Here is a 57671-nt window from a genome sequence, read left to right as displayed (position 1 = left end):
ATCGCCGTGGGCAATGTGCCCTCGCGCCCCTGGAGCTATACGCAGCGTCTGCTCACCGAGCCGCGCGTGCTGATGGATTACCTGACCCTGCTCTGGGCACCGCGAGCCGACTCGACGGGGCTGTTCAACGACCAATACGTACCGTCGACTTCGCTGCTCCATCCTGCAAGCACGCTCTTTTCCATCATCGCCCTCGCAGGACTGGCAGCGGTCGCATACAAGTCCCGAAAAGGACTACCTGCCATCAGTGCGGCCATCGGCTTCTTCCTGATCGGGCATCTGATCGAATCCAGCTCCATCCCGCTTGAACTGTATTTCGAGCATCGCAACTATCTACCCGCCCTGCTCATGTTCTGGCCGATAGGCGAATGGCTGGCCGATCGCCGCACACTAGCCCTGCTGAAAACCACGCTGACCTGGACAGTTCCACTCACCCTCGCGATCCTCACCTATTCGCGAGCGCAGGTCTGGGGCGACGAGCTGACCCAGGCCCTGATCTGGGCCAGGATCAATCCCGACTCCGCCAGGGCGCAGGCCAATGCGGCCCAGGAAGAAATGCAGGCCGGCCGCCCCGACCTGGCAGCCGCGCGCCTGCAGCGATGGCTCGCTCATCACCCCAATGAACTGCAGATCAGTTTCAACCTGATCGGCGCCCGCTGCATGATGGGCTCCCTGCCCGCGTTCGAGATGGCCGCGGCGCGCGAGGCGATTCTGACCGCACCTAACACCAGCGCGCTCCTGACTCACTGGCTGGACCGGATGCTACCCGTCGCCCAGGCCGGTCACTGCAAAAATCTCGATACAGCCGACCTGCTCAACTTGATCGACGCCGGTTCGCGCAACCCCAAGCTGGACGATCCCGCCTCCATGCAGGACTTCAAGTACCTGCACGGCCGCATCCAGCTAGCGCAAGGCCAGGCTGATGCGGCGCTGCAGGATTTTGAGCAGGCGCTGGACCTGGCAGTGCGGCCGAGCATCGCCCTGGAAGGCGCCGCACTGCTTGGCTCGGCTGGATATCCGGTCCATGGCCGCCAGTTGCTGGATCACTACATGCAGGTACGCGACAAGACTCCGAAGCCAGGACCCGGCATGCCTACCGTGCACGACTGGATCCTGCGCCGGCAGAACTACTGGCCGCGCGAGCTCGAACATATCTACCGGCAACTGGACGCCGATGCGCGGCACATGGGGCAGAATCAGGCCACGCCTCCAGCCGCCGGCCCGAATATGAAGACACAATGAAACCCTTCATCCCGCGCACCCTCCTCCTGATCGGCTTCATTGCGATCATCGCGGTCTACTGGGCCGGCCTCCATGGCGCCTACCTGTTCGACGACTACCCCAACATCATCGACAACCATGAGGTCCAGCCCAAGGATGCGAGCATCCCATCGCTGGTGAGCGCGGCGCTGTCCTCGCCGTCCAGCGAACTCAAGCGACCACTGTCTTCGCTGAGCTTCGCCGTCAACTACCTGGCCACCGGATTGGATCCCTTCTGGATGAAGGCCACCAATCTCGTCCTGCACCTGCTCAATGGCTGGCTGGTCTACCTGCTCGCCGGTGTACTGATCTCCGCGGTGCGCAGGTGGCGTTTCGACGGTTCGAACCTGCGGCCCTTGGAGCAAGACGCGACGCCAGAAACCGAGGTGCAGACCCGATGGATGGCAGCGTGCCTCGCGCTCGGCTGGATGCTGCTGCCGATCAACGTCACCGTCGTACTCTACGTCGTGCAGCGCATGGAAAGCATGGCCAACCTGTTCGTGCTCGCCGGCTTGATCGGCTACACGCGCACGCGCAGCCGGATGCTCGAACTCAAGGATCACGGCCTGCGACAGGTCGCGCTGTGCGCCGGCTACATCCTGTTGCCGACGGCTCTGGGGCTGTTCGCCAAGGAGACCGCGATCATGTTGCCGCTCTATGCAGCCCTGGTGGAATGGGCGGTATTTCGCTTCAAGCGCCCTGACGGCGTCGGGACTGATCGCCGCCTGCTCGCCTTGTATGCGTTCGGCCTCGTCCTGCCGGGCATCATCGGTCTTGCCGTTCTTGTGCCTGGCCTGCTCCGGCCGGCGACCTGGGCGGTCAGGGACTTCACGCTCAAGACCCGGTTGTTGAGCGAAGCCAGGATCGTCGTCGACTACGTGGCGTGGACCGTCGTGCCGACGCCGCATGCCTTGTCGTTCTATCACGACGACTTCCAGATCTCGAAAGGGCTGCTTGCTCCGCTCAGCACTTTCGCCAGCATCGTGGCCCTTGCGCTCGGCATCGGCTTTACGGTGTGGGTGCGCAAGCGCAAGCCCCTGGTCGCTCTTGGCTTGGCGTTGTTCCTTGGCTGCCACCTGCTGACGGGAACCATCATTCCCCTGGAGCTCATCTATGAGCACAGGAATTATTTTGCGAGCTTCGGCCTGCTGCTCGCGCTGCTCCCCTGGCTTGCCGCGATGGAAGACAGCCCGGTAGCGACGCGCTCGTTCTTTCTGCCCAAACGCACGCTCTTCGTCATGTTGATGCTGCATTGGACCGCACTCACACTCATGACCTCTCAGGCCTGGTCGACCCCGCTCAACCTCGCGGAGGAGCTTGCGGCTCGCGCACCGCAGTCGCCCCGCGCGCAGTACGAACTGGGTCGCACCTATATCGTGCTCTCCAACTACGATGCGGCTTCCCCCATGGTCGATCAGGCTTATGCGCCACTGGAAAGAGCTGCCGCCCTGCCCGGCTCATCCATTCTTCCCGAACAGGCCCTGATCTTCCTCAACGCGAGGATGAACCGCCCGATCAAGAACGAGTGGTGGGACTCCCTGATCGCAAAACTCAAGGCGCGCACGCCGGGCGTGCAGGACGAAAGTTCGCTTGGCGCATTGACTCAATGCGCGCGCCAGGGCCACTGCGACCTCTCGACTCAACGCATGATGGAATCTTTCCTCGCGGCACTATCTCATCCCAATCCGAGTGGGCGGCTGCTCAGCATGTACGCCGACTACGCATGGAATGTTCTGGAGGATCGCGCCCTAGGCATCCAGATGGCGACACAGGCCTGCGCCGTGGCTCCTCGCGAACCCGCCTATTGGACCAGCCTGGCCCGCATGCAGCTCGCCACCGGCGATCCGGCCAGCGCACGCAAGAGCATTGCGCAGATCGAGCATCTCAATGTGGCCAACTCACTCACCCCCATCATCAACGAGCTGACGCGGTCATTGACCGCCAGTTCGCATGAATGACCTCGGCTCATGAGACCCACTTCGTCGACCACCGCTCCGATCCATAGTCCGCCTTCCGTCGGGCCTTCCCGCCCCATGCGCGTACTCATGGTCAGCACCTCCTATCCCAAGGACTTGTCGGATTGGAAAGGTGTATTCATCCGGGACATGGCCCGTTCCATCGCCGCGAAGAAAGATATCGAACTGCATTTGTGGGCCCCGCCTGGAACGCTGCCGGATAAAGTCCAGCCGGCAGCGACGCCGACCGAATCCGCTTGGCTCGATCAGCTCATGGCCGCCGGAGGTGTCTCGCACCTGATGCGCCAGGGCGGTCTTGCCTCGACGCTGGCACCGGCGAAACTGCTTTATCTGTTGTGGAAGACCTATCGCCGTCATGCCAATGTCGACGTGTACCACCTGAACTGGCTCCAATGCGCCCTGCCGCTTCCCAACAACGGCAAGCCGGCCCTACTGACCGTGCTCGGCAACGATCTCAAGCTCATGAACGTTCCCCTGGTTCGTTCCCTGCTTCGCCGGAACATGCGTTCCCGACCGGTGGCCATCTGTCCGAACGCCGAATGGATGCGACAGCCGCTCGAAGCCGCGTTCGGCGACATCGCGCAGATCAAGCCGGTTTCCTTCGGTATCGCGCCGCATTGGTATGAGATCGAAAGATCTCCGGCGAGTCCGCACCAGTGGCTGGCCGTAACGCGCCTGACCGCCAACAAGCTCGGCCCGCTCTTCGAATGGTCGGCACCGTTGTTTGCTGGTGGAGAACGAGAGCTGCACCTGTTCGGGCCGATGCAGGAACAGATCGAGGTACCCCGTTGGGTCCACTACCACGGCTCGGCCACCCCGCAGGAACTGGCCAGCACCTGGTTCCCTCGCGCGACCGGCCTGGTCACCCTGAGCCGGCACGCCGAAGGCCGCCCGCAGGTCATGCTGGAGGCGATGGCCAGCGGCCTGCCGATCGTGGCTTCGGATATGCCGGCGCACGCCAGTATCGTGGAGAATCACCGCAGCGGCCGTCTCTGCGATACCCAGGGCTCGTTCGAGGACGCGATTCGCCAGTTGGAAGACCCGGCAATCAATGCGCAATATGGAGCGGCCGCCCGAGCCTGGGCCCGCGATGATTTCGGCACCTGGGACGATTGCGCCGGCCGCTATGTGGACATCTACCAGAGCCTGCTGACCTCCCGCCATGCGTGATTCCATCCTGATTCTCGGCGCCGCCGGCTTCATCGGGCGACATCTCACGCAGGCGCTGCTGGACTCTGGCCATCGTGTCATGGTGGCGACTCGTCGTCCCGAGACATTGGCGCACCTTTCTGCCGAGGCGTTGAACCTGGTCACTCCGGATGATTTCCGTGCAGCGCTTGCAAAAGCGCACACCGTCATCCACACGGCATCCTCGTCGACACCCGGCAGCTCGTCGGGTCAACCGCTCAAGGAGCTGCAGAACCTGACGCCGACCTTGACTCTGCTGGAGGCCCTGCACCAGCAGCCGTCGATCCGCCTCATCTACATTTCCTCGGGCGGCACGCTGTACACCAATCACGATCGCACCCCGGCTACCGAAAAGAGCCGAATCTGGCCGCGCTCCTATCATGGCGCCGGCAAGATCGCCGCGGAATCGTTCATCGAAGCGTGGTGCTCGCAGCAAGCCGGCTCGGCGACGGTCATCCGCCCTTCGAATGTATATGGACCGGGCCAGGAGCTGCGCGTCGGCTTCGGCGTCATCCCCAACGGTTTCGCCAAACTCAAGCGCGGCGAAGCGATGGAGATCTGGGGCGACGGTTCGGCCACCCGCGACTATCTCTACATCGACGATTTCGTCGAGCTGTGCCTACGCATCCTGAGCGAGCCGGCCAAGTCGGGCTTCGAGATCTTCAACGCGTCCAGCGGCACCGGCACCAGCCTGAATCAACTTTTGCAGCAGATGGAGCTGGTGGCAGGCACGGCACTGAAGCGCGTCTATCACCCGCCGCGATCACTGGATGCCGAGCACGTTGTCATCGATGCGATGCACGCCGCGCAACGCCTCGGCTGGGCAGCGACCACACCACTGCAGAAAGGCCTCGAGCAAACGTGGAACTGGCTGAAACCTCGTCTCCCGTGAAGCACACCGATCGGATCGTGTGCTCCATCTGCATCGCCAACTACAACGGCGAGCAGTTGCTGGACGACTGCCTGGCCTCAATCCTTGCCCAGGAAAATGCGCCTAGCATTGAAGTCATCGTGCACGACGATGCCTCCACCGATAGCTCCGTCGAACTCATCCGCCAGAAGTATCCCTCGGTCAAGCTGCTACAAAGCGCTGACAACGTGGGCTTCTGCGTAGCTAACAACCGCATGGTCGCCGCCGCTGCCGGCGACTACGTCCTGCTGCTCAACAACGATGCCGCGCTTTTTCCCGATGCGCTGAGCAAGCTGTTGGAGCAGGTCGAAGCCGGACCCGACAACATACTCACCCTGCCCCAATACGACTGGGTCACGCACCGGCTGGTCGATCGCGGCTGCCTGCTCGACTATTTCTACAATCCAATCCCGAATCTCGACGCCGATCGTACCGACGTCGCCATGGTCATCGGCGCATGCCTGTGGATACCGCGGAGGCTGTGGATCGAACTCGATGGCTTCCCGACGTGGATGGAATCCATTGCCGAGGACCTGTATCTCTGCAGCATCGCCCGGTTGCGTGGCCACGAGGTCCGCGTCGTCCCCGGCAGCGGCTATCGGCATCGACAGGGCGCTTCCTTCGGAGGAAACAAGCCGTCGCAGAGCAAGCTGGCCTCTACCATGCGACGGCGGCGCCTCAGCGAGCGCAACAAGAGCTACGCGCTCTTCATCTGCACACCGACGCCCGCGATGTGGGCGCTCCTCGCACTGCATGCCCTGCTTCTGATCGCCGAAGGGCTGGTATTGAGTGCGTGGCGACGGAATCCCCGCATCTTCCTCGATATTTACTGGAATGCCGTGACTTCCGTGGTGAAAGAGCGGGCCCGGCTTCGCTCGACCAGGAACCAGCTCATGAAGCTGAAAGCGACTTCGAATCGCCGCTATTTCAGTGTTTTCGCCAGGATGCCGCGCAAGCTATCGATGTTGCGCCAGTTTGGCGTGCCCGATATCGGCAAGTAGCGCCAATCCTGGCGCTGAACGATGCCATTTATCCGTCAAGCGCGAGGTCGCAGCAAAGCTTCGATGCGCACACGCACGAGCGGCGCCGCCAGCGCCGAAGCTGCCAGCATCAAACCGCCGATGATGAGCAAGCCAACCCATTGAAGAGTCGCTGCATACGCGCTGATATCAAACTGGCGCAGCAAGCCACCCACGGCCAATGAGGCGGCCAATGGCATGGCGACATCGAAGACGTACCAGCGCGTCCGCTCGCCGCCCAGCAGCTTCCGGTGCATGAGCGGCACGACCAGCAGGACGTACGCACCGTTCAATGCCAGCCAGGCCCATGCTGCTCCGGTCGCTCCGTATCGAGGAACGACAACCAGCAGCACCGGAATCATCAGGACTACCGCGACGACGTTCGCCCGCGCCATCAACGACGTCCAGCCAGCGGACAGCTGAAGATAATAGGGCACCGTCATCATGCCGTTGAGCATGGTGCCCAGCGTAAGCACTGCGGTAATGACATAAACGCTGTCGGCCAACGCCATATCGCCGGTCCACAGCCGCAGCGCCTGTCGTCCATAAAGCACGACGAACATGGCTGCGCTGCCCAAGGCCACGCTCACCAGCTGCGCGGAAAAATGATACGCATCGACCAGCGTCTCGCTTTTTCCGTCCGTCCAATACTTGGTGAATCGCGGGTAGAACGCCTGGACGATGGGCACCACTAATCCCAACGGCGCCTGTGCAATCGTCGCCGCGAAGGTGTAGCGGCCGAATACATCCAAAGGGAGCAGCCTGGAAAGCAGCACTTTATCCAGGTTCGACAGCAACAGCGCCATGCCGGTAATCAGCATGACGCCGCCGGCAAATTGCTTGACGGCATGCAGTTTCTCCAGGGAAAACCCAGAGCGAACGCCCGTCGACGGCAGACGCCTATACACGGCCCATGCGAACAGCGCAACCGAAACGCAGGCCACCAGCAGCTGCCAGGTAAAGAAAGCGGAAGCACCGGCGGAAACGTTGGCGAGCACCCACCAACTGCCTGCGCCCCGCAATGTAGCAGCGAACGCCAGCACTACATTCAGGGCGACTTGCTGCTGGAGACCGATCAGCGCACTGCGGTAGACGTTCTCGACCAGCCTCAGCCCGACGATACCTCCCATCAACAGAATGGAATGGACAGCGACCGGTTCGGGAATCCTCTCAAGATGCAGCCACGAGGCCGCCAGCCATGGCGCCAGCAGGGCCACGAACAGGAGAACCGCGAAGGCCAGCGCCAGCACCACCCATTCGATGGTGCGCAGCAGCGTTCGCGCATCCGCAGCGTCATGATCGAGATTGACGCGAGCCATTTCCCGTCCGATCGACGGTGCCATGCCGAGATCGAGCAGCGACAGCATTCCCTGCAGCACCAGGAACACGCCGACCAGGCCATAGGCCTCGGCGCCCATATACCGGATGTATAGGGGCACGAAGGCAATGTTCATCAGCGCGGCCCAGCCCGCGCCCAGGTAGTTGGCGATAACGTTCCTGCGCAGGCTCACCCTGAGTGCGCTCGAAGAAGGAAGCCGGAGAACGCCATCGCCTGATCGCTCGCTGGAGTCGGTTCGGCAGCCGCCGCCTTAACCCATGCGGCGGAGATAAGCGTTCGGCCAGTACGTGACCCGCTCGGTGATCCTGCCCTCGTTGAAGGGGAACGCAGGCTCTTCGAGGACGAAATCCTTGCGTTCCGCCAGGAAATCCTTCACCGCGAACTGTGGATTGTCGGTAATCCACTCGGGCTTGGTCCGCTCGCCGCCGACCACCTCCTGCATGATGCCGTCACAGGCAACGATGTACGAATCCACAGCCACCATGTCGGCATACGCGCGGAGCTCCGCCAGCACGTGCTCGCGCGTGTGATTGGAGTCCAGGATCACCAGTACTTTCTCGCCCGGACGGATCAGTTCTTTCACCGAAGCGACCACCGCAGTATCCACGGAAGATCCTTCGATCATCTGTATCCGCTTGTACATCTCGTGCGCCTCGATGGCCTGCCGGTTATGGCTGCGAATCTCGATATCGACGCCAATCACGCGGCCATACCCCATGGCCTCCATCAGCCCGGCGTAGAAAATCAGGCTGCCACCGTGGGCGATCCCGGTCTCCACCACCACGTCGGGCCGGATGCTGTAGATCAGCTCCTGGATGCGCAGCATGTCCTCGGGCAGCTGGATCACCGGCCGCCCCATCCAGCTGAAGCTGTAGACGTACTTGTTGTCCCATCCGCTCCTCAGCCAGGCCTGGGAAATCAGCTTGAACGCTTCCGGTGTGCCGATCCCGAACTGCTGCTCGCCCTCGGGCGTCTCCAGGGCGACCACGCCCTTGCTCATATCGATCTTCAGCATGCCGTCGTTTTCCTGTATTCGTTGACCAATCCGCCGATCGCCGGAAGCACGGGCGATGGCTTGAATGAGAACTCGCCCGCGATGCGTGAAATATCGATGGCGGTCGAGATAGACCTGGGCGGCGATTCCATCACGGAAGATGTCGCACCCGACGCACGCAGCACCTCGGCCAGCACGGCCTCGTGGGTGAGGTTCACTCCGGACGCCACGTTGTAGCAGAACGATTTGCCTTCGACGGCAATCCTGGGCAGCACGGAGACGACGTCTTCGAGCAGCACATAGTCCTTCGCGGAATCGAGCGAGCTCCTCAACGCGACGTGCCCGCTGGTGCAGGCATCCCGGATGAGCTGGCCGACAAAGGTGTTCGAGTTGAAATTGTTGCCCACCACGTTCGACAGCCGCGCGACCCGCACGCCAGCCCTGCCGCTGGCGCGGCAAACGGCCTCTCCAGCCAACTTGGTCAAGTCGTAGAGCTGCTCGGCGTCGTTGGGATTGACGAAGATGTCAGCCGCCTCCGTACCATCCGAGGCGTTACGGTAGATCCGCGCCGACGACAGATACAGGAAGGAATCGAACCTGCCTTCGCGCAGCAGCCTCGACGGAAGCGCCGTATTCGCCTCGACGGCATCGAAAGGCCGCGTGCGGAAGTCCGCGGTCACCCCAGCGGCGAAGATCACGTGCCCCAGATCCGCATCAGCAAGCTCCTGCCCTCTGGCGGGAGCATGGACCGCCATGCCGCTCGAACGGAGCGCATCGACCAGCGCACTTCCGATGAAGCCGCCGGCACCGATCACCGTGAACTTCATTGCCGTTCCCCCAGCACCTTCAGCGGCGAGCCGCCATAGATCTTGAAGGCCTCCAGCACGCCCCGAACGATCGAGCCGGCCGCGATCACGCAACCCTCGCCAATCACCGCGCCGTCGAGCAGCACACAGTTCGCCCCGATCCAGACATCGTCGCCGATCTCGATGCCGCCCTTGCTCGGACGAAAGCCCTGGGCACGGATCGGCACATCGCGGCGGGAAAACTCGTGATTCACCGGCGCAAAGGTGCAATTGGCCGCGATGGCCACCCCTTTGCCGATGCGCACGCCGTTGCCGGTATAGATCACGCACCCGGAGTTGATCACACTGTCCTCGCCGACGATCACGTCACCGCTGCCGCCAGCCGGCTTGATCTTGACGAAGGCGTCGATGACAGCGCCCCTGCGGATCTCGATCCTGGTGCCGCGCACGGAATCCTCGATATCCGCAAGCGGAGACACCCGCGCCGATGGATCGACGACAATCATGCGGGCACGATCTCCAGCCGAGGCACGGCGACCACGAAGGAACCGCCCCATTCGCGGATGTAGGCCAGCTGTTGCATCACTTCCTCGCGGATGTTCCAGGGCAGGATCACCACGTAGTCCGGCTTGTCGCGCTTGAGCTCATCTTCCACGACCACGGGAATACGGCTGCCGGGAAGATACTTACCCTGCTTCGAGGGGCTGCGATCGACCACAAAAGGCAGCAGATCGTTCTTCACCCCGGCATAGTTCAGCAAGGTGTTTCCCTTGGCCGCCGCGCCGTAGGCGGCGACACGGGCGCCCTGCTTGCGCGCTTTCAGCAGGAACTCGAGAAACTCGTTCTTCACCGTTTCGGCCGCGCGCTGAAACTGTGTGTAGAACACTGGCGTGGTCACGCCGGCCTGCTCTTCCTCCGCAAAAATCCGCGCGACGTTCGCCGTGACCGCACGCCCAGCCGTATCCGCACGCTGGCCGTATACACGCAAGCTGCCGCCATGTGTCGAAAGTTCTTCGACATCGAAAATCTGCAGGCCAGAGGCCTCCATCACGCTGCGAATGGCCGTCAGCGACAGATAGGAGAAGTGCTCGTGATAGATGGTATCGAACTGGCACTGCGCGACCAGTCGCAGCAGATGGGGAAACTCGAACGTGACGACTCCTGCCGGCTTGAGCAGGGTCGCGAAGCCCTTCACGAAATCGTTGATGTCGGGCACATGGGCCAGCACGTTGTTCGCGGCCATCAGGTCGGCCTGCTGCCCGGCGCGGCAGAGCTCTTTCGCCAGCGCACTGCCGAAAAACTCCTCGACGACCGCAATCCCCTTCGCCCGTGCACTGGCGGCCGTGCTCGCCGTCGGCTCGATACCGGTACTGCGCACGCCGCGAGCCTGGAAGTACTGCAACAGCGAGCCGTCGTTCGAGGCCACCTCGACCACATGGCTGTCGCCGTCAAGCTCGAAGCGATCGATCATCGCCTCGGCATAGCCTCGGCAATGTTCCAGCCAGCTGACCGAAACGCCGCTGAAGTAGGCGTAGGTGGCGTCGAACAGCTCACGCGCATCGGCATAATCGTCGGTCTGCACCAGCCAGCAGGATTCACACACCAGCACGCGTAGCGGGAACCAGCGCTCGGAGGCCTTCAGCGCCTCCTCGGTCAGGTAGGCATTGGAAGGCGGCGCGCTCCCGAGATCGACGAAAGTCAGCTTGAGCGACGCATCGCAGTGTCGGCATTTCACGTCAATACACCCTTGAATGAAGCATCGATGCGCGGGTGGGAACCGTCACGCACCGACATATCCGTTATTTCTCCGGGCCAGGCGATCGCGATCGCCGTGTCCTCGGGATGAACTCCCATCTCCGCGCCCGGCTCGTAAGCGGCGGTGTGCAGGTAGAGCATCTCGCAGTCGTCGGTCAGTGTCTGAAATCCATGAGCGAAGCCTTCCGGGATAAACAGCGATTCGCTTCCGTCCCCATCGAGCAACACGCCATGCCAATGCAGAAAGGTACCGGAACCCTGCCGAAGATCGACCGCCACATCGAAGACCTTTCCCCTGACGCAGGTGACCAGCTTCGCCTCCGCATGCTTGCCCATCTGCAGATGCATGCCGCGCACAGCGCCCTTCTTCCTGGTGAGCGTCCGATTGACCTGCCGCACCACGCGGTCCCCGAACACCCCGCTCAGATCGGCTTGATCGTAGAGGCGCTCAAGATAGCCCCTGGCATCGGCGCGCGGAAGCCGCCGCAACTGGAGCAGCCCCGGCAGCGGAGTGGGCTCGACCACGAACCTATCCATGGGCGACGCGCCCCTGGGCATAGGCTTCGATCTGCCTCTCGCACACCCGCTGCATGTCCTCGCCAGCGCGGAATGACTTGTGCCACTCCACGGTAGCGCCAAGGGCCTGGGACAGGGTCCAGCGGGGATGCCATTGCAGCAGGGAGGCCGCCTTGGAGGAATCGAGCCTGAGCACGCCGGCCTCGTGGAATCCTTCCTCGTGCGATGCAGTGACTTTCGCGCCGGCACCCCAGAGTTCCGCCACCTGGATCGCGACTTCCTCGACGGTGCAGACGCTCGACGGCTCCGGACCGAAGTTCCACGCCTGCGCGTACTTCTCGCCATCGCTCGCCAGCAGATGCTCGGCGAGGGTCAGATAGCCGCTCAGCGGCTCGAGCACGTGCTGCCACGGACGTATCGCCCCAGGACGGCGCAGGTGCACCGTCTCGCCCGCTTCGAAGGCGCGTATGCAATCGGGCACCAGCCGGTCGGCGGCCCAGTCGCCGCCACCGAGCACGTTGCCCGCGCGCGCCGTGGCCAAGGGGACGACACCATGCAGATAGCTCGACCGATAGCTGGCGGAAACGATCTCCGCGGCAGCCTTGCTGGCGCTGTAAGGATCGTGCCCACCCAGCGGCTCGCTTTCGGCGTATGCCTGGCCGTCCTCTTCGTTCCGGTAGACCTTGTCCGTGGTGACGACGATGATCGCCTTGACCGAACCCACGCGCCGGCACGCTTCCAGCAGATGCGCAGTACCCATCACATTGGTGGCGAAGGTACCGACGGGATCCGCATATCCGACCTTGACCAGCGGTTGCGCCGCCAGGTGCAGCACCACCTCGGGTGCGGCGCGCTCAAGCGCGGCCGTCAGCGTCGGCAGGTCCAGCAGGTTGGCCCGGCAGTCCGTCGCCAGGGTCTCGGCGATACGCCCCCGCTCGAACAGCGAAGGCTCGCCGATCGGATCGAGCGCATAACCATGAACTCGAGCCCCTAGCCCGCGCAGCATCAGGCTGAGCCAGCTGCCCTTGAAGCCCGTATGGCCGGTGAGCAGCACCGAACGGCCAGACCATGCATGCGCGCTCATGGATGCCACACCTTCCAGGGCGCGGCGCCCGAAGACCACAGTTCCTCCAGCGCATTTTTTTCGCGCAGCGTGTCCATCGCCTGCCAGAACCCTCGATGCTCGAACGCCATGAGCTCGCCCATCTCCGCCAGCCGCGACAGCGGCCCGAGTTCCCATACCGTGCCGTCACTCTCGATCAGGTCCAGGCACTTAGGCGAGAGGACGAAAAAGCCTCCGTTGATCAGCCCGCCATCGCCCGGCGGTTTCTCCATGAAGCCGCTGACGGCATGGCCATCCGTGCGCAATGCGCCGTAGCGCCCCGGCGGCTGCACGGCCGTGATCGTGGCCAATTTTCCGTGCGACCGATGGAATGCCATCTGCGCGGCGATATCCAGGTCGGACACGCCATCGCCGTAGGTGAAAAAGAAGAACTCCTCATCCTTCACATAAGGAGCGACACGCCCCAGGCGGCCGCCGGTCATGGTGTCGTCCCCGGTGTCCACCAGCGTGACCCGCCATGGCTCCGCGTGCTTCTCGTGGACGGACATCTGATTGTTGGCGATATCGAATGTCACATCCGACATGTGGAGGAAATAATTGGCGAAGTACTCCTTGATGATGTAGCCCTTGTAGCCGCAGCAGATCACGAAGTCGTTGACGCCATAGGCGGAGTAGATCTTCATGATGTGCCACAGCATCGGCTTCCCGCCGATCTCGATCATCGGCTTGGGCCTGAGGTGCGTCTCTTCGGATATGCGAGTTCCCAATCCACCCGCGAGTATCACTGCCTTCATGATGTTCCATCCTCAAACAGAATCAAGCCAACCGGCACTTCGCCGCGCCACTGTTCAGTGGGCAGAGACCATGACCCGGCGATAGCACTTACGGGCAAAGCTCAAGGCGCCGACGAAGATCGCGATCACTCGCGCGCGATCCAGGAGGCGCAGCCAGAGCACCGTCGACGGACGGACAAGTTCCATCATCCGGCTTTCATTGCGAATCCTGTCGAAACCGATCTTTCTCGACGCCATCAGGATGCTCAGGTTGCGCTTCAGCGCCAGCACGGGCAGCCACCGCGCCGGAAGCTCGCCGGCTGAAATCGCCTTTCGATAGAGCGCATATTCGCTCAACGCGACATTCGCGATATCGACCGGATTCGGCGCGCGCGCCACAGAAGCATTCTCGCCGTCATTATTCCAATAGCCGGTCACTCGTTTCGATATATACGAATGGCGGCTGGCAAACAGGCAGGTCAGGATAAAGCCGTCTGCGACATTGCCGAGTTCGGGATAGAAGAAGAAGCGCTCCCGCAATGACGAACGGAACAAGACATTCGTGATCAGTGGATAGTGGCCGAGCAGGCACTTCAGTACCGCCGTACCCTTGCCGCACCGCCCTTCCCGCCAGTAATCCAGCTGACTCTTCTCTACGCGATCGCCGATCTTCGTCAGCGCATTGCAGGCGACGAAATCGACATCCGCGTTCTGCCGGAAGCGTTCAAGCGCTTCCTCCAGGAAACAGGGCTCGTACACATCGTCATCCGGCAGCATCGCGAAGAAATCGCCATCGACCAGGTCGCGGATGGCGTTCATATTGGGAATCATGCCGATGTTCTGCGGACGGCGGATATGCCGGATGCGCGCGTCGCGCCTCGACAGCTCGCCGAGCACCTCTTCCGTGCGGTCTTCGGAATGATTGTCCAGCACCACCACTTCCAAGCCGGGAACCGGCTGCGCCAGGACGCTTTCAACGGCTCGGCGGAGCTTGTCGGCCCGGTTGAAGGTGGGAATGAATACCTGGATCTTCATGCGGCATCGATACCGATGGTCGCCCGGTCTACGATGTCCGGATCAGGCATCACGGCGATAGGTCAGGGCTGTAATCTGCTCCGATACCAGGCCGATCAGGAAGACGATCACGGCCGCGCTCCACAGCAGCGTGCTCATGTTCGTCAGCCGTCCCTCGTGGATGAACGTCCAGGCGTAATTGAGGCAGCCCAGCAGGAAGAACACCACGCTGGCCGGCACGAACAGCTTGAGCGGGGAATACAGCGTGGCGATCTTGAAGATGATCAGGAGAAAGCGCATGCCGTCGCGCAAGGGCTTGATGTGGCTCTTGCCGATGCGCTGCGCGGCCTTGATCGGCAGATAGGCGACGGGATACGCGCTGCGGAAGAAAGCCATGGTGCTGGTGGTCGGATACGAGAACCCGTTGGGCAGCAGATGCAGGAACTCCCGGAACCGGCTCGCACGCACCGCCCGAAACCCCGACGTCAGGTCCGCCACCACATGCCCCGTCATCCGCGTCGCCAGCCAGTTGTAGATGGTATTGGCCACGCCCCGCCCGACGCCGGCCTGGCTGCCCCAGTCGCGGGCGCCGACCACCATGTCGTAGCCTTCGGCCAGCCTGGCCAGCAGGCGGGCGATGTCGGCGGGGTCGTGCTGGCCGTCGCCGTCCATGAAGACCAGGATGTCGCCGGTGGCGGCGCGGGCGCCGCGCTTGATCGCCGCGCCGTTGCCCATCGAATACGGCGAGGACTGGCACTGGACGCCGGCGGCGGCGCAGATCTCGCGGGTGTCGTCGGTGGAGCCATCGTCCACCACGATGATCTCGGCGTCCGGCTGGGCCGCCCGCAGGCGCGGCAGCAGGGTCTTCAGGGCCGCGGCCTCGTTCTTGGCCGGCAAAACGATACTGATACGGTCCAAAATGACTCCCCCGAGCGTAAACGCGAATGATAGCCTGCCTGCACAGGGGCGGCTGTGGCCGAATTGACGAAACCACCACTTTTTCGCGACGCGGCGGCCACGCCGCAAAGCCCTGCGAAGCCGGCCAAACTGTGCATGGAGTCACCTTCCCGTCATTGGCCCCGACGGAAGGGTGACCGGTCGCGACATCTGCGGTAAATTCCCCGCCAATCAGGGGGCTGGACGACATTCAGATCATGGCGACGCAAATGCAACCGTCTCTGGCAGGGCTGTCCGGCATGGCCCGGCGCCTGGTATCGGAGGGGGTCCTCCCCGAGCCGGACGTGCGCAAGGCGGTGCTCGACTCGACCCAGGGCAAGACTTCGCTGACCGCCTGGCTGCTGGATCACGGCCTGGTCGACAGCGGCCGCCTCACCCAGCTCGCCTCGGCCGAGTTCGGCATGCCGGCGATGGACGTGTCCGCGCTGCAGCCGGCCAACATGCCGCTGAACCTGATCAGCGAGGCACTGATCAACAAGCATCACGCCCTGCCCCTGTTCCGCCGCGGCAAGCGCCTGTTCGTCGGCATCGCCGATCCGATGCAGTCGCATGCGCTGGACGAGATCAAGTTCCACTCCAACTGCATGGTGGAACCGATCCTGGTCGAGCGCGCCCAGCTGCACCGGGTGATCGAGGGCGCGCTCAGCTCGATGAGCTCCTCTGTCCCCGACCTCGGCGGCGACGGCCTGGAGGAGCTGGCGCTCGAAGCCGGCGACGACGACGGCGATTCCACCGGCATCGACGCCACGGCGAACGACGACGCCCCGGTGGTCAAGTTCGTCAACAAGATCCTGGTGGACGCGATCAAGCGCGGCGCCTCGGACATCCACTTCGAGCCGTTCGAGACCAATTACCGGGTGCGCCTGCGCATGGACGGCATGCTGCGCGCGGTGGCCAGCCCGCCGATGAAGCTGGCCACGCGCATTTCCTCGCGCCTGAAGGTAATGGCCGGCCTGGACATCGCCGAGCGCCGCGTGCCGCAGGACGGCCGCATCAAGCTCAACCTGTCCAAGAGCCGCTCGGTCGACTTCCGCGTCAGCACGCTGCCCACGCTGTTCGGCGAGAAGATCGTGCTGCGTATCCTGGACGCCTCCACCGCCAAGCTGGGCATCGACAAGCTCGGCTACGAGGAAGTGCAGAAAGAGCTCTACGTCAACGCGATCCACAAGCCCTACGGCATGGTGCTGGTCACCGGCCCCACCGGCTCGGGCAAGACCGTGTCGCTGTACACCGCGCTCAATATCCTCAACACCAACGAGCGCAACATCTCCACGGTCGAGGATCCGGTCGAAATCCGCGTCGAGGGCATCAACCAGGTCCAGCAGAACACCAAGCGCGGCATGACCTTCGCGGCGGCCCTGCGCTCCTTCCTGCGCCAGGATCCGGACGTGATCATGGTCGGCGAAATCCGCGACCTGGAAACCGCCGAGATCGCCATCAAGGCCGCGCAGACCGGCCACATGGTGCTGTCCACCCTGCATACCAACGACGCGCCGCAGACCATCTCGCGCCTGATGAACATGGGCATCGCGCCCTACAACATCACCTCGTCGGTCACGCTGGTGATCGCCCAGCGCCTGGCGCGCCGCCTGCACGACTGCAAGAAACCGCTGGACCTGCCGGCGGCGACCCTGCTGGCCGCCGGCTTCACCCAGGAAGACATCGACGCCGGCCTCACCCTGTACGAAGCGGTCGGCTGCGACAACTGCAACGAGGGCTACAAGGGCCGCGTGGGCATCTACCAGGTGATGCCGATGCTGGAGGACATCCAGAAGATCGTGCTGCAGGGCGGCAATGCGATGCAGATCGCCGAGGTGTCGCGCAAGGCCGGCATCAACGACCTGCGCGCCTCGGCCCTGCTGAAGGTCAAGCAGGGCGTCACCAGCCTGGCCGAGATCGACCGCGTCACCAAGGACTGAGGCCGGCCCGGCCGCACAGGACGGGACGCCGGTAACATTGGAGTTGCGTGCCAAGGCACGGATTGCCTGGGGATATTTGCACTAAGCTGCATGAAATTTGCCGCCGGCTCCTGGCCGGCAAGCTCGAAGGGGGAATTCTCGTATGGCCACAGCAGTCACGGCAGCCAAAGACGCTCGCGCCCGCGGCGCGGCGCGCGCCGCCGTCAGCCAGTTGACCATGTACGACTGGATCGCGCTGGACAAGCGCGGCAAGCGCATGAAGGGCGAGATGCCGGCGAAGAACGCTTCGCTGGTGAAGGCGGAACTGCGCCGCCAGGGCATGAATCCGCAGACGGTGCGCGAGAAGTCCAAGCCCCTGTTCGGCGCCGCCGGCAGCAAGGTCAAGCCGCGCGACGTCGCCATCTTCAGCCGCCAGATCGCCACCATGATGGCCTCCGGCGTGCCGATGGTGCAGTCCTTCGACATCATCGCCGACGGCCAGAAGAACGTCCGCTTCAAGAACATGCTGGTCGATGTGAAGCAGAACATCGAGGGCGGCGCCGCGCTGCACGAGGCGCTGGGCAAGTATCCCGTCGAGTTCGACGAGCTCTACCGCAACCTGGTGCACGCGGGCGAATCCGCCGGTGTGCTCGACACGGTGCTGGACACCGTGGCCACCTACAAGGAGCGGATGGAGGGCATCAAGAGCAAGATCAAGAAGGCCCTGTTCTATCCGGTGATGGTGCTGGTGGTGGCCATGCTGGTCAGCATGATCCTGCTGCTGTTCGTGGTGCCGGTGTTCCAGCAGACCTTCAAGGACGCCGGCGCGGAACTGCCGGCCCCGACCCAGATCGTGATCTCCGCCTCGCAGTTCATGCAGAGCTACTGGTACGTGGTGATCGGCGTCATCGTGGGCAGCATCGTCGCCCTGGTGATGGCCAAGAACCGTTCGCCGGCAGTGGCGCACTTCCTGGACCGCGTGATGCTCAGGCTCCCGGTCATCGGCAACATCCTGCGCCAGTCCGCCATCGCCCGCTTCGCGCGCACCCTCGGCGTGACCTTCCGCGCCGGCGTGCCGCTGGTGGAAGCGATGGAGGCGGTGGCCGGCGCCACCGGCAGCATCGTGTACGGCGATGCGGTCCGGCAGATGCGCGACGACGTCGCGGTCGGCCACCAGCTGCAGCTGGCCATGCGCCAGACCGGCCTGTTCCCGAACATGGTGGTGCAGATGACCGCCATCGGCGAGGAATCCGGCGCCCTGGACAACATGCTGTTCAAGGTGGCCGAGTTCTACGAGGAAGAGGTCAACAACGCCGTCGACACCCTCTCTACCCTGCTCGAGCCGCTGATCATGGTGATCCTCGGCGTGCTGGTGGGCGGCATGGTGGTGTCGCTGTACCTGCCGATCTTCAAGCTCGCGGGCACGGTGTAAGCTCTCGCATCCGAGCCCCTCTCCCGTCGGGAGGGGGGCTTTTTTTATAGCCCTCGAAATCATCGGCGCGAAATGACGATGCCTGAGCTTCCCCTTTGGGCCTGGATCACCGTGGCGGCCGTGCTCGGCCTGCTCGTGGGCAGCTTCCTCAACGTGGTGATCCTGCGCCTGCCCGAGCGGATGACGGCGATGTGGCGCAGCGAAGCGCGCGACGTGCTGGAACTGGACGCCGAAGAAGCCGCGCCCCTGCCCCCGGGCATCGTGTTCGAACCCTCGCACTGCCCGCAGTGCAAGCACCGCCTGTCGGCCCTCGACAACATCCCGGTGTTCGGCTGGCTGCTGCTGCGCGGCCGCTGCCGCTACTGCCAGGTACCGATCTCGATCCAGTACCCGCTGGTGGAATTGCTCAGCGGCGTGCTCAGCGCCGTGGTGGTGTGGAAGTTCGGCCCGACCCTGCCGGCACTGGCCGGCCTGGTCTTCACCTGGATGCTGATCGCGCTGGCCGGCATCGACTTCCGCACCCAGTACCTGCCGGACCAGCTTAACTATCCGCTGCTGTGGCTGGGCCTGCTGCTGAGCCTGCTGCCGATGTTCGTCTCGCCCACCGCGGCGATTATCGGCGCCGCCGTCGGCTACCTCAGCCTGTGGAGCGTGTACTGGCTGTTCAAGCTGGCCACCGGCAAGGAAGGCATGGGCTACGGCGACTTCAAGCTGCTGGCCGCGCTGGGCGCGTGGATGGGCGCGGGCGCGCTGCTGCCGATCGTGCTGTTGTCTTCGCTGGTCGGCGCGGTGGTCGGCGGCACGCTGATCGCCCTGCGCAAGCACCAGCGCGAGCTGCCGATGCCGTTCGGGCCGTTCATCGCCATGGCCGGCTGGCTGTGGTTCGTGGCCGGCGACGGCCTGCTGCACGCCTATATGCAGCTGACCGGCCTGCGGTGAACGCGCCGCGCTCCTACGTCGTCGCGCTCACCGGCGGGATCGCCTCCGGCAAGAGCGCGGTGACGCGCCGCTTCGAGGCGCGGGGCATCGCGATCTACGACGCCGACATCGCCGCGCGCGAAGTGGTCAAGCCCGGCAGCGAAGGCCTGGCGGCGATCGTGCAGACCTTCGGCCCCGGCGTGCTGGACGACAGCGGCCAGCTCGACCGCGCCGCGATGCGCCGGCGCGTGTTCGCCGACGACATGGCGCGGCGCCAGCTCGAAGCCATCACCCACCCGCGCGTGCGCAGCTGGCTGCGCGAACGCGCCGGCACCGACCATGGCCCGTACTGCCTGCTGGCGATTCCGCTGCTGGCCGAGAACATCGCGCATTACCGCTGGGTGGACCGCATCCTGGTGGTCGATGCGCCGGAAGAAGCGCAGCTGGCGCGGCTGGTCCAGCGCGACGGCATCGACGAGCCGCTGGCCCGCCGCATGATCGAGCGCCAGGCGCGCCGCGAAGAACGGCTCGCCCTGGCCGACGACGTGATCGAGAACCACGGCGAGGAAGCGGCCCTGGATGCCGCCGTCGCCACCCTGCACGAACGCTATCTGGCGCTGGCCAGGACGCAGGCCTGAGCGGCGCCGCTCAGCGGTTCCAGAAGCCTCGGATACCCGCCACGCCCTGCCCGCCCGCAGCGCGTGCGCGCTCCATATCCGCCGCACTCATGCCACCCAGCGCATAGACCGGCAGCGCAGCCGCCTCGGCCAGCGCGGCGAAAGCCGGCCAGCCCATGGCGGCGATATCCGGATGGGTCGCGGTGACGGCGACCGGCGACAAGGTCGCGAAATCGGCGCCCGCGCCCAGCGCCCGCGCCAGTTCGCCGGCATCGTGGCAGCTGGCTCCCACCGGCTGGTTCCACGGCAAGGGGCGCGCCGTCCATGCATCCAGTTGGGAGGCCTTCAGTTGCACGCCGATGCCGGGGCCGAGCGCGCGAGCGCCCTCGACATCGCCGTTCAGCAGCAGCTGCGCACCGCGGCTCGACGCCTCCGGCAGCAGCGCCGCGGCCAGCTCGCGCAACCGCGCGTGCGGCCATAGCGGCAGGCGCAGCTGCAACAAACGCTCGCCCCGCGCCAGCGCATCGCGCAGCATGCCGGCGCAGGCATCGAAGGCCTCCGGCGGCAGGTCCGCAGGGGTGATCGGATAATGCGGCGGCAGGCGCAAGGCCTGCAGGATGGCGCGGTCGGCCGGCGCCAGCTGCGCCAGGTCGACCGCCTGCGGATCGGCCCACTGCAAGGCCTCGTGCTCCAGCGGCAGTGGCTCGCGCTCCCACTGACGCAGCAGCCAGGCATCGAGCAGCAGCCGCTTCTCGCCGTAAGCCCAGGGCACCCGGGTCAGCGGCTCGGCCGGCCCGATCGCGATGCCCAGTTCTTCAAGCAGTTCGCGCGCCAGCCCAGCCTCGGCCGTTTCGCCGGGTTCGAGCTTGCCGCCGGGAAATTCCCACGTGCCGGCCAGGTGCTTACCAGCCGGCCGCTGCGCCAGCAGCACGCGTCCGGCCGGGTCGACCAGGACGCCGGCCATGACGTGGATGACGGAACTAGGCGGCGCTGCGCTCAAACGCTGCTGCGGACGTACTCGACCATGTCGAAGTCGTAGGCGTGATCGGCGTCTTTCTTGTGGTGGCTGCGGCTGAGCTCGGTCCAGTCGCTGAAATGCACGCCGGGGAAGAACGTGTCCGCGCCGTCCACCGCCACGTTGACCCAGGTCAGGTACAGGCGCTGCGCCTTGGGCAGGGCCGCCTTGTAGACCTCGCCGCCGCCGATCACCATCAGCCCCGTGCCGCTGGCGCGGGCCAGGCCCTCCTCCAGCGAACGCACGGTGACCTGGCCCGGGAACGGCGCTTCATGCTTGCGCGTCAGCACCAGGTTGGTCCGCCCCGGCAGGGCGCGGCCGACCGACACCGCCGTGTTGTAGCCCATCAGCACGAACTTGCCGAGGGTCAGCTCCTTGAACCAGCGCAGATCGTCCGGCAGATGCCAGGGCAGCTGGCCCTTGCGGCCGATGGCAGAGTTCTCGTCGAGCGCGGCGATGAGCGAAATGGCCATGAAGACTCCAGATGGGCGAACCGGATGGGGACGCACGAGCGGCCATGCGGGGGTCGGCGCGCGCTAGCCGCGCATTGTACTCACGAACACGCTCCCGGCGGTGCCGCCACGGCTCGGATTGGCCTGATCGGACATCCGCTCAGACCGCGACGGGAGCCTTGATGGCCGGATGCGGCGCATAGCCCTCGATCGCCACGTCCTCGAAGCGGAAGTCCTCCAGCGCCCGCACCCCGGGGTTCAGCCGCAGCGTCGGCAGCGGCCGCGGCTCGCGGCCCAGCTGCAGCCGGGCCTGCTCGACATGGTTGCTGTACAGGTGGGCATCGCCCAGCACGTGCACGAAATCGCCCACGCCCAGGCCGCAGACCTGCGCCACCATGTGGGTGAGCAGCGCGTAGCTGGCGATGTTGAACGGCACGCCCAGGAAGATGTCGCCCGAGCGCTGGTACAGCTGGCAACTCAGTCGCCCCTCGGCGACGTAGAACTGGAACATGGTATGGCAGGGCATCAGCGCCATCCGCGGCAGCTCGCCCACGTTCCAGGCATTGACGATCAGCCGGCGCGAATCCGGATTGCGGCGAATCTCCTCCACCACCCAGCGGATCTGGTCCACGGTGCCGCCGTCGGCAGTGCGCCAGGCGCGCCACTGCTCGCCGTAGACCGGGCCCAGCTCGCCGTTCGGGTCGGCCCACTCGTCCCAGATGCTGACGCCGTGTTCCTTCAGATAGGCGATGTTGGTGTCGCCGCGCAGGAACCAGATCAGCTCGTGGATGATCGACTTCAGGTGCAGCTTCTTGGTGGTGACCAGCGGAAAACCCTGGCGCAGGTCGAAGCGCATCTGCCAGCCGAACACGCTGCGCGTGCCGGTGCCGGTGCGGTCGGCCTTGACGGTGCCGTGTTCCAGCACATGGCGCAGCAGGTCGAGATAAGCGCGCATGGGTTACTCCTTCGCCGGCATCGCCACGGTGTACGGCCGCAGCGTCGGCGCCTTGCGGGACATGAACAGCAGCACCAGGCCCACCACGATCAGCGGCAGCGACAGGATCTGCCCCATGGTCAGCCAGCCGAACGCCAGGTAGCCCAGCTGCGGATCCGGCAGGCGCACGAATTCCACCGCGAAGCGGAAGCAGCCGTACAGCAGCGCGAACAGGCCGGAAATCAGATAGCGCGGCCGCGGCTTCATCGACACCAGCCACAGCACGGTGAACATCACCACGCCCTCCAGCAGCATCTCGTACAGCTGCGAGGGATGGCGCGGCAGGCGGTCGGGCGCGTTGGGGAAGATCATCGCCCACGGCACGTCGCCGGGCTTGCCCCACAGCTCGCCGTTGATGAAGTTGCCCAGGCGGCCCAGCCCCAGGCCGATCGGCACCATCGGCGCGACGAAATCCACGGTGTCGAAGAACGGCAGCTGGTGCCGGCGCGACCACCACAGCCCCGCCGCGAGCACGCCGACCAGGCCGCCGTGGAAGCTCATGCCGCCGTCCCACACGCGGAACAGCGCCACCGGGTCGGTCCAGATCCAGTGGATGTCGGTATAGAACAACATGTAGCCGACGCGGCCGCCCACGATCACGCCCATCATCGCGTAGAACAGCAGGTCGCCCAGCGCGTCGCGCGTCACCGGCAGGCGGCCCTGGCGGCGACGGTACTCGGCCAGCAGCCAGGCGCCGAAGAAGCCGCCCAGGTACATCAGCCCGTACCAGTGGATCGCGAGGGAACCGAGGCGGAAGGCCACGGGGTCGATGGCAACGGTGTAAGGCAGCGACATGAGCACGCGGGGGGAAGCCGGCAAAGCCCAAGTGTAGCGACACCGGGACCATCCCAGACAGAAGCGGCTCCGATAAGCGCGGCCCGACAGGCACGGTCGACGCCCTGCCCGCCTTGGCTATACTCGCCCGCGAACGCGGCCGCGGACCTGGGGAGGCTTCCGCGCGACGCGCCGACGGATTCGGCGCGCCGGCGCGTTCGGCACGGTGGGGGCAAGCTCCCGGCCACCGGCCGGATTCAGGGAGCACCAAACAGGGGAAAACACATGCCGTATCGTTTCGCGCGGACTGCGCTGTCCGTGCTTTGCCTGCTCGCGCCGGCCGCCGCCTGCGCCGCCGACCTGGTCCCGGTCGAGGACTTCGCCCGCCATCCGCAGATCTCCATGCCGCGGCTCTCGCCCGACGGCAAGTACGTGGCCGTCCGCGCGGATACCGACGACGGCGACAACCACGCCCTGGTGGTCTATCAGATCAGCGACATGAGCGCGCCGGTCAGCACGTTGCGCATGCCCAAGTACGAGCTGCCGACCAGCATCGTGTGGGTCAGCCCGACCCGCCTGGTGATCGAGAAGGGCAAGCAGTTCGGCTCGATCGACAAGCCGATGTCCACCGGCGAGATCATCGCCACCGACGTCAACGGCAAGAACCAGGACTACCTCTACGGCTACGAGAGCAACCTCGGCACCCGCGGCGGCACGCGCGGCGCCGACCACGGCTGGGGCTCGATCGACGGCCTGCCCGAGCAGGCCAACGGCCATTTCTACATGGGCAGCCAGTCCTGGGACACGACCAACCAGAGCTCGCTCTACGACGTCAATGCGCAGAAGAACACCCGCGCGCTGATCGGCGACATCGGCGTGGGCGGCATGACCTTCATGACCGGCGCGGACGGCAAGGCCCACTTCGCCTACGGCCACGACGAGAACTACCAGTTCGTGGTCTTCCATCGCGAGAACAACGCCTGGGCCAGGCTCGGCGTGCAGAGCACCGGCGCCAGCTTCGCGCCGATCGGCTTCACCCCCGATCACCAGCACATCTATGCCAGCTACAGCCCCGACGGCGGCCCCGTGCGCCTGGTCGAACAGGAAGAAACCGGCGGCAACCGCCGCGAGCTGGGCAAGGACGAGTTCGGCAGCGTCGGCATGCTGCAGTGGTCGCCGCTGCCCAGCCAGCCGTTCGCCTACAGCGCGCTGACCGGCGTGCCCCGGCTGGTCTACACCGATTCGAACCTGCCCACGGCCAAGCTGCACATGGCGCTGAGCCTGAAGTTCCCCGGCAAGGTGGTGGACTTCATCAACTACAGCGAGGACGGCGGCCAGCTGCTGTTTTCCGTCACCAGCGACCGCGACCCGGGAGCGTACCTGCTGATCGATACGCATACCTACAAGGTGACCAAGCTGTTCGATGTCGCGCCGTGGATCGACCCGAACAAGATGGCCGAGCGGCGCCCGCTGCGCTTCAAGGCCAGCGACGGCATGGAGCTGGAAGCGATCCTTACCCTCCCCAAGGGCGCCGGCGAAGCCAACCTGCCGATGGTGCTGCTGCCGCACGGCGGCCCGCACGACGTGCAGGACACCTGGTTCTACGACGACGATGCGCAGTTCCTGGCCAGCCGCGGCTACCTGGTGCTGCAGGTCAACTACCGCGGCTCCGGCGGGCGCGGCGCGAACTTCAAGGAAGCCGGTTACCTGAAGTGGGGCACGCGCATCCAGCAGGACCTGATCGACGGCGTGAAGTGGGCGATCGCCGAGAAGTACGCCGACGCCTCGCGCATCTGCGTCTACGGCGGCAGCTTCGGCGGCTACTCGGCGATGATGACCACGATCCGCGCGCCGGGCATGTTCAAGTGCGCGGTCGGCTACGCCGGCATCTATGACCTGGACATGATGTACAACAAGGGCGATATCGCCTCCAACAAGCGCGGCCGCAACTACCTGCGCACGGTGATCGGCAGGAACGACGCCGACCTGGCCGCCAACTCCCCCGACAAGCTGGCCGACAAGATCGACGTGCCGGTGCTGCTGGTGCATGGCGAGGCCGACCAGCGTGCCCCGTTCGCCCAGGCCAAGGCCATGCGCGCGGCGCTGGAGGCGGCGCACAAGCCGTACCAGTGGCTGTCCAAGTCCGGCGAAGGCCACGGTTTCTACGACGAGAAGAACAACATCGAGTTCTACAACACGCTGCAGGCCTTCCTCGACAAGTACATCGGTCCGAAGGCCAGCGTGGCCTCCAACTGACTGTCGCGAAACTGACGAAACATGACCCCAGGAAAGGGCGCCACGGCGCCCTTTCCGCGTTTTTGTCCTACCCATAATCAACGCCTGCAATAACTTGCGATGACAAACCTGACGCGACAGTAAGGTTGCAGGACGCTGTCACCTTGTTTTAACTTCGGGCTTACATCGCCCCGCTCCCCGGCTTCGGCGATGACGCGGCACGTCCACTTCCCCGGTGGGACGTGCCATCCCAGATATCCAGGCGACCAGCGCTAAGTAGCTGGCGGTTGGCTATTTTTTGTTCGGAGTTCGCATAACAATGAAGCAAAAGACCCTGCTGGCCACCGCCATCGCCGCAGCGCTCCTGCTGCAGACCTGGTCTATCGCCGCCCAGGACGCCGCCCCCGCCGCCGACCAGTCCAAGGCCAAGAGCCTGGACACCGTCACGGTCACCGGCTCGCGCATCCGCAGCGTGGACGTCGAGACCTCTCAGCCGATCTTCACCATGGACCGCCAGGCGATCCAGGCGACCGGCCTGACCAATGTCAACGACATCCTGGCCCGCATGCCGTCCGCCGGCACGCCGGACCTCACTCCGCAGGACACGCTGGCCTCCGGCACCGACGTCGGCGGCCGCTACGTGAACATCCGCAACCTCGGCTCGACCCGCACCCTGGTGCTGGTCAACGGTCGCCGCTGGAGCACCACCCTGGGCGGCCTCACCGACCTGTCGACTATCCCGACCTCGATGATCGAACGCATCGAAGTGCTGAAGGACGGCGCCTCCTCGGTCTACGGTGCCGACGCCATCGGCGGCGTGGTCAACATCATCACCCGCGACCGCTTCGAAGGTTCCGAGGTCAACGCCTACTACGGCCAGAACGAGAAGGGCGACGGCCAGCAGAAGAACATCGACTTCACCTGGGGCCACAACACCGGGAAGAACTCGCTGATCCTCGGCGCGTCCTACCAGGACACCAAGCCGATGTGGAACCGCGACCGCGAGGAAACGCGCTACGCCAACAGCCCGCGCCACATCGACGACAGCCTCGGCGGCGGCCCGTGGGGCCGCGTGACCAACCCCGCCGACGGCCAGGACTACATCCTCAACCGCGGCGGCAACTCGGCCAACTTCGCCGACTACCATCCGTTCACCGGCGCCCCGTCCGACCTGTACAACACGCAGGGCGACATGACCTTCCGCGCCGGCACCAAGCTGAAGAACCTGTTCCTGCAGGACCGCTACAAGCTCACCGACAACATCACCCTGCGCGGTTCGGCCAGCTACAGCGTGCGCGATACCTCCAGCCAGCTGTCGGGCTATCCGCTGCAGACCGGCAACACCGGCCTGACTATCGACCCGAACAACGCCTACAACCCGTTCCCGGGCGAGCAGACCAGCTTCTACCGCCGCACCATCGAACAGCCGCGCGTGACCTGGGCCAAGTCCAAGCTCGCCCACGTCGACATCGGCGCCGAAGGCTTCTTCAACTTCCTCGGCCACGAGTGGAACTGGGACGCCACCTACACCTACTCGCAGACCAAGGCCCGCCAGGTCTCGTCCGGCAACTTCTACCTGCCGAACGCGCAGAAGGCGCTGGGCCCGACCACCATCGTCGATGGCCAGGTCGCCTGCGCCAGCGCCGCCGACCGCGCCGCCGGCTGCGTGCCGTGGAACATCCTGGCCGGCCCGGGCGGCACGCCCGCCTCGGTGTGGAACTACATCAACTACACCGGCACCGCGCGCCAGGTCAGCAAGACCGACGACTTCAGCGCCAACCTCACCGGTGGCCTGTTCGACCTGCCGGCCGGCACGGTCAGCATCGCCGGCGGCATCGAGCACCGAGGCGAGAAGGGCAGCTTCCGTCCCGACCCGATGGATTCGGCCGGCCTGACCACCAACCTGGCCAGCGACCCGACCAGCGGCAGCTACGTCGTCAACGAGGCCTACCTCGAGCTCGATGTGCCGCTGCTGCGCGACCTGCCGGGCGCGCAGGAGCTGGGCGTGAACGTGGCCAGCCGCTACTCGCACTACAGCAACTTCGGCAGCACCACCAACAACAAGTACAGCTTCCGCTGGCGTCCGTTCGAGGACCTGCTGGTCCGCGGCACCTATGCCGAGGGCTTCCGCGCGCCGACCATCAACGACCTGTACGCGGGCAGCGGCCAGAGCTTCGAGACCTTCCTCGATCCGTGCGATTCGGTGTACGGCGCCCGCGCCGGCAATGCCACCGTGGCCGCCCGCTGCGCCGCCGCCGGCGTGCCGGCGAACTACCGCCAGATCGACAACGGCACCGGCCAGCCGATCACCAACAACACCGGCGGCCAGACCGCGACGCCGTTCATTTCCGGCTCCAACGCCAACCTGAAGCCGGAAACCTCGATCACCCGCACGCTCGGCTTCGTGTACAGCCCGCACTACGTGTCCGGCCTGGACTTCACCGTGGATTACTACAACATCTACGTGAAGAACATCATTACCTCGGTCACCGCGTCGAGCATCCTCAACTACTGCTACCTGCAGAACGACACGTCCTTCTGCGACCGCTTCAACCGCGGCGCCGACGGCGTGATCACCAACCTCAACGAGAGCCTGTCGAACCTCGGCACGCTGAAGACCGAGGGCTACGACGTCGGTATCCACTACCGCCTGCCGCAGACCCGCTTCGGCACCTTCCGCATCGCGTCGGACAGCACCTACCTGACCAAGTACGAGACGGTCAGCGGTCCGGGCGCGCCGGCGGTCAATGCGGTCGGCTTCATGAGCGACGGTATCGGCGGCCTCAACGCCGGCATCAACGGCCTGTACCGCCTGCGTTCGAACATGCAGCTGGACTGGGACTACAAGGAGTTCGGCGCGAGCTGGACGGTGCGTTACTTCTCGGGCCTGAAGGACAGCTGCTACACGGCCACGGTGGAGTGCAACATGCCTGACTATGTGGCTCCGGGCCTGGTCGGCGTGGGCGTGAGCCGCAAGGGTTCGCTGGCGTTCAACGATGCGCAGTTCCGCTATACGGCGCCGTGGAAGGGTGTGTTCACGGTTGGCGTGAACAATGTCTTCAACAAGAAGGGGCCGTACTACTACAACGTGACGAATTTCGGCAGCGGCAGCCCGCCGTACAATCCGTCGTTCGATATCGACCGTTATTTCTACGTGTCGTACAACCAGAAGTTCTAAGCTCGAAAGAGTTTGAGCAACTGATGAGGCGGGCCTTCGGGCCCGCCTCTTTTTGCGAGAAACCCTCCGCCGTAGGTTGGGGTGAGCCGAAGGCGAACCCCAACATCGCGATGCGCATCAAGATGGGAAACGTTGGGGTTCGCTGCGCTCACCCCAACCTACGCCGGGCACGATGCTTAAAGCAGCACGGGACGATCCGGCAGTTCGTCCGGATTCGCTTTGTCGTTGCCGGGGAAATGCCGCGTCAGCAGCTCATGCGCAGCGGCGATGCCGCCGAGGCTGCCTTCGCGCCACTCGCCGCGGGCGAAGCATTCGCGCATGCGGGTGCAGATGGCGTCCCACTCCGCCTGCGGCACCGCTGCGGCGATGCCGCGATCCGCAACGATCTCGATGCGATGTTCGGCCAGCAGCACGTAGAACAGCACGCCGCTGTTGTGTTCGGTGTCCCACACGCGCAGCTGGGCGAAGACCTGTTCGGCGCGGCGGCGTGCGTCGAGGCCTTCCAGCACATCCCATGGCGACAGACGCGCTTCGACGGCGAAGCACACTTCGCCGTTGTGACGCCGCTCGCCGTCGGCGATGGCGTGGGTCATCTCGTCCAGCAGTGCGGGGGTGAATGCGCGGCGCAGCAGGAACCAGGCGCCGGTCAGATTCGCGAAGAAACGTTGGCCGCGTCCCATCACCAGCTCCCCGAGGAGCCGCCGCCGCCGAAGCTGCCGCCGCCTCCGCTGAAACCGCCACCGCCGCCGCCACCGAAACTGCCGCCGCCGAAGCCGCCACCACCACCGCCCCAACCGCCGAAACCGCCCCAGCCGCCGCCGCCGATGGAACGGCCCGCGCCGGCCGGCAACAGCATCAGCACGCCGCCGATGATCGTCCCCAGCACCGCGGCGCCCGCGGTGGCCGCCAGCAGCCACAGCAGGCCGCCGATCAGGCCGGCGCCCAGCGGCGTGCGCAGCCAGATGCGCGCGCGGCCGAAGATGCCGCGCAGGAACAGGCCGGCGAACACGCCGATCATCAGCATCTCCTGGAAACCCAGGCCGCGGCGTTCGCGGTGCGCCGATTCGACCGGGGGCGGCAGGGCTTCGCCGTCGATCAGCTGGGTCAGCGCGCCAACCGCATCGCTGATGCCGCCGTAGTAATCGTTGGTGCGGAATTTCGGCGCCAGGTATTCGCGGATGATGCGCGCCGTCGCCGCATCGGGAATCGCCCCTTCCAGGCCGTAGCCGACTTCGATGCGCACGCGCCGGTCGTTCTTGGCGACCAGCAGCAGCACGCCGTCGTCGCTGCCCTTGCGGCCGACTTTGTTGGCCTCGGCCACCGCCAGCGAATAGCTCTCGATGTCCTGCGGCTGCGTGCTGCCCACCATCAGCACCACCAGCTGCGCGCCCTTGCGTTTTTCCAGCGCGAGCAGCTGGCTGTCGAGCTGGTCGACCTGCTGCGCGGTCAGCGTGCCGGTGAGGTCGGTGACGTGGCGGGCGAGCTTGGGCGGCGCGTCGTCCGCATGCGAAAGCCCTGCCGCGAGCAGCAGCAGGGCAATCAGCAGCAGCGGCAGCCGCGACAGGCGGCGCATGGCGAGCTCAGTGCGTCGCGGCCGGAGCCGGCGCTGCGCTGTTGCCGAAGTCGACGGTCGGCGCGGTGGAGATCGCCTTCTCGTTCTCCACGGTGAAGTTCGGCTTGACCTGGTAGCCGAAGATCTTCGCGGTGAGATTGTTGGGGAAGGTGCGGATCATCGAGTTGTACGCCTGCACCGACTGCACGTAGCGGTTGCGCGCCACGGTGATGCGGTTCTCGGTGCCTTCCAGCTGCGCCTGCAGGTTCTGGAACAGGCCGTCGGCCTTCAGCTGCGGGTAGTTCTCGCTGACCACCATCAGGCGCGACAGCGCGCTGGACAGCTGGCCCTGCGCCTGCTGGAACTGCTGCAGCTTCTGCGGATCGTTCAGCGCATCCGGCGAGAGCTGCATGGTGCCGACCCTGGCGCGCGCATTGGTCACTTCGGTCAGCACTTTCTCCTCGTGCTGCGCGTAGCCCTTCACCGTGTTGACCAGGTTCGGCACCAGGTCGGCGCGGCGCTGGTACTGGTTGATCACTTCGGACCAGGCGGCCTTGACCGCTTCGTCCTGGCGCTGGATGGCGTTGTAGCCGCAGCCGGAGAGACCGAGGACGAGCAAGAGCAGGACGAGCGCGCGAAGGAGTTTCATGGGCGTGGGTTCCGATCCGGTGGACGCCCCATTGCAGCATTCCGCAAGGACCTGCGCAATCGTGCCTGTCGGCGTGCCCGCGTCACACCAGCCAGCGCGGCGCCAGGATCAGCACCCAGCTCAACCCCGTCATCACCAGCAGCAGGAACACCGCGGCCGAGCCCATGTCCTTGGCGCGGCCGGCCAGTTCGTGGAATTCCGGACTGACCTTGTCGACCACCGCCTCGACCGCGGAATTGAGCAGTTCGGCCGACAGCACCAGCACCGCCGGCAGCACCAGGGCGATCTTCTCCAGCGGGCCGTTGCCCAGCCACAGGCCCAGCGGCACCAGCACCAGGGCCAGGCAGGCTTCCAGGCGGAACGAGGCCTCGTGCTGCCAACCGGCGCGCAATCCCTTCATCGACCACTTGAAGGCGCTCCAGATCTGCTTGGGTCCGCGGATGCCGCTGGCTGCCATAGATATAAGTCCGTGCTCGCTGACAGTCCCGGGACGGCGGGCATGCCGGCCGGGTGCTGCCACAAACGCGTCATGATGCCATAGCGTCCTGGCCGTTCGGGACCGGCGGTTAGAATGCCGCTCATGAGACGTTCCCTCGCCCAGCAGCGCATCGGCCCCACCGCCCTCACCCGCACCCTGGCCTGGCTGCGCATCTGCGCCATCGCCGGGCAGAGCGTGGCGGTGCTGGTCTGCGCGCTGTGGATGAAGCTGGACATCCCGCTGCTGCCGCTGCTGGTGGGCATCGGCACGCTGGCGGTGTTCGCGGTCTATGCGGCCTGGCGGCTGTCGCAGCCGTCGCCGCTGCGCGAGTGGGAAACCATCCTGCACGTGGCGGCCGACACCCTGGTGCTGGGCTATTTGCTGTATTTCACCGGCGGCGCCAGCAATCCGTTCATCACCCTGCTGCTGGTGCCGATCGCCCTCACCGCCGCGACGCTGTCGGTGCGCGCCATCCTGGCGGTGTCCATGCTGGCCGGCGTGGCCTATGTGGTGCTGCTGGGCTGGTATGTGCCGCTGCCGATGCCGGAGCATGCCTTCGGGCCCAGCGGCTTCACCCTGCACGTGGCCGGCATGGGCGTGAACTTCGTAATCTCCGCCGTGCTGCTGGCTTTCTTCACCAACCGCCTGGCGCGTGCCGTGCGCCTGCAGCAGGTGGAAATGCAGCGCGTGCGCGAACGCGCGCTGCGCGACGAGGGCATCCTGGCCATCGCCACCCAGGCCGCCGGCGCCGCGCACGAGCTCAACACGCCGCTGGCCACCATGCGCACCCTGCTGCCGGAACTGCGCCGCGAGCACGCCAGCGACACCGCGCTGGGCGAGGACCTGGCCCTGCTGGAAGGCCAGGTCGAGCGCTGCCGCACGATCCTGCGCGAGATGGTCGCCTTCGGTAAGGCGCAGCTCTCGCAGGTGCCCGAATGCACCACCCTGGACGGCTTCATCCACGGCGCGCTGGAACGCTTCCAACTGCTGCGCCCGGAAGCCGACCTGGAACTGCAGATGGACGACGACGCCGGCGAGATCGTGCTGCGCACCCCGCCGGGCCTGCGCCATGCGCTGCTCAACCTGCTCAACAACGCGTTCGAGGCGTCCTCGCTCAATCAGTCGCAGGCGGTGGACCTGATCGCGCACCGCGAGGGCGACTGGCTGGAATTCGTGGTGCGCGACCACGGCCCCGGCTTCGTCCCCACCGGCGCGCCGGCCGCCCTGGGCCAGTCGCACAAGCTGACCGGGCTGGGCATCGGCCTGGCGCTGGCCGAGGCCACCGCCGAGCGCCTGCACGGCGAGCTCACCGCCACCAACCGGCCCGACGGCGGCGCGCAGATGCGCCTGCGGCTGCCGTTGGCGGTGGTAGAAGCGCGAGATCACTGAATACGTCCGATAGTGAGTTCCTTCTCCCTCCGGGAGAAGGTGGCGGCAGCCGGATGAGGGTACGGGCGGAGCGGTGCACATCACGCTTGCGCTCCGCCCGTACCCTCACCCCAACCCCTCTCCCGAAGGGAGAGGGGCTCTATCGCAGGACACTTCGCCGCGCCCCCGGCCCCGCCGGTCAGGCTTGCGCGACAATACGTGCGGCTAATCCCTAGGGAATCGCACCATGACCGACCAGCAGCCCCTGCTCATCGTCGACGACGACGCCACCTTCGCGCGCGTCCTGGCCCGCGCGATGAGCTCGCGCGGCTTCGAGGTGCTCACCGCCGCCAACGCCGACGAGGCGCGCGCGCTCGCCCGCCGCCACCATCCGCGCTATTGCGTGCTGGACCTGAAGCTGGGCGACGAGAACGGCCTGCGGCTGATCCCCGAGCTGCGCTCGCTGGTGCCGGACATGCGCGTGCTGCTGCTCACCGGCTATGCCTCCATCGCCACCGCGGTCGAGGCGATCAAGCGCGGCGCGCACGACTACCTGGCCAAGCCGGTCGACGCCGACGCCGTGTTGCGCGCGCTGCTGGAAGGCGACGCGCCCACCGGCGACGACGAGCTGGCGGACGCCCCGGAAGCCCCGCTGGCCCTGCGCCGCCTGGAGTGGGAACACATCCAGCGCGTGCTGACCGAGTGCGATGGGAATATCTCCGAAACTGCGCGCCGCCTCGGCATGCATCGACGCACCCTGCAGCGCAAGCTGAGCAAGCATCCGGTGCGGGAACGTCCCGAGCAGGAATGAGCCCGGCAGGAATAAGAGCAGCAAAAATGCGGTAGCCGGGGAGACGGCCTGCGACAACGCGCCGCCTTTTTCCTCACGGGGTCGCGGCTATGCTCGCAACCCTTGACCAGGGTCCAGGGTAAGACTTTGAACCGACCGTTCCGCCTCCGCGCACTGCCCCTGGCCCTGGCCGGCACGCTGGCCGCGCCGGCCTTCGCGCAGCAAGCCAGCACCCTCGAAACCGTCCACGTCCACGCCAGCGACACGCTGGTGACCGAAACGCCCGGCGTGCAGGTGCGCGTCAGCCGCGAGCAGCTGCAGAAACGCAATGTCACCGACAGCTCCGACGCGCTGAAGTACGCGCCCAACCTGCAGGTGCGCAAGCGCTACATCGGCGATCCCAACGCGGTGATCAGCGGCCGCAACGCCGGCACCCTGCAGAGCGCACGCAGCCTGGTCTATGCCGACGGCCTGCTGCTGTCCAACCTGATGACCAACGGCTACGACGGCGCGCCGCGCTGGGGCATGGTGGCGCCGGAGGAGATCGGCGCGGTCGATGTGCTGTACGGTCCCTACTCTGCGCTGTATCCCGGCAATTCGATGGGCACCACGGTGCTGATCCATACGCGCCTGCCGCAGACCTTCGTAGCCAGCGCCAGCGCGCAGTTCATGAGCCAGGATTTCAGCGACGCCTACGGCATGAGCGGCCACTACAACGGCCGCAACCTGGCCGCCACGCTGGGCAACAAGCAGGGGCGCTGGAGCTGGATGCTCGCGCTCAACAAGCTGGACAACGACGGCCAGCCGATGCAGTACGCCACCGCCACCGCCGGCGGCAATGCCGCGCGCGCCGTGCCGGTGGAAGGCGCCACGCTGGACCGCAATCCCAACGGCTCGCCGCGCCTGGTCTACGGCGCCAATTCGATCGAGCACACCGAGCAGACCCAGGCCAAGCTGAAGGTGGGCGTGGACCTCACCGAGCGGGTGTCGGCGCTGTTCACGCTCGGCTACTGGCACAACCATGCGGACGACCGCACGCACAGCCTGATCCGCGACCCGAGCGGCCAGCCGGTCTACGGCGGCGTGGTCAGCGCCTACGGCCGCACCTGGACTCTGCCGGCCAGCGGCCTGGCCCCGACCGCGACGCGCGAAACGCACGCGCTCTACGGCGTGGAACTGAACGGCCGCTTCGACAACGGCTGGCGCTGGACCGCGGTGGGCAGCAAGTACGACTTCGTGCGCTCGCAGACGCATACAGCCAGCCTGGCACCGCCGGTGGGCCCGGTGGGCGGCCCCGGCACGGTCGCGGACCTGGGCGGCTCCGGCTGGGAAACCGCGGACCTGCGCAGTTCCGGTCCGCTGGGCGAACACCACACGCTGTACGCCGGCCTGCACGGCGACCGCTACGTGCTGGCTTCGCGCGTGCGCCAGGCCAGCGACTGGCGCGGCGACGCCGACGGTGCGCAGACCAGTGCGTTCGGCGGCCGCACCCGCACCTACGCCGCTTACCTGCAGGATGTCTGGGGCTTCGCGCCGGCCTGGACGCTCACCGTCGGCGGCCGCTGGGAACAGTGGCGCGCCTACGACGGCCTGCGCGCCAACGCCAGCACCGCGCTGCGCTATGCCGAGCGCCAGCGCACCGATTTCTCGCCCAAGGCGGCGCTGGCCTGGGATTTCGCCGAGGACTGGCAGCTGCGCCTGGCCGGCGGCAAGGCGGTGCGCTATCCGACGGTGAACGAGCTGTTCCAGGGCAGCATTTCCGCCAACGCCATCGTCAACAGCAATCCGAACCTGCAGCCGGAACGCGACTGGTCGACCGACCTCACCCTGCTGCGCACGCTGGCCAACGGCCATTGGCGCGTGTCGCTGTTCCAGGACCGCATCGCCGATTCGCTGTACGCGCAGACCGACATCACGGTCACGCCCACCGTCACCAATATCCAGAATGTGGACAAGGTGCGCGTGCGCGGCATCGAGGGCGAGCTGGCGCTGAAAGACGTGTGGATCGCCGGCCTGGACCTGCAGGCCAGCGTCGCGTTCAACCACGCCAAGACGCTGAGCGATCGCCAATACCCGCTCGCCGACGGCAAGTGGTTCCCGCGCATCCCGAAAGTGCGCGCGACCTTCGTCGCCGACTACCGCATCACGCCGGAGTGGGACGCCTCGCTGGCGGTGCGTCATTCCGGCCGCCAGTACGGCTCGCTCGACAACAGCGATTTCGTCAATACCTACGGTGCGGTCAGCCGCTTCACCGTGACCGACGCCAAGCTGCGCTGGAAATTCGCGCCGCAGTGGACCGCCTCGGCCGGCGTGGACAACCTCACCAACGAGCATTACTGGGTCTACCATCCTTATCCCGGCCGCACCTTCTTCGGCGAAGTGCGCTGGGATTACTGACCGCCATCCCGATCACCACGAGAGCCGCGCCATGCGCAAAGCCATCGCCCTGCTGTTCTGCCTGGTCGCGCCGGCGCTGTGGGCGCACGAAGGGCACGACATGCCCGGCATGTCCATGCCCAAAGGGCCCGATCTCGGCGCCAGCGCGGCCATCGACGGCAAGGGCCGGCTATGGGTGGTGGATGCGGCGGACGGCCATGTGCGCCTGCGCCATTCGGACGATTTCGGCCGCACGCTGAGCGCACCCGTCGCCGTCAACGCGCAGGCCGAGCCGATCTATGCGGAAGGCGAGAACCGGCCGAAGATCGCGTTCGGTTCGAAGGGCGAGCTGTACGTCAGCTGGTCGCAACCGCGCGCCAAGCCGTGGACCGGCTTTGTGCGCTTCGCGCGCTCGACCGACGGCGGCGCGCATTTCTCCGCGCCGGTCACCGTGCATCACGACCGCGCCGAGATCACCCATCGCTTCGATGCGATGGCGGTGGATGCGCAAGGCCGCATCGTGATGGCATGGATCGACAAGCGCGACCTCGAAGCGGCCACCGCCAGGCACAAGCCGTATCTCGGCGCCGCCATCTACACCAGCGTCTCCACCGACGGCGGCGTAACCTTCTCCGACGAACGCAAGCTCGCCGACGAAACCTGCGAATGCTGCCGCATCGCCATGGCCACTACGCCGCAGGGCGAGATCGCCGCGTTCTACCGCAGCATCTTCGGCGACAACATCCGCGACCACGCCTATGCGGTGCTGCATGCGGATGACCAGCCGCTGGAAGCGCAGCGCGCCACCTTCGATGACTGGCATATCGCCGGCTGCCCGCACCACGGCCCCGGCCTGGCGATCGGCGCCGATGGCGTGCGCCATGCGGTGTGGTACGAGGCGAAGGACAAGCCGACCATCCATTACGGCCAGCTCGAACCCGGCAAGGCGCCGGTGCATGCGCAGGTCATCGCCACCACCGGCGCCAGCCATGCGGATGTCGCGGTGAGCAGCAGGCAGGTGTGGGTGGTGTGGAACCAGGTCAATGCGCAGGGCAGCGCGCTGATGTTGCGCGAATCGCAGGACGGCGGCGCGAGCTTCGGCGAAGCGCGCACCATCGCCCAATCGAAGGACGCCGTGGCCGCGCCGCAGTTGCTGTTGTGGCAGCACCGCGCGTTCGTGGCCTGGAATACCGCCGCCGGCTTCCGCCTGGTGCCGACGGAGGCCTTGTGATCCGGCGCGCGCTGCTGGCCGTGCCGCTGATGCTGCCTTTGGCAGCGCAAGCCGGCGCACCGGTCGCGTTGAAGGCCGAGGATGTGCCCGGGCTGCTCAAGCCACCGGCGCATGGCGTGCGCGTGTTGGCGCTGTGGGGATTGGATTGCGCGTATTGCGAATCGAACCTGCAGGCCTTGATGAAGCTGCAGCGCGCGCATCCACGCGAGATCGAACTGATCGCCGTCGCCACCGACAGCGTGCAGCAAAGCGTTGCGCTCGAGCAGCGACTGCACGCGGCCGGCGTCGACACGCTGCCCTCGCGCGCCTACGCCGACGCCACGCCTGAGCGCATCAACTATCTGATCGATCCGGATTGGGGCGGCGAGCTGCCGCGCACCTTGATCATCCGCGCGGACGGTTCGCGCAGCGGCATCAGCGGCCAGCTGACGCCGGCGAAGCTGGCCACCATTCCTTGACGTAGGTTGGGGTGAGCCGCAGGCGAACCCCAACAAACCTCGCCGTCTATCGTGGCGCGATGTTGGGGTTCGCCTGCGGCTCACCCCAACCTACGCGGATCATTCGGCGCTGCTGTCCGACGCCGGCAACGGATCGCCCGTACCGTCATCGTCGTCGCCGTAGATCGCCACATGCGGCTTGCCATCCTCGGCGATCCAGCCACGGAACATCCCGTCGGTATTGAACGGCATCGCCACATTCCCCTGCGCATCGAGCGCGATAGCGCCGCCGTTGCCGCCCATCGACGGGATTTCCTGGTTGATCACCTCGGCCGCAGCACGCTTCAGCGGCACGCGCATCTGCGTCACCCGCATGCAGATCTCATGCGCCGCCACCGTGCGGATGTAGAACTCGCCCCAGCCGGTGCCCGACACCGCGCACCCGTTGTTCGCATACGTGCCCGCGCCGATCAGCGGCGAATCGCCGATGCGGCCCCAGCGCTTGTTGGTCATGCCGCCGGTGGAGGTACCGGCGGCGAGGCGACCCTGCGCATCCAGCGCCACCGCGCCGACCGTGCCGAAATGCTTGGCGGTTTCGACGTCTTCGTGCTGGCGGTGCTCGGCGTCTTCCTTCAGCGCCTTCTGCAGCTGCTGCCAGCGTTCTTCCGTGCGGAAGTACGCTGGATCGACCAGCTCGATGCCGGCTTCCTTGGCGAACGCCTCGGCGCCGTCGCCGGCCAGCATCACGTGCTGGCTCTTCTCCATTACCGCGCGCGCCAGCAGGATCGGGTTCTTCACGCGATGCACGCCGGCGATCGCGCCGGCCTTGAGCGTGTAGCCGTCCATCACCGCGGCATCGAGCTCGTTCTTGCCGTCGTGGGTGAACACCGCACCCTTGCCCGCGTTGAAGTTGGGATCGTTCTCCAGCACGGTGATCGCCGCCGTCACCGCATCCATGGCCGGCTTGCCGGCCTTGAGCTGGGCGTAACCGTTCTGCAACGCCTGCGTGAGCGCGGCGCGCACGGCTTTCTCGCGGGCGGGGTTCATGTCGTGCTTGATCACGCCGGCACCGCCGTGGATGACCAGCACCGGCGTCGTGGCATGGCTCATGGCGGACGCTCCCAGCAGGACAAGGGCGGCAAGCAGGCGATGCAACTTCACGGTCGTTCTCCCCGAATGGTCGGGGCGAGTATAGCCAGCCCTGCCGCCCGTACTCAGCAGAATGTCGTGCGCAAGCGACTCAGCAACCGAGGCGGGGCGTCAGTTCGATGCGGACGCTGCGCGAGGCCTTCGGATCGCCGTGGTTGACCTCGCCGATCTCGATGGTCGCCTTCTCGCCGGGCTTGGCCAGCACCGACGGATGCACCGGCTTGTCCAGGTTGCCGCCGGCGAGATCGCCGCGCACCAGCAGACCGCTGCCGGCGGGAACCACGGCGAAGCTGCCGTGCCAGGCGGGGACGCCGTCGGCGCTGCCGCTCACGGCGACCGGGACGCCCGGCTCGAGGCACTGCTTCATATGCGTGGATGCCGCTTCGCCGCCGTAGCCGATATCGATCTGCAACGCGTAGCGATCCGTCGCTGCCGCCGCGCGCGCCGCGGCGGCCGGCGTGGCGGCGTAGACCACGCCGGCCATGGCCGTCGCACAGACCGCGATGGCGATGCCGCCGACACGACGACGCAGGAGGGAATCGGGCTTGGCTTTCAGCATGGCAATGCGCTCCGTCAATGGATGGCGAGGGGACCAGGTACAACCCACCGGGAGCATCTGCATCGCCGCCTGGGTTTTCAGCATTGCTTCGGCGTAGGCGCGCCGTGCAGCGCGATGCGTGCGCATCACCGCCGCGTCGCAGGCCAGTTCCTGGTCCTGGCGGAACCGGCGCCACGACCACCAGGCCAGAGTGTGTGGCCAGCACAGCGCCAGCGTGGCGAAGGCACACAGCGACCAGATGCCGTCGCGCCGCTGCGCATGCGCCTGTTCGTGAGCAAGGATCAGCGCCTGATCGCGCGCGTCGTAGCGCGTGTCGAAATCCACCGGCAATACGATGCGAGGCCGCCAGGCACCGACCAGGGCCGGGCCGATATCCGCCGAGGCCGCGATCCACACCGGCCAGCGCGACGAGCTCTCATCGCACCGGCGTGCGCCGTGCAGGCAGCGCCGGTAGCGGCGCTGCAACAGCCAACCCGAAGCGGCGACGATCGCCACGCCCAGCCCCCAGACGGCCAGGAGCAGATCCCCGGCATGCATGCCGGAGCCAGCTCTTTCCGCCATCGCCGGCAACGCGCCACCGGCGGTCGCAACGGTGTAGACCAGGGTGGGAGTGCTGGACACCGGCGCCGATGCATGCGGCAGCTGGCTGATCGACAGCGCCAGCGGCGGCAGCAGCCACAACTGGAACGCGCGCTCCGCGCCGAACCAGCGCCGGCACGGCCGGCGCAGCAGCAGCACCGCCACGCTGGCCATGGTGAAGGCCAGCTGCGCCAGCCACAGCCGCGACAACCACTCAGGACTGCTCATCGTCGAGCTCCTCCAGCAGCTTGCGCAGATCCGCCACGTCGCGGCGGCTCAGCTTGCGCTGCTCCGAGAAATGCGCCACCAGCGGCGCGATGCGTCCGTCGAACAGGCGATCGATCAGGCCCTTGCTCTCCTGCGATACGTACTGCTCGCGGGTGAGCCGCGGCGCATAGAGATAACGCCGGCCATCGCGCTCCGCCTTCACCGCCTTTTTCTTCAGCAGGCGGTTGAGCAGCGACTTCACCGTGCCCTCCTGCCAGCCCTGGGTCGGCCCGAGCTCGGCCAGGATATCTTCCGCGCTGCGCGGCGCCTGGCGCCACAGCACGTCCATCACCACCGCCTCGGCCTCGCTGATCGACATGGTCAATCTCCGTTTACATGCGTAATCGCAATTACGATTACATGCGTAAACGAACACGTCAAGCCCTTGCTGCGACCTTGGTACAGCATGAGCCGCCGCCGATCCGTCGTATCCTTGGCAGCTGGCTCTCCCTGCTAGAAGGCATCGCAATGGACAAGGTTTATGCAAGCGCGGCGCAGGCCCTGGACGGTCTGCTGTTCGACGACATGACCATCGCCGCCGGCGGCTTCGGCCTGTGCGGCATTCCCGAGAACCTGATCGCCGCCCTGCTTGCGGCCGGCACCAAGGGGCTGACCATCGTCGGCAACAATGCCGGCGTCGACGATTTCGGCATGGGGCCGCTGCTGAAGACGCGCCAGGTCAAGCGCGTGTACGCCTCCTACGTGGGCGAGAACAAGGAATTCGAGCGCCAGGTGCTGGCCGGCGAACTGGAACTGCACCTGGTGCCGCAGGGCACCCTGGCCGAGAAGCTGCGCGCCGGCGGCGCCGGCATCCCGGGCTTCTACACGCGCACCGCATTCGGCACCAAGCTGGCCGAGGGCAAGGAGACCAAGGTCTTCGACGGCAAGGAATACGTGCTGGAAGAAGCGATCCACGCCGACGTTTCCATCGTCAAGGCATGGAAGGGCGATCGCCTGGGCAACCTGGTGTTCCGCAAGACCGCGCGCAACTTCAATCCGATGATCGCCACCTGCGGCAAGCTCTGCGTGGCCGAGGTGGAAGAACTGGTCGAGGTGGGCACGCTGGAGCCGGACCAGGTCCACGTGCCGGGTATCTATGTCGACCGCATCATCCAGGGCCCGTCGTACGAGAAGCGCATCGAGTTCCGCACCGTCGCCGGCGCCAACACCGGCAAGGAAAGCCCGCTGCGCACCGCGATGGCGCAGCGCGCGGCGAAGGAGCTGCGCGACGGCTTCTACGTCAACCTGGGCATCGGCATCCCGACCCTGGTCGCCAACTTCATCCCGGCCGGCATCGACGTCACCCTGCAGTCGGAGAACGGCCTGCTCGGCATCGGCCCGTTCCCGGACGACGCACACGTCGACCCGGACCTGATCAACGCCGGCAAGCAGACCATCACCACCCTGCCCGGCTCGAGCTTCTTCTCCAGCGCCGAATCGTTCGCGATGATCCGCGGCGGCCACATCGACCTGTCCATTCTGGGCGGCCTGGAAGTGTCCTGCACCGGCGACCTCGCCAACTGGATGGTGCCCGGCAAGATGGTCAAGGGTCCCGGCGGCGCGATGGACCTGGTCAGCGGCGTCAAGCGCGTGGTGGTGCTGATGGAGCACACCGCGAAGGACGGCTCGCCGAAGATCAAGAACCAGTGCGATCTGCCGCTCACCGGCCAGCAGGTGGTGGACCTGATCATCACCGACCTGTGCGTGTTCGAGGTCGAGAAGGGCAAGGGCCTCACCCTGATCGAACTGCAGGAAGGCGTGACGGTGGAAGAGGTGAAGGCGAAGACGGGCTGCGATTTCGCGGTGGCGTCGACGCTGGGTTGATCGTCCTCAAACTCCACAACTGGAATCCTTCTCCCTCCGGGAGAAGGTGCCGGCAGGCGGATGAGGGTGTGGGCGGAGCGGAGCGCATCACTTCCGCGCTCCGCCCGTACCCTCACCCCAACCCCTCTCCCGACGGGAGAGGGGCTTAAGCAGCGCTCGCCGGCAACGGCTGCGGAAAACGAATGCGCGCCACGTGCTGGTTGCCGTCGCGCGTCTGCAGCTCCAGCGGCCAGGCGAAGCGCTCGCTGATGCGCTGCGCGATCGCCAGTTCGAAACCGTGGCGATCCACCTTGTCCGGCCCCATGTCCACGCGATTGGCCACGGTCACCGCGCCGGGCAGCACGGTGATCACGATCGTGCCTTCTTCCGCCTGCTGGCAGGCGTTGCGGATCAGCTGCCAGCACAGCACCGCGAACACGCGCGGCGAACCATGCAGGGCGAAGCGCGCCGGCTCGTCCAGGCGCAGGCTCACCGGCCGGCCTTCGAGCAGCTCGCGCACGTCGCGCAGCTCGCGCTCCAGCACATCGTTGACCACGAAATCCTCTTCGGTGAGCCCCTTGTCCGATTCGCGCGCGAGGATCAGCAGGGCTTCCACCAGCGCTTCCATCTCGCGCGTGGCGCGCTTGATGCGCTGCACCGAGCGCTGGCCGAACTCGCCCAGGGTGGGCTCGTCGGCCAGCATGTCGGCCGACATCTTGATCACCGTGAGCGGGCTGCGCAGCTCGTGGCTGGCGTCGCGGGTGAAGTTGCGCTCGCGCTGGTTGTAGCCGGCGATGCGGTGGGCGAAGCCGTACAGTCCTTCCGCCAGCGCTGCCACGTCGGCGTCCGCACGGCGCGGCAGCTCGCCGGGCGTCCATTCGCCGATGTCGGCCTTGCGCTCGTCCCAGCTGCTCACCGCATTGGCCAGCCGGCGCACCTGGCGCCACTGCCGTCGTGCGATCAGCCAGGCTGTCGCGCCAAGCACCACGATCAACCCCAGCACCGCGTAGGCCGGCAGCACATGCGTCACGCCGAGCACGCACAGCGCGGCCACCGCCACCGTCTGCATGCCGAAGATCCAGGCCATGCGGCGATGGAAGGCGCCGCGGCGGGAGCCTTCCGTCGCTGGTGGTGAAAACGATGCGGCCATCGTGTTACTTCGAGAAGGCCACCTGGTTCTTGGACGAATGACCGTCCGCATCCAGCGGCGCACGCGGCAGGTCCAGGCCGGATTTCGATCCCGGCGTCTCCGCATCCAGGTCGGCGAGGCGGTAGCCGGCCGAGTGGATGGTGTGCAGCAGCGCGCGGTCGAACGGCTTGTCGATCACCCGGCGCAGGTTGTACAGGTGCGAGCGCAGCGTGTCCGAATCGGGCAGCGTGTCGCCCCAGATCTCCCGCTCGATATCGCGGCGGCTGACCACGCGCGGCGATTCGCGCATCAGGATCGCCAGCAGCTTCAGGCCGATCGGCGACACCGTCAGTTCCTTGCCCGCGCGGGTCAGGCGCAGCGTGGCGGTATCCAGGGTCATGTCGCCGACGGTCAGCACTTCGGTGGAAACCTGGCGGCGGTCGCGGCGGATCAGGGCGCGCAGGCGCGCTTCCAGCTCACGCACCTCGAACGGCTTGACCAGGTAGTCGTCGGCGCCGGATTCCAGGCCGACCAGTTTGTCCTCGAGGGTGTCGCGCGCGGTCAGCATCAGCACCGGCGTCGACTTCTTGGCTTCCTTGCGCAGCTTGCGGCAAACCTCCAGGCCATCCATGCCCGGCAGCATCAGGTCCAGCACCACCACGTCGTAGCTGTTGGTCACCGCCAGGTGCAGCGCGCTGACGCCGTCGGAGGCGTAATCGACCGAGTAGCCTCGCCGCTCCAGGAATTCGCCGACCATTTCGGCGATCTGCCGGTTGTCCTCGACCAACAGGATCAGGCCAGATTGTTCGTCGCGAGAACTCATCCTCTACCTCCTAGCACTTCACATTGGTGAAAGCTAACTTCGCTGCGGGTGAGTAGGGTGTGAAACGTTTTCGTGGCTGTTCAGCGAATGCCTGAAAAAGGCTATCCGGTCACTGTTTGGCGCTTCCATGCAACAACGGACGCAAGGCATTCCAGACGTTGTCCAGCACCTTCGGCTCGCCCGCCGCGGTGGGATGCAGGCCGTCATCCTGCATCAGCGACGCATCCGTGGCCACGCCCTCAAGCAGGAACGGTACCAAGGCGGTGCGCTTGTCGCGGGCCAGCTCCGCATAGACCGCACGCAGGCCGTCACGGTACTGCGGACCGTAGTTCACCGGCAGTTCGATGCCCAGCAGCAGCACCCTGGCGCCGGACTTCTGCGCGGCATCGATCATCGCGGCCAGGTTCTCGCGCAGGGCCGGCAGCGGCAGGCCGCGCAGGCCGTCGTTGGCACCCAGTTCCAGCACCAGCACGCCGGGGTGGTATTTCTCCAGCAGCGCCGGCAGGCGGTTGCGGCCGCTGAGCGAGGTTTCGCCGCTGATGCTGGCATTGATCGCCGTCCAGCCCGGCTCCATGTCGGCCAGGCGTACTTCCAGCAGATGCACCCAGCCCTGGGCCGCCGCAATGTTGTGGGCGGCCGAGAGCGAATCGCCCAGCACCAGCACGGTCTTGCCCGGCGCTGCCGCCGCGGCGCCCGCACAGCCCAGCCACAGCAGTACCAGCCAAAGGATCCGACGCATGAGCGATATTTCCCGTCCGCTTCTCGAAGCCCGCGATGTTAGCAAGTCGGTGCGGGGCCCCGAGGGGCAGCTGGACATCCTGCGCGGGGTCAGCCTGCAGGTACGGGACGGCGAAAGCTTTGCCATCGTCGGCGCCTCCGGCTCCGGCAAGACCACCCTGCTCGGCCTGCTGGCCGGACTGGACGTGCCCAGCGGTGGCCATGTCGGGCTGGACGGGCATGCGCTGGAAAGCCTGGACGAGGAAGCCCGCGCCGACCTGCGCCGGCGCCTGGTCGGCTTCGTGTTCCAGTCCTTCCACCTGCTGCCGGCGCTGACCGCCGAAGAAAACGTGATGCTGCCGCTGGAGCTGGAAGGCCGCGACGACGCCCGCCCGCGCGCCCGCGAGGCGCTGGAAGCGGTCGGCCTGGGCGCACGCCGGCGCCACTATCCCGCCCAGCTGTCCGGCGGCGAGCAGCAGCGCGTGGCGATCGCCCGCGCCTTCGTGCACGGGCCGCGCCTGCTGTTCGCCGACGAACCCACCGGCAACCTGGACCAGCGCACCGGCCACCACGTCAGCGACCTGCTGTTCGCGCTCAACCGCGACCACCGCACCACCCTGGTGCTGGTCACCCACGACCCGCTGCTGGCCGAACGCTGCGAGCGCCGGGTCGAGCTGCACGAAGGCCGGGTGATCGCCCGCGGCCCGGCGGAGCTCACGGCATGAGGTTGCTGCGACTTGCCCTGCGCAGCCTGCGGCGCGAATGGCATCTGCCGGAACTGCGCACGCTGGCCGCTTCGCTGACCCTTGCGGTGGTCGCGCTGGGCGTGGTCGCCACCCTGGCCACGCGGATCGAGCGCGGCATGCTGGCCAATGCGGCCGAGCTGATCGGCGGCGACCTCGGCATCGGCTCGCCGCAGCGCCTGCCGGACGCCTACGCGGCGCAGGCGCGCGACGAAGGCCTGTCCATCACCCGCGGCGCCGGCTTTCCCAGCGTGGCCTTCGCCCACGAACAGAGCCAGCTGCTGGACGTGCAGGCCGCCGATGCGGCCTACCCGCTGCGCGGCAAGCTGGAACTGCGCGGCGTCCGCGGCGACTACATCGGCCACGGACCCGCGGCCGGCGAGCTGTATCTGGACCATCGCGCCCTGGTCGCGCTGGGCCTGAAGCCCGGCGATGACGTGCAGGTCGGCGGCCGCAACCTGCGCATCGCCGCCGAACTGCTGCGCCAGCCGGACGGCGGCGAGCTGTTCGCCCTGGCGCCGCGCGCCATCATGAACCTGGCCGACGCCGAACAGGCCGGCCTGCTCGGCGCCGGCAGCCGCGCGCGCCATCGCCTGCTGGTGGCGGGCGAGCCGTCGCAGGTCGCCCGCTGGCGTGCCTGGGCGCAGGCGCAGAAGCTGCCGCAGGGCGCCGAGCTGATCACTCCCGAGCAGACCCAGGAACGCATGCGCACCGCATTCGACCGCGCCAGCGCCTTCCTGCGCCTGACCGCCCTGCTCTCGGCCCTGCTGGCCGGCGTGGCGATCGCCATGGCCGCGCAGCGCTACGCGCGGCGCAAGACCAACGAAGTGGCCCTGCTGCGCGCCCTGGGCACGCCGCGCCGGCGCGTGCTCGGCCTGCTGCTGGGCACGCTGGGCGCGCTGGCGGTGCCGGCCTCGCTGCTTGGCGTGGCGCTGGCGCTGGGCATCGCGCAGGCCAGTTGGTCCTTCGCCAGCACGCTGTTCACCAGCGTGCCGGTGGACCTGCCGCTGGGCCCGGCCTTCGCCGCCGCGGCGATGGGCGTGGCGGTGCTGGCCGGTTTCGCCCTGCCGCCGCTGGCGCGGCTGGCCGAGGTGCCGCCGGTGGCGGTGTTCCGCGAAAGCATGGCGCGCCGCGTGCGCCGCTTCGACGCGCTGTATTTCATCCCCGTGCTGGTGGCGCTGGCGCTGATCTGGAGCCAGGCCGGCTCGGCCCGCATGGCCGGCATCCTCGCGGTCAGCCTGGCCGGCGTGGCCGCCGTGGCGGCGCTGCTGGCGGCGGCGCTGCTGTGGTTCGCCCGGCGCGTCGCTCCCGGCGCGCACCCGGCGCTGCGCCTGGGCCTGGCCGCGCTGGCGCGGCGCCGCGGCATGAGCCTGCTGCAGGCCACCGCGCTCAGCCTGGGCCTGGTCGCGCTGCTGTTGCTGGCGATTGTCGCCCCTGCGCTGCTGGAGGGCTGGCGGCGCGAGCTGCCGGCCGACACGCCCAACTGGTTCGTGCTGAATCTGCAGGACGACCAGCGCGCCGGCTTCGAGCAGGCGCTGGGCGGACTCGGCGCGCAGCAGCTGAACATGCTGCCGCTGGCGGTGGGCAAGCTGACCGCGATCAACGGCCGTCCGATCGACCAGCTGAAGTTCCAGGACGAGCGCGCCAAGGACTGGAGCGACCGCCAGCTGCGCCTGTCGTGGACCGACGAGCTGCCGCCGTCCAACCGCGTCGTCGCCGGCGCCTGGAACGGCCCGAGTCCGCCGGTGGCGGAAGTCTCGGTCGATACCATGTGGCGCGACATGTACGCGCTGAAGATCGGCGACAGCATGAGCTTCAACGTCGGCGAGGGCACGGTGCAGGCGCGCGTGGCCAGCGTGCGCCAGGTCGACTGGAGTTCGTTCCGCGTCAACTTCTTCCTGCTGCTCGATCCGGCGCACGCCAAGGAGCTGCCGCATACCTGGATCGCCAGCTTCTACGTGCCGCGCGGCAATGCGGAGTCGATGGCCAGGCTGTCGCGCGACTTCGGCAACCTGAGCCTGATCGACGTCGATGCCCTGCTCGACCGCGTGCGCGACATCGTCGACCGCGTCAGCCATGCGGTGCGCTGGGTACTGGCCTTCAGCCTGCTGGCCGGCGCGCTGGTGCTGGCTGCCGCGCTCGCCGCCAGCGCGGCCGAACGCCGCCACGAAGCCGCCCTGCTGCGCACACTCGGCGCGCGGCGCGGCCAGCTGCGCCTGGCCGCCGCCTGCGAGTTCGCCCTGCTCGGCCTGGTCGCCGGCCTCACCGCCGCGTTCGGCGCGGCCGGCGCGGGCTGGTGGATGGGGCGTGCGGTGTTTCGCATCGAAGGCTTCGTGCCGCCGCTGGGGCCGCTGCTGCTGGCGGCGCTGGGCGCGGCCTTCGTGGTGATGCTGCTGGGGCTGGCCGGTACGCGCAAAGTCACGCGCACCTCGCCGATGCAGTTGCTGCGGGATTCGTGACGCTACGCTTCCGGCGTAGGTTGGGGTGAGCCGCAGGCGAACCCCAACATGGCGCATCCAGGCAAGGCCTGTTGGGGTTCGCCTGCGGCTCACCCCAACCTACGCCCAATCTGGCCGGTGGCGGCTAAGATCGCCCGATCCACCTCACGGGCCCAGCCATGTACACCCTCTATTACTGCCCCGGCACCGCCAGCATGGTCGTGCACCTGGCCCTGCTGGAAATCGGCGCGCCGTACCACCTGGAACTGGTCGATTTCGAGCGCGATGCGCAGCACTCGCCCGAGTATCTCAAGCTCAATCCCGGTGGCACCGTGCCGGCGCTGGCGATCGATGGCCAGGTGCGCGTCGAATCCGGCGCGCTGCTGCTGATCCTGGCGGAACGCCATCCGGAAGCGCAGCTGATCCCGCCCGCCGGCACGCCGGAACGCGAGCTGTGGCAGCAGTGGGTGGTGTATCTGAGCAATACGCTGATGTCGGCCTACCGGCTGTGGTTCTATCCGCGCGAGCTGGGCTACGACGACTATCCGCCGGCGATCCGCGCGGCCATCCAGCGGCGCATCGAAAGCGTGTGGGATCGCCTCGAGGCACAGCTGTCCGCGCACGGCCCCTATCTGCTCGGCGAACAGTTCAGCGGCGCCGACCTGATGCTCACCATGCTGCTGCGCTGGTCGCGCAACATGCCGCGCCCGGCTACCGAATGGCCCGCACTGAAGCGCCTGGCGGATCTCGTGCGCGCACGCCCGAGCTGGAAGAAGCTCTACGAACTGGAAGGGCTGACCGAGTGGCAGTAAGCGCCAGCAAGACCTGGCGCCAGCGCCTGAAAGACGAATGGATGCTGGCCGCCTTCGCCCTGTTGGCGCTGGTATTGGCCATCGCCGATCCGCAACCGTGGAGCCACTACCAGCGCTGGCTGCAGCTGCCCACGCTGGCCGGCCTGCTCGGCCTGCTGATCGCGATCCAGGGCATCCGCGAAAGCGGCCTGGTGCAGCATCTGGCGGGCCTGCTGGTGGCGCGGGCGCATTCGCAGCGCATGCTGGGCCTGCTGCTGGTGAGTATCACCGCGGTGCTGTCGATGGTGCTGACCAACGACGTCAGTCTGTTCCTGATCGTGCCGCTGACCGTCGCCGCGGGCGGCATCTCCAACCTTCCCGTGCTGCGCCTGGTGGTGCTGGAAGCGCTGGCGGTGAACGCGGGTTCCACGCTCAGCCCGATCGGCAATCCGCAGAACCTGCTGGTGTGGCAGTACCTGCGGCTGCCGTTCCTGCAATTCGTCGGCGCGATGCTGCCGGCGGCGGCCACCATGTTCACGCTGGTCGCACTGCTGACCTGGTTCTGGCTGCCGCGCGAACGCGTCGAGCTGCATGCGGAACAGATCGACGGTCACGCGGTGTCCGCCTCGCAGGCGGCCTTGTCCATCGTGGCGCTGGCGATGATGGTGCTGATGATGGAGCACGGCCACGCGATTATCGGCGCGTCGCTGTTATTGATTCCGTTCGCGCTGTTCGACTGGCGCCTGCTGGCGCGCGTGGACTGGCTGCTGCTGGCAACCTTCGCCGCGATCTTCCTGGGACTGGGCCATTTCGCCGCGCTGCCGTGGGTGGGGCAACTGCTGGGTGCGGTGGACCTGAGCCAGCCGCTGCATCTCTACGCCAGCGGCATCGTCGCCTCGCAGCTGATCAGCAACGTGCCCGCCACCGTGCTGCTGCTCGAACGCGCGCCGGATGCGATGGCGCTGGCCGTGGCGGTAAACGTGGGCGGCTTCGGCGTGGCGATCGGCTCGCTGGCCAACCTGATCGCACTGCGCCTGGCGAAACAGCCGCAGGGGCTGCGGCTGTTCCACCGGGTGTCGATCCCGTTCCTGCTGGTGTGCGCGCCGCTGGTGTATCTGGTGGCGCGCTGGTTCGGCTGATCGATTCAGTCGTCGTCGCGATCGCGCGGCACATTGACCTTGCCGCGCACGTCCGAATAGCTCACGTCGCCGCTGCCCTTGGCGCCCAGCGACAGGTCGCCGCCCACGCCGTGCGCATTGAGGTCGCCGGAACCGACCGTATCCACGTGCACACTGCCGCCGACGTTGCGCACCGTGACATCGCCGGAGCCGACGCTGCCCACGCGCACGTTGCCCTTGATGTCCTCGCCCTTGAAATCGCCCGAGCCGACGGCGCCGAGATCCACGCTGCCGACGTTACTGACGTCGAGATCGCCCGAGCCGATGCTGGCATTGAGCGGGCCATCGAGATCCTTCACATGCAGGTCGCCCGAGCCGACATGTGCGTCGAGCCGCTTCATGCCATTCACCCAGGCATCGCCCGAGCCGCCGTTCAAGGTGACCGGCACGGCCGGCGGCAGTTTCAGATTGAGCTCCAGGTTGGCGTAGCTGTGGCCGATGCCCCAGTGCGAATGGTCGCGGCCGGCCTCGACGATCAGCACGTCGCCCTGGCGGCGCTGGGTGACCACCAGGTCGTCCAGCAGGTCCTGGCTGGAGGCGCAGGCGCGGCCGGTCAGTTCGCCGCCGCGCACGGCGCTGTCGCCGCGCAGGTGCAGGTCATGGCTGCGCAGGTCGATCTGCACGGAATGCACGCCGTTGAGATCGAGCTGGAGATTGCGCTGGGCCTGGAATTTGCAGTCGTCGGCCTGGGCGGCGAGCGGCAGCAGCGCGAGGCTGGCGAGGATCAGGTAACGCATGGAGAAAGCTCCTTGGTGGACGTTCGGGCTTCTGATGCAGCCGCGGGCCGAAAGGTTGCAAGGCTGCCCGCATGGGTCAACCGCCAGTTGGCATGGGCCGTTGTGGACCGCGATGCCCGTCAAGGAGAACGACCGCATGAAACGCAAGGCTCTACTCGTTTCCGCCCTCGCCGTGCTGTTCGCCGGCAGCGGGGCCTATACCCTGGCACAGGATGCCGCGCCCGCCGCCTCGGCCGCCCAGCCGGCCGCGAAAGCCCCGGCCGACGGCAAGGGCCAGCGCCCGTCGCGCCCCAATGCACCGAATGCCCCGCTGCTGTTCAACGGCACGCTGCCGGGTGCGCCGGAACCGGCGGTGATCGCCGACCTGCGCGAGCTGGAGCGCCTGTATACGCAGGCCGGTCGCGTGAAGGAACTGCCCGCGCTGTACAACGCCGTGCTGGCCAAGTCGCAGGATCAGCGCGTGCGAACTTACGTTTATCACCAGCTGGCCCGCGCACAGATGGCGCCGGCGAATACCGACCAGGCCATCGCCACCCTGCGCAAGAGTCTGGACGAGAACCTCGCTGACGAAGCCAAGCGCCGCGAAGACCTGGAAAAGCTGCACGTCCGCCTGGAAATGATGCGCCCGGCGGCGCCGCCCCCGCCGCCGGCCTCGCCGTCTGCGTGATCCCATAACAACCACAACGACACAACCGCTGTTTGCCCAGCGAGATGGAACTTGAGGCGCGAAGTCCCCAGAACTTCGCGCCTCTTTTTTTACGTAGGTTGGGGTGAGCCGCAGGCGAACCCCAACGATGCGAGGCGCTTGACCATGGCGACGTTGGGGTTCGCCTACGGCTCACCCCAACCTACGCAACCTATGGCAGGACTTCGCCGCCCTTGACGCGTTGCCACAACGCTTCTTGCGCTTCCAGGCCGCGCTCCGCCAACGGCACGCCTTCTTCGCGCGCCAGCGCCTCCATCCCGCGGAAACGCCGCTCGAACTTCTCATTCGCATGCCGCAACGCCTGCGAGAAATCGACATCCGCATGCCGTGCCAGATTCACCAGCACGAAGGCCACGTCGCCGATCTCGTCCTGCAGGCGCGCCTTGTCCGCGCCGGCCGCGAATTCCGCACGCACTTCCTCGATCTCTTCGGCCAGCTTGTCCAGCACCGGCTGCTCGTCCGGCCAGTCGAAGCCGACCTTGGCCGCACGCTGCTGCAGCTTCAAGGCGCGCTTCCATTCGGGCAAGCCACGCGACACGCCGGCCAGCGCGCTGTCGTCGTGCGACTCGCCCTTCGCCGCGCGCTCCTCGGCCTTGATCGCCTCCCACGCCTCCTTCTGCGCCTCGACGTCGTCATAGCTGACGTCGCCGAACACGTGCGGATGGCGGCGGATCATCTTGTCGCTGATCGCATGCGCCACGTCGGCGAAGTCGAACAGCCCCTGCTCCTGCGCCATCTGCGCGTGGAACACCACCTGCAGCAGCAGGTCGCCGAGTTCGTCGCGCAGGTCGTGCCAGTCCTTGCGGTCGATCGCGTCGGCCACTTCGTAGGCCTCCTCGATCGTATACGGCGCGATGGTGGCGAAGTCCTGCTGCACGTCCCAGGGGCAGCCGCGCTGCGGGTCGCGCAGGCGGGCCATGATGGCGAGCAGGTCGTCGAGGCTGTGGCGCGTCGTCTCGGTCATGCGGTCACACATCCGCCGCGCGCAGCCGCGCGGTCCAGTCGATGGCCGTGTCGCCCACGGCGATGAATTCGGGATTGAGCAGGGAATCCTTGCGGTTGTAGCGCAGCCGCGCGCCGGTCAGATCCAGCACGGCTCCGCCCGCGGCTTCAAGCACACACTGCGCGGCCGCGGTATCCCATTCGCTGGTGGCGCCGCGGCGCAGATAGACATCCGCGGCGCCGCGCGCCAGCAGGCAGAATTTCAGCGAGGAACCCATCGGCGTTTCCACCACCTCGTCGCCCAGCAGCTCGCGCAGCAGCGCGGCGCCGTGGCCGCCGTAGGAGCGGCTGCCGGCCACCACCGGCGGCTGGGTGATGGCGCGGGTGGCAATGGGTTGCCATTCTGCACCGGCATGTTCCTGTCGCCATGCGCGGCCGCCGCGTTCGGCGGCGTAGAGATCGCCGGTCACCGGCGCCAGCACCACGCCGAGCACCGGCTCGTCGCCGTCGATCAGCGCGATGTTCACGGTGAACTCGCCGTTGCGCTTGACGAACTCGCGCGTGCCGTCGAGCGGATCGACCAGCCAGTAGCGCGACCAGGCCTGGCGCTCCTTCCACGAGGCGATGCGCGACTCTTCGGAAAGCACAGGCAGCTGCTCATCCAGCGCTTCCAACCCGGCCATGATCACATGCTGCGCAGCGAGGTCGGCATCCGTTACCGGCGAGTGATCCTCTTTGCGCTGAACCGCGAAATCCTGCTCATACACCACCAGGATGGCCGCCGCCGCATCGCGCGCGATGGCCGCGACCTGGCGCAGCAGCGGAGACACCGGCGCCATGCTCATGCCGGCTTGCTCATGCTGGTTTGAACCGACCGGCGAGATACTCGCGGGCCATGAACAGCGCGGCGATGGAACGGCCCTCGGTTACGTCGTCGCGGGCGATCAGCTCATGCAGGTTGGCAAGCTTCCATGGCACCACTTCGAGTTCTTCCGGCTCGTCGCCTTCGAGGCGCTCCGGATACAGGTCCTGCGCCAGCACCACGTGCGCCATATGGGTCATGTACGACGGCGACAGCGACAGGTTGTGCAGGATCTTCAGCTTGCGCGCGCCGAAGCCGATTTCCTCTTTCAGCTCGCGATCGGCGCCCTGCTCCACCGTCTCGTCCTGGTCCAGGCGGCCCTTGGGCAGGCTCAGCTCGTAGCGGCCGACGCCGGCGCCGTATTCGCGCACCAGCAGCACGGTCTCGTCGTCCTGCATCGGCACGATGATCACCGCACCCAGGCCGCTGCCTTTCAGGCGCTCGTAGGTGCGGCGCTCGCCGTTGGAGAATTCGAGATCCAGCTGCTCCACGCGCAGGAAATGGCTGTCGTGGACGTCGCGGGTGGCATGGATGATGGGGGGCTTGGGCATCGTTCGATTCTAGCTCTGTAGGCTTGCACGAAACCGCGTCAACGCCTGCGCGTGCAGGGCCGGCGTGCCCGCCAGCACGCTGCGCGTGTCCAGGGTGAGCGGCTGGCCGTCCAGGTCGGTGAACAGGCCGCCGGCCTCGCGCACGATCGCCGCCAGCGCGGCCACGTCCAGGATGTTGACGTCCGACTCGATCACCAGGTCCAGCCCGCCGCGGGCCAGCAGGTGGTAGTGGCAGAAATCGCCGTAGCCGCGGATGCGGTTGCTGTCGCGGATCATCGCGCCAAGCTCCGCCCAGCGCGCATCCATGGTCAGCGTCTTGACGTTGCCGGTGGAGATCGAGGCCTGCGCCATGCTGTCGGTGGCGGCCACGCGCACGCGGTCGCCTTCGAACCAGGCACCGCCGCCGGCACTTGCCCACAGCGTTTCGCCGTAGACCGGCGCGCTGGAAACGCCCAGCACCAGTTCGCCCTTGTGCATCAGCGCGATCTGGGTGGAGAAGAACGGCGTGCGCCGCACGAAGCTCTTGGTGCCGTCGAGCGGATCGACCAGCCAGAGCAGCTCGCGCGCCCCGTCGTCCAGACCGAATTCCTCGCCGTAGATAGCCGCCTCCGGCAATGCCGCCTGCAGCACTTTGCGGATGGCCAGTTCCGCTTCGCGGTCGGCGATCGTCACCGGCGTGGCGTCGCTCTTGATCTCCACTTCCACGCCGCGCCGCCAATAGTGGCGGATCACCTCGGCCGCCGCTTCCGCGGCTTCGCGCGCGGCGGACAATGCCCGCTGCAGATCGGGTGCGCTCATCGATTCCCCTTGCCCATGATCGCGGCCAGTCCGCCGCTGCGTTGCAGATGCATGCTGCCGTCGGCCGCCAGCCGGCCGAACCCCGCCAGCCAGTCGCGCAGCGCCGGATCGGGCTCGCGCGGCCTAGCCTTGATGTCGTATTTCCAGCCCAGCGGGCTCAGCGCCAGGTGGCCGGCCAGTTGCAGCGGGCCGTTGCCGTCGTCCTGCAGCGTGGCGTTGACCACGCCGCTCGCGCCCTGGGCGCGCAACTGCAGGTTGCCGAAAGCGAGATCGCGCTGCACGCCCTGCAGACTGGCGCCGCTCCATCGCGCGGCGGCGTCCAGTTCCAGCGGCCAGCGGCCTTGCAGCACCACGCGGGCGTTGTCGATGGTGAGGCGGCCTTCGAGGCGGGCGGCTTCGGGCGCCAGGCTGGCGGAAAGCTGGGCGAGATCGCCGTCCAGCCGGACTTGGCTCCATTCCTCGCGCTTGTCTTCGCGCTTGCGCATCTGGCCGGTCAGGTGGCCCCAGTCGCCGCGGAAGGCCACGCTCATCTGGGTGTCGCCGAGCAGGGCCCGGCGCGACAGCTGCCAATCGAACTGGCCCAGATCGCCGCCGCTCTCGGCCAGCACGCGCTCGGCATGGCCGTCCCACAGCGTGCCGCTCAGCCCTTCCAGGCGCAGGCCGTGCAGGCGCGCCTCCAGTTGCGGGCGCACCCAGCTGGCCGGCAGGTACGCCACCAGCCAGGCCAGGGCGGAAACCAGCAACAGGAACAACAGAACGGTGCGCAACCGGATCAAAAAAGGGGACTCCAACGGATCAGGCGGGCTTGAGGCAGCCGGCGCCGAACCCCGATCATACCCGGATGAGCCCGAACGAAAGCCGCAACCAAGCCCTCGCCGCCCGCGACCTGCGCCATCTCTGGCACCCCTGCACCCAGATGCACGACCACGCCGGCACCGTGCCGATGCTGCCCATCGTCCGCGGCGAAGGGCCCTGGCTGGTGGATGCGGATGGGCGACGCTACCTGGATGGGATCAGTTCCTGGTGGACGAATTTATTCGGGCATGCCAATCCGCGGATCGGGGCGGCGTTGAAGCAGCAGTTGGATACGCTGGAGCATGTGATCTTTGCCGGGTTTACGCATGAGCCAGCGATCGAGTTGGCGGAGCGTTTGGCGCAGATCACGCCGGCGGGGTTGGAGCGGGTGTTCCTGGCTGACAACGGGTCCGCCGCGATCGAAGTGGCGTTGAAGATGAGCTTCCACTACTGGCTCAACCAGGGGGCCGGGCAGAAGACGCGGTTCATTGCGCTGACGGGCAGCTATCACGGCGAGACGCTGGGGGCGCTGTCGGTGAGCGATGTGGCGCTGTATCGCAAGACGTATGCGCCGTTGTTGCTTACGCCGGTTCTGGCGCCGTCGCCGGATGCGTATGAAGCTGAGCCTGGTGAAAGCGCGGAGGCGTGTGCTGCGCGGCGCCTTGGCGAGTTGCGTGTGTTGTTGGAACAGCATGCGCATGAAACTTGCGCGGTGATCGTCGAGCCCTTAGTGCAGTGCGCCGGTGGGATGCGCATGTATCACCCTTCGTATCTCACCGGGTTGCGTGCCTTGTGCGATGAGTTCGGCGTGCACTTCATTGCCGACGAGATTGCGGTGGGGTTCGGGCGGACCGGGACGCTGTTCGCTTGCGAGCAGGCGGGGGTTTCGCCGGATTTCATGTGCCTGTCCAAGGGGCTTACCGGCGGCTTCCTGCCGCTGTCGGCGGTGCTGACGACCACGCCGGTGTACGAGGCGTTCTATGCCGAATACAACGCCGGCAAGGCGTTTCTGCATTCGCATAGCTATACCGGCAATCCGCTGGCGTGCCGGGCGGCGTTGGCGACGCTGGATATTTTTCGCGATGAGCCGGTGCTGGAGCGCAATCGCGAGTTGGCTGCGCATCTGGCGCGGCGGTTGGCGCCGTTGCGCGAGCATCCGCAGGTGGCGGATGTGCGGCAGACCGGGATGATTGCGGCGGTTGAACTGGTGCGTGACAAAGCCACGCGTGCGCCATATCCGTCAGAGGAGCGGCGTGGCTTGCGTGTGTATCTGCATGGATTGGAACACGGGGCGTTGCTGCGGCCGCTGGGCAATGTCGTTTACTTCATGCCGCCGTATGTGGTGAGCACGGATGAGCTGGATCACCTGGTCGACGTCGCGATCGCCGGCATCGAACGCGCCATCGCCGACTAGCGCCGCCCCAGCTCGTCATTCCTGCGCAGGCAGGAATCCAGTGCCTCAGTCTCCGCACATGCAGAGGCGCCACAAGGCTGGCGCCCCAGCAATCACCTCACCGCCCACCCACACCCGGATCCAACTTCCTCAACGCCGGCCCAAGCCTCTGCTCGCCCGTCCGATCGATATCCTCCTTGTAGTAAACCCGCCCCGGCGCAGGAATACACCTCCCATCCTTAGGCGGAATCCGGCTACCGGTATAACGCAGACAGTTATGGTCATTCCCCCGCTTGGCACCCTGAGGGCCATTCGCGGGCGGCGTATACGGCATGGTTTCCACACCCTCAACGCGCTTGGTGCGGGCATCCTGAGTAGGCGCCGCAGCATTCTGCGCCACCGCTGAGCTCGCCAGAACCGCCAGCAAAGCGGCAAAAAGAACAGGGGACTTGGACATGACTCGGCCCTCTCGAAGCCGTGGGTACAACGATGCTGCGCCCGTCCACGACAATGGGCAACCAAACCTCCGCAACCGTTTCCTTTCCCCTCAGTTTCCGCCCGGAAATCCTTCTCCCTCCGGCGACCCGAAGGTAGTCCCCGTGGGAGAGCAGGCGGGGAGCGCACAGGGATGTGCGCGGCTCTGAGGAGCGAGGAAGGTGGCGGCAGCCGGATGAGGATTCGGCCGAAGCGATGCACCTCACCCTTGCGCTCCGACCGTACCCTCACCCCAACCCCTCTCCCGGCGGG

At 66.6% G+C, this 57671-nt stretch carries 52 protein-coding genes and 1 pseudogene (1 of these 53 running past the window's edge); 23 read left to right on the top strand and 30 right to left on the bottom strand.

Going from position 1 to position 57671, the window contains the following annotated elements; all coding sequences use genetic code 11:
• From BM172_RS17570 to BM172_RS17550, 5 genes are all read left to right on the top strand, one after another.
• A protein-coding gene (locus BM172_RS17570; RefSeq protein WP_231504112.1) for a tetratricopeptide repeat protein crosses the window boundary here: on the top strand, positions 1-1242 show its 3' portion. It extends 783 nt beyond the left edge of the window; the window shows 1242 of its 2025 coding nt (coding positions 784-2025); its start codon lies off the left edge, out of view; the stop codon is at positions 1240-1242.
• Entirely contained in the window at positions 1239-3218 is a 1980-nt protein-coding gene (locus BM172_RS17565) for a hypothetical protein (protein ID WP_051548317.1), read from the top strand. The genes BM172_RS17570 and BM172_RS17565 overlap by 4 nt, the downstream gene beginning before the upstream one ends.
• A gap of 87 nt (positions 3219-3305) precedes the next feature.
• On the top strand, positions 3306-4406 hold the full coding sequence (locus BM172_RS17560; RefSeq protein WP_231504113.1) for a glycosyltransferase family 4 protein: 1101 nt from the start codon (positions 3306-3308) through the stop codon (positions 4404-4406).
• The gene (locus BM172_RS17555; RefSeq protein WP_026633476.1) at positions 4399-5316 is read left to right on the top strand and encodes an NAD-dependent epimerase/dehydratase family protein; all 918 of its coding nucleotides are present in this window, start codon (positions 4399-4401) and stop codon (positions 5314-5316) included. The genes BM172_RS17560 and BM172_RS17555 overlap by 8 nt, the downstream gene beginning before the upstream one ends.
• A complete protein-coding gene (locus BM172_RS17550) occupies positions 5286-6335 on the top strand; it encodes a glycosyltransferase family 2 protein (RefSeq protein ID WP_197022824.1) in 1050 nt (349 codons plus the stop codon). Before BM172_RS17555 ends, BM172_RS17550 begins: the two co-directional genes overlap by 31 nt.
• 35 nt (positions 6336-6370) lie before the next feature.
• Here the strand turns inward: BM172_RS17550 and BM172_RS17545 are convergent, their stop codons facing one another.
• The 10 genes from BM172_RS17545 to BM172_RS17500 all read right to left on the bottom strand — a co-directional run bounded on the left by BM172_RS17545 (position 6371) and on the right by BM172_RS17500 (position 15531).
• Entirely contained in the window at positions 6371-7864 is a 1494-nt protein-coding gene (locus BM172_RS17545; protein WP_026633478.1) for an oligosaccharide flippase family protein, read from the bottom strand.
• A gap of 78 nt (positions 7865-7942) precedes the next feature.
• The gene (locus BM172_RS17540; RefSeq protein ID WP_026633479.1) at positions 7943-8707 is read right to left on the bottom strand and encodes a cephalosporin hydroxylase family protein; all 765 of its coding nucleotides are present in this window, start codon (positions 8705-8707) and stop codon (positions 7943-7945) included.
• Complete coding sequence (locus BM172_RS17535; protein WP_026633480.1) at positions 8701-9513, bottom strand: NAD-dependent epimerase/dehydratase family protein; 813 nt, start codon at positions 9511-9513, stop codon at positions 8701-8703. The genes BM172_RS17540 and BM172_RS17535 overlap by 7 nt, the downstream gene beginning before the upstream one ends.
• On the bottom strand, positions 9510-9998 hold the full coding sequence (locus BM172_RS17530; protein ID WP_026633481.1) for an acyltransferase: 489 nt from the start codon (positions 9996-9998) through the stop codon (positions 9510-9512). Before BM172_RS17530 ends, BM172_RS17535 begins: the two co-directional genes overlap by 4 nt.
• Entirely contained in the window at positions 9995-11227 is a 1233-nt protein-coding gene (locus BM172_RS17525) for a class I SAM-dependent methyltransferase (RefSeq protein WP_026633482.1), read from the bottom strand. The genes BM172_RS17530 and BM172_RS17525 overlap by 4 nt, the downstream gene beginning before the upstream one ends.
• Entirely contained in the window at positions 11224-11772 is a 549-nt protein-coding gene (locus tag BM172_RS17520) for a dTDP-4-dehydrorhamnose 3,5-epimerase family protein (RefSeq protein WP_197022825.1), read from the bottom strand. The genes BM172_RS17525 and BM172_RS17520 overlap by 4 nt, the downstream gene beginning before the upstream one ends.
• A gap of 4 nt (positions 11773-11776) precedes the next feature.
• Positions 11777-12847 (bottom strand): CDP-glucose 4,6-dehydratase, encoded by a 1071-nt coding sequence (gene rfbG / locus BM172_RS17515; RefSeq protein WP_035322347.1) that lies wholly within the window; start codon positions 12845-12847, stop codon positions 11777-11779.
• The gene (rfbF, locus tag BM172_RS17510) at positions 12844-13620 is read right to left on the bottom strand and encodes a glucose-1-phosphate cytidylyltransferase (protein ID WP_026633484.1); all 777 of its coding nucleotides are present in this window, start codon (positions 13618-13620) and stop codon (positions 12844-12846) included. Before rfbF ends, rfbG begins: the two co-directional genes overlap by 4 nt.
• 54 nt (positions 13621-13674) lie before the next feature.
• Positions 13675-14634, bottom strand: coding sequence for a glycosyltransferase family 2 protein (locus BM172_RS17505; protein WP_026633485.1), 960 nt, complete (start codon positions 14632-14634; stop codon positions 13675-13677).
• A 42-nt stretch (positions 14635-14676) separates the two neighbouring features.
• Positions 14677-15531 carry a glycosyltransferase family 2 protein gene (locus BM172_RS17500; RefSeq protein WP_026633486.1) on the bottom strand — a complete coding sequence of 285 codons (855 nt, stop codon included), beginning with the start codon at positions 15529-15531 and terminating at the stop codon, positions 14677-14679.
• A gap of 236 nt (positions 15532-15767) precedes the next feature.
• Between BM172_RS17500 and pilB the strand changes: the two genes are divergently transcribed.
• From pilB to coaE, 4 genes are all read left to right on the top strand, one after another.
• Positions 15768-17489: a type IV-A pilus assembly ATPase PilB gene (gene pilB, locus BM172_RS17495; protein WP_026633487.1), complete on the top strand. Its 1722-nt coding sequence runs from the start codon at positions 15768-15770 to the stop codon at positions 17487-17489.
• A gap of 142 nt (positions 17490-17631) precedes the next feature.
• Positions 17632-18900 carry a type II secretion system F family protein gene (locus tag BM172_RS17490; RefSeq protein WP_026633488.1) on the top strand — a complete coding sequence of 423 codons (1269 nt, stop codon included), beginning with the start codon at positions 17632-17634 and terminating at the stop codon, positions 18898-18900.
• A gap of 78 nt (positions 18901-18978) precedes the next feature.
• Positions 18979-19839 carry a prepilin peptidase gene (locus BM172_RS17485; protein WP_026633489.1) on the top strand — a complete coding sequence of 287 codons (861 nt, stop codon included), beginning with the start codon at positions 18979-18981 and terminating at the stop codon, positions 19837-19839.
• The gene (gene coaE, locus BM172_RS17480) at positions 19836-20456 is read left to right on the top strand and encodes a dephospho-CoA kinase (RefSeq protein ID WP_026633490.1); all 621 of its coding nucleotides are present in this window, start codon (positions 19836-19838) and stop codon (positions 20454-20456) included. The genes BM172_RS17485 and coaE overlap by 4 nt, the downstream gene beginning before the upstream one ends.
• A 10-nt stretch (positions 20457-20466) precedes the next feature.
• Here coaE and BM172_RS17475 read toward each other — a convergent pair whose 3' ends face one another.
• From BM172_RS17475 to lgt, 4 genes are all read right to left on the bottom strand, one after another.
• On the bottom strand, positions 20467-21435 hold the full coding sequence (locus BM172_RS17475) for a Nudix family hydrolase (protein WP_269320404.1): 969 nt from the start codon (positions 21433-21435) through the stop codon (positions 20467-20469).
• Entirely contained in the window at positions 21432-21923 is a 492-nt protein-coding gene (locus tag BM172_RS17470; RefSeq protein WP_026633492.1) for a dihydrofolate reductase, read from the bottom strand. Before BM172_RS17470 ends, BM172_RS17475 begins: the two co-directional genes overlap by 4 nt.
• 139 nt (positions 21924-22062) lie before the next feature.
• Positions 22063-22857, bottom strand: a complete 795-nt coding sequence (locus tag BM172_RS17465; RefSeq protein ID WP_026633493.1) for a thymidylate synthase — start codon at positions 22855-22857, stop codon at positions 22063-22065.
• A gap of 3 nt (positions 22858-22860) precedes the next feature.
• A complete protein-coding gene (gene lgt / locus BM172_RS17460; protein ID WP_026633494.1) occupies positions 22861-23691 on the bottom strand; it encodes a prolipoprotein diacylglyceryl transferase in 831 nt (276 codons plus the stop codon).
• 264 nt (positions 23692-23955) lie between these two features.
• Between lgt and BM172_RS17455 the strand changes: the two genes are divergently transcribed.
• Both BM172_RS17455 and BM172_RS17450 read left to right on the top strand, forming a co-directional pair.
• On the top strand, positions 23956-25926 hold the full coding sequence (locus BM172_RS17455) for an alpha/beta hydrolase family protein (RefSeq protein ID WP_035322349.1): 1971 nt from the start codon (positions 23956-23958) through the stop codon (positions 25924-25926).
• Between the two features lie 298 nt (positions 25927-26224).
• Positions 26225-29083, top strand: a complete 2859-nt coding sequence (locus tag BM172_RS17450; protein ID WP_026633496.1) for a TonB-dependent receptor plug domain-containing protein — start codon at positions 26225-26227, stop codon at positions 29081-29083.
• Between the two features lie 176 nt (positions 29084-29259).
• Here the strand turns inward: BM172_RS17450 and BM172_RS17445 are convergent, their stop codons facing one another.
• From BM172_RS17445 to BM172_RS17430, 4 genes are all read right to left on the bottom strand, one after another.
• On the bottom strand, positions 29260-29763 hold the full coding sequence (locus BM172_RS17445; RefSeq protein WP_026633497.1) for a TPM domain-containing protein: 504 nt from the start codon (positions 29761-29763) through the stop codon (positions 29260-29262).
• Entirely contained in the window at positions 29763-30656 is an 894-nt protein-coding gene (locus tag BM172_RS17440) for a TPM domain-containing protein (RefSeq protein ID WP_026633498.1), read from the bottom strand. The genes BM172_RS17445 and BM172_RS17440 overlap by 1 nt, the downstream gene beginning before the upstream one ends.
• Positions 30657-30663: 7 nt before the next feature.
• On the bottom strand, positions 30664-31284 hold the full coding sequence (locus tag BM172_RS17435) for a LemA family protein (RefSeq protein WP_026633499.1): 621 nt from the start codon (positions 31282-31284) through the stop codon (positions 30664-30666).
• An 82-nt stretch (positions 31285-31366) separates the two neighbouring features.
• Positions 31367-31741 (bottom strand): diacylglycerol kinase, encoded by a 375-nt coding sequence (locus BM172_RS17430; RefSeq protein ID WP_026633500.1) that lies wholly within the window; start codon positions 31739-31741, stop codon positions 31367-31369.
• Positions 31742-31864: 123 nt separating this feature from the next.
• On the opposite strand from BM172_RS17430, the gene BM172_RS17425 reads away from it, so the two are divergent.
• The 5 genes from BM172_RS17425 to BM172_RS17405 all read left to right on the top strand — a co-directional run bounded on the left by BM172_RS17425 (position 31865) and on the right by BM172_RS17405 (position 37985).
• Complete coding sequence (locus BM172_RS17425; RefSeq protein ID WP_026633501.1) at positions 31865-33151, top strand: ATP-binding protein; 1287 nt, start codon at positions 31865-31867, stop codon at positions 33149-33151.
• Between the two features lie 226 nt (positions 33152-33377).
• Positions 33378-33941 (top strand): response regulator transcription factor, encoded by a 564-nt coding sequence (locus BM172_RS17420; RefSeq protein WP_026633502.1) that lies wholly within the window; start codon positions 33378-33380, stop codon positions 33939-33941.
• Positions 33942-34067: 126 nt separating this feature from the next.
• Positions 34068-36317, top strand: coding sequence for a TonB-dependent receptor (locus BM172_RS17415; RefSeq protein ID WP_026633503.1), 2250 nt, complete (start codon positions 34068-34070; stop codon positions 36315-36317).
• 31 nt (positions 36318-36348) lie between these two features.
• Entirely contained in the window at positions 36349-37527 is a 1179-nt protein-coding gene (locus tag BM172_RS17410) for a sialidase family protein (RefSeq protein ID WP_026633504.1), read from the top strand.
• Entirely contained in the window at positions 37524-37985 is a 462-nt protein-coding gene (locus BM172_RS17405) for a thioredoxin domain-containing protein (protein ID WP_231504114.1), read from the top strand. The genes BM172_RS17410 and BM172_RS17405 overlap by 4 nt, the downstream gene beginning before the upstream one ends.
• 99 nt (positions 37986-38084) lie before the next feature.
• Here the strand turns inward: BM172_RS17405 and BM172_RS17400 are convergent, their stop codons facing one another.
• The 3 genes from BM172_RS17400 to BM172_RS17390 form a co-directional block, all read right to left on the bottom strand.
• Entirely contained in the window at positions 38085-39074 is a 990-nt protein-coding gene (locus tag BM172_RS17400) for an isoaspartyl peptidase/L-asparaginase family protein (protein ID WP_035322351.1), read from the bottom strand.
• 130 nt (positions 39075-39204) lie between these two features.
• Positions 39205-40479 carry a M56 family metallopeptidase gene (locus BM172_RS17395; protein ID WP_081805001.1) on the bottom strand — a complete coding sequence of 425 codons (1275 nt, stop codon included), beginning with the start codon at positions 40477-40479 and terminating at the stop codon, positions 39205-39207.
• Complete coding sequence (locus tag BM172_RS17390) at positions 40466-40837, bottom strand: BlaI/MecI/CopY family transcriptional regulator (protein WP_026633507.1); 372 nt, start codon at positions 40835-40837, stop codon at positions 40466-40468. Before BM172_RS17390 ends, BM172_RS17395 begins: the two co-directional genes overlap by 14 nt.
• Before the next feature lie 149 nt (positions 40838-40986).
• Here BM172_RS17390 and BM172_RS22935 point away from each other — a divergent pair, with 149 nt between their 5' ends.
• Complete coding sequence (locus BM172_RS22935) at positions 40987-42342, top strand: 3-oxoacid CoA-transferase (protein ID WP_026633508.1); 1356 nt, start codon at positions 40987-40989, stop codon at positions 42340-42342.
• A gap of 145 nt (positions 42343-42487) precedes the next feature.
• Here the strand turns inward: BM172_RS22935 and BM172_RS17380 are convergent, their stop codons facing one another.
• The 3 genes and pseudogenes from BM172_RS17380 to BM172_RS17370 all read right to left on the bottom strand — a co-directional run bounded on the left by BM172_RS17380 (position 42488) and on the right by BM172_RS17370 (position 45012).
• Positions 42488-43408, bottom strand: a complete 921-nt coding sequence (locus tag BM172_RS17380) for a sensor histidine kinase (RefSeq protein ID WP_026633509.1) — start codon at positions 43406-43408, stop codon at positions 42488-42490.
• Positions 43409-43574: 166 nt separating this feature from the next.
• A pseudogene (locus BM172_RS17375) lies at positions 43575-44273 on the bottom strand (response regulator transcription factor); the annotation flags it as partial.
• A 109-nt stretch (positions 44274-44382) separates the two neighbouring features.
• Positions 44383-45012 (bottom strand): arylesterase, encoded by a 630-nt coding sequence (locus BM172_RS17370; RefSeq protein WP_026633510.1) that lies wholly within the window; start codon positions 45010-45012, stop codon positions 44383-44385.
• Here BM172_RS17370 and BM172_RS17365 point away from each other — a divergent pair.
• From BM172_RS17365 to BM172_RS17350, 4 genes are all read left to right on the top strand, one after another.
• Entirely contained in the window at positions 45011-45715 is a 705-nt protein-coding gene (locus BM172_RS17365; protein ID WP_026633511.1) for an ABC transporter ATP-binding protein, read from the top strand. The genes BM172_RS17370 and BM172_RS17365 overlap by 2 nt on opposite strands.
• Positions 45712-48192, top strand: a complete 2481-nt coding sequence (locus BM172_RS17360; RefSeq protein ID WP_026633512.1) for an ABC transporter permease — start codon at positions 45712-45714, stop codon at positions 48190-48192. Before BM172_RS17365 ends, BM172_RS17360 begins: the two co-directional genes overlap by 4 nt.
• A gap of 158 nt (positions 48193-48350) precedes the next feature.
• Positions 48351-48983 carry a glutathione S-transferase family protein gene (locus BM172_RS17355; RefSeq protein ID WP_026633513.1) on the top strand — a complete coding sequence of 211 codons (633 nt, stop codon included), beginning with the start codon at positions 48351-48353 and terminating at the stop codon, positions 48981-48983.
• A gap of 41 nt (positions 48984-49024) precedes the next feature.
• The gene (locus BM172_RS17350) at positions 49025-50101 is read left to right on the top strand and encodes an SLC13 family permease (RefSeq protein WP_051548392.1); all 1077 of its coding nucleotides are present in this window, start codon (positions 49025-49027) and stop codon (positions 50099-50101) included.
• A gap of 5 nt (positions 50102-50106) precedes the next feature.
• Here BM172_RS17350 and BM172_RS17345 read toward each other — a convergent pair whose 3' ends face one another.
• Complete coding sequence (locus BM172_RS17345) at positions 50107-50877, bottom strand: DUF4097 family beta strand repeat-containing protein (RefSeq protein WP_026633515.1); 771 nt, start codon at positions 50875-50877, stop codon at positions 50107-50109.
• A 136-nt stretch (positions 50878-51013) separates the two neighbouring features.
• On the opposite strand from BM172_RS17345, the gene BM172_RS17340 reads away from it, so the two are divergent.
• On the top strand, positions 51014-51544 hold the full coding sequence (locus tag BM172_RS17340) for a hypothetical protein (protein ID WP_051548320.1): 531 nt from the start codon (positions 51014-51016) through the stop codon (positions 51542-51544).
• Positions 51545-51734: 190 nt separating this feature from the next.
• On the opposite strand, the gene mazG is transcribed toward BM172_RS17340, so the two are convergent.
• The 5 genes from mazG to BM172_RS17315 are packed head-to-tail and all read right to left on the bottom strand — an operon-like array spanning position 51735 to position 55512.
• Entirely contained in the window at positions 51735-52547 is an 813-nt protein-coding gene (gene mazG / locus BM172_RS17335) for a nucleoside triphosphate pyrophosphohydrolase (protein ID WP_035322355.1), read from the bottom strand.
• A 4-nt stretch (positions 52548-52551) separates the two neighbouring features.
• A complete protein-coding gene (cysQ, locus tag BM172_RS17330) occupies positions 52552-53370 on the bottom strand; it encodes a 3'(2'),5'-bisphosphate nucleotidase CysQ (RefSeq protein WP_026633517.1) in 819 nt (272 codons plus the stop codon).
• Positions 53371-53380: 10 nt separating this feature from the next.
• Positions 53381-53938 carry an ADP compounds hydrolase NudE gene (nudE, locus tag BM172_RS17325; protein ID WP_026633518.1) on the bottom strand — a complete coding sequence of 186 codons (558 nt, stop codon included), beginning with the start codon at positions 53936-53938 and terminating at the stop codon, positions 53381-53383.
• A gap of 9 nt (positions 53939-53947) precedes the next feature.
• Positions 53948-54736 (bottom strand): inositol monophosphatase family protein, encoded by a 789-nt coding sequence (locus BM172_RS17320; RefSeq protein ID WP_026633519.1) that lies wholly within the window; start codon positions 54734-54736, stop codon positions 53948-53950.
• A complete protein-coding gene (locus BM172_RS17315; protein ID WP_035322357.1) occupies positions 54733-55512 on the bottom strand; it encodes a type II secretion system protein N in 780 nt (259 codons plus the stop codon). Before BM172_RS17315 ends, BM172_RS17320 begins: the two co-directional genes overlap by 4 nt.
• Before the next feature lie 65 nt (positions 55513-55577).
• Between BM172_RS17315 and BM172_RS17310 the strand changes: the two genes are divergently transcribed.
• Positions 55578-56945 (top strand): adenosylmethionine--8-amino-7-oxononanoate transaminase, encoded by a 1368-nt coding sequence (locus BM172_RS17310; protein ID WP_026633521.1) that lies wholly within the window; start codon positions 55578-55580, stop codon positions 56943-56945.
• The last annotated feature ends 726 nt before the right edge of the window (positions 56946-57671 follow it).

The organism is Dyella marensis (genome assembly GCF_900112865.1).
Lineage (GTDB): Bacteria > Pseudomonadota > Gammaproteobacteria > Xanthomonadales > Rhodanobacteraceae > Dyella_D > Dyella_D marensis_A.
Note: the sequence above shows the minus strand (reverse complement) of the source record. Positions and strands in the feature narration are given on the sequence as shown.

Coding starts and splice junctions, on each gene's coding strand:
- BM172_RS17565 (WP_051548317.1), top strand. CDS start 1,239: ATGAAACCCTTCATCCCGCGCACCCTCCTCCTGATCGGCTTCATTGCG.
- BM172_RS17560 (WP_231504113.1), top strand. CDS start 3,306: ATGGTCAGCACCTCCTATCCCAAGGACTTGTCGGATTGGAAAGGTGTA.
- BM172_RS17555 (WP_026633476.1), top strand. CDS start 4,399: ATGCGTGATTCCATCCTGATTCTCGGCGCCGCCGGCTTCATCGGGCGA.
- BM172_RS17540 (WP_026633479.1), bottom strand. CDS start 8,707: ATGCTGAAGATCGATATGAGCAAGGGCGTGGTCGCCCTGGAGACGCCC.
- BM172_RS17535 (WP_026633480.1), bottom strand. CDS start 9,513: ATGAAGTTCACGGTGATCGGTGCCGGCGGCTTCATCGGAAGTGCGCTG.
- BM172_RS17530 (WP_026633481.1), bottom strand. CDS start 9,998: ATGATTGTCGTCGATCCATCGGCGCGGGTGTCTCCGCTTGCGGATATC.
- rfbG (WP_035322347.1), bottom strand. CDS start 12,847: ATGAGCGCGCATGCATGGTCTGGCCGTTCGGTGCTGCTCACCGGCCAT.
- rfbF (WP_026633484.1), bottom strand. CDS start 13,620: ATGAAGGCAGTGATACTCGCGGGTGGATTGGGAACTCGCATATCCGAA.
- BM172_RS17505 (WP_026633485.1), bottom strand. CDS start 14,634: ATGAAGATCCAGGTATTCATTCCCACCTTCAACCGGGCCGACAAGCTC.
- pilB (WP_026633487.1), top strand. CDS start 15,768: ATGGCGACGCAAATGCAACCGTCTCTGGCAGGGCTGTCCGGCATGGCC.
- BM172_RS17490 (WP_026633488.1), top strand. CDS start 17,632: ATGGCCACAGCAGTCACGGCAGCCAAAGACGCTCGCGCCCGCGGCGCG.
- BM172_RS17485 (WP_026633489.1), top strand. CDS start 18,979: ATGCCTGAGCTTCCCCTTTGGGCCTGGATCACCGTGGCGGCCGTGCTC.
- BM172_RS17470 (WP_026633492.1), bottom strand. CDS start 21,923: ATGGCCATTTCGCTCATCGCCGCGCTCGACGAGAACTCTGCCATCGGC.
- BM172_RS17465 (WP_026633493.1), bottom strand. CDS start 22,857: ATGCGCGCTTATCTCGACCTGCTGCGCCATGTGCTGGAACACGGCACC.
- lgt (WP_026633494.1), bottom strand. CDS start 23,691: ATGTCGCTGCCTTACACCGTTGCCATCGACCCCGTGGCCTTCCGCCTC.
- BM172_RS17455 (WP_035322349.1), top strand. CDS start 23,956: ATGCCGTATCGTTTCGCGCGGACTGCGCTGTCCGTGCTTTGCCTGCTC.
- BM172_RS17450 (WP_026633496.1), top strand. CDS start 26,225: ATGAAGCAAAAGACCCTGCTGGCCACCGCCATCGCCGCAGCGCTCCTG.
- BM172_RS17445 (WP_026633497.1), bottom strand. CDS start 29,763: ATGGGACGCGGCCAACGTTTCTTCGCGAATCTGACCGGCGCCTGGTTC.
- BM172_RS17440 (WP_026633498.1), bottom strand. CDS start 30,656: ATGCGCCGCCTGTCGCGGCTGCCGCTGCTGCTGATTGCCCTGCTGCTG.
- BM172_RS17435 (WP_026633499.1), bottom strand. CDS start 31,284: ATGAAACTCCTTCGCGCGCTCGTCCTGCTCTTGCTCGTCCTCGGTCTC.
- BM172_RS17430 (WP_026633500.1), bottom strand. CDS start 31,741: ATGGCAGCCAGCGGCATCCGCGGACCCAAGCAGATCTGGAGCGCCTTC.
- BM172_RS17425 (WP_026633501.1), top strand. CDS start 31,865: ATGAGACGTTCCCTCGCCCAGCAGCGCATCGGCCCCACCGCCCTCACC.
- BM172_RS17420 (WP_026633502.1), top strand. CDS start 33,378: ATGACCGACCAGCAGCCCCTGCTCATCGTCGACGACGACGCCACCTTC.
- BM172_RS17410 (WP_026633504.1), top strand. CDS start 36,349: ATGCGCAAAGCCATCGCCCTGCTGTTCTGCCTGGTCGCGCCGGCGCTG.
- BM172_RS17400 (WP_035322351.1), bottom strand. CDS start 39,074: ATGAGCCATGCCACGACGCCGGTGCTGGTCATCCACGGCGGTGCCGGC.
- BM172_RS17395 (WP_081805001.1), bottom strand. CDS start 40,479: ATGAGCAGTCCTGAGTGGTTGTCGCGGCTGTGGCTGGCGCAGCTGGCC.
- BM172_RS17390 (WP_026633507.1), bottom strand. CDS start 40,837: ATGTCGATCAGCGAGGCCGAGGCGGTGGTGATGGACGTGCTGTGGCGC.
- BM172_RS22935 (WP_026633508.1), top strand. CDS start 40,987: ATGGACAAGGTTTATGCAAGCGCGGCGCAGGCCCTGGACGGTCTGCTG.
- BM172_RS17380 (WP_026633509.1), bottom strand. CDS start 43,408: ATGGCCTGGATCTTCGGCATGCAGACGGTGGCGGTGGCCGCGCTGTGC.
- BM172_RS17365 (WP_026633511.1), top strand. CDS start 45,011: ATGAGCGATATTTCCCGTCCGCTTCTCGAAGCCCGCGATGTTAGCAAG.
- BM172_RS17370 (WP_026633510.1), bottom strand. CDS start 45,012: ATGCGTCGGATCCTTTGGCTGGTACTGCTGTGGCTGGGCTGTGCGGGC.
- BM172_RS17360 (WP_026633512.1), top strand. CDS start 45,712: ATGAGGTTGCTGCGACTTGCCCTGCGCAGCCTGCGGCGCGAATGGCAT.
- BM172_RS17355 (WP_026633513.1), top strand. CDS start 48,351: ATGTACACCCTCTATTACTGCCCCGGCACCGCCAGCATGGTCGTGCAC.
- BM172_RS17350 (WP_051548392.1), top strand. CDS start 49,025: ATGCTGGCCGCCTTCGCCCTGTTGGCGCTGGTATTGGCCATCGCCGAT.
- BM172_RS17345 (WP_026633515.1), bottom strand. CDS start 50,877: ATGCGTTACCTGATCCTCGCCAGCCTCGCGCTGCTGCCGCTCGCCGCC.
- BM172_RS17340 (WP_051548320.1), top strand. CDS start 51,014: ATGAAACGCAAGGCTCTACTCGTTTCCGCCCTCGCCGTGCTGTTCGCC.
- mazG (WP_035322355.1), bottom strand. CDS start 52,547: ATGACCGAGACGACGCGCCACAGCCTCGACGACCTGCTCGCCATCATG.
- cysQ (WP_026633517.1), bottom strand. CDS start 53,370: ATGAGCATGGCGCCGGTGTCTCCGCTGCTGCGCCAGGTCGCGGCCATC.
- nudE (WP_026633518.1), bottom strand. CDS start 53,938: ATGCCCAAGCCCCCCATCATCCATGCCACCCGCGACGTCCACGACAGC.
- BM172_RS17320 (WP_026633519.1), bottom strand. CDS start 54,736: ATGAGCGCACCCGATCTGCAGCGGGCATTGTCCGCCGCGCGCGAAGCC.
- BM172_RS17310 (WP_026633521.1), top strand. CDS start 55,578: ATGAGCCCGAACGAAAGCCGCAACCAAGCCCTCGCCGCCCGCGACCTG.